Source organism: Streptosporangium sp. NPDC050855 (assembly GCF_044456585.1).
Lineage (GTDB): Bacteria > Actinomycetota > Actinomycetes > Streptosporangiales > Streptosporangiaceae > Streptosporangium > Streptosporangium longisporum.
This window is the reverse complement of the sequence record NZ_JBITFY010000003.1, coordinates 115344-170681: the sequence shown is the minus strand read 5'-3', so window position 1 is coordinate 170681 and position 55338 is coordinate 115344. Positions and strand designations below refer to the sequence as shown.

Annotated in this window: 32 protein-coding genes (1 of these 32 cut by a window edge); 7 read left to right on the top strand and 25 right to left on the bottom strand. The window is 72.4% G+C overall.

The window, feature by feature from the left end; genetic code table 11:
- Window positions 1–103: 103 nt before the first annotated feature.
- Window positions 104–2776 carry a LuxR C-terminal-related transcriptional regulator gene (locus ACIBCT_RS08830; RefSeq protein WP_399186809.1) on the bottom strand — a complete coding sequence of 891 codons (2673 nt, stop codon included), beginning with the start codon at window positions 2774–2776 and terminating at the stop codon, window positions 104–106.
- A 491-nt stretch (window positions 2777–3267) separates the two neighbouring features.
- Here ACIBCT_RS08830 and ACIBCT_RS08825 point away from each other — a divergent pair, with 491 nt between their 5' ends.
- Together ACIBCT_RS08825 and ACIBCT_RS08820 are read left to right on the top strand one after the other, a co-directional pair.
- Window positions 3268–4191: an epimerase gene (locus ACIBCT_RS08825; RefSeq protein ID WP_399186808.1), complete on the top strand. Its 924-nt coding sequence runs from the start codon at window positions 3268–3270 to the stop codon at window positions 4189–4191.
- 265 nt (window positions 4192–4456) lie between these two features.
- Entirely contained in the window at window positions 4457–5221 is a 765-nt protein-coding gene (locus tag ACIBCT_RS08820; protein WP_399186807.1) for a VOC family protein, read from the top strand.
- Between the two features lie 127 nt (window positions 5222–5348).
- Here the strand turns inward: ACIBCT_RS08820 and ACIBCT_RS08815 are convergent, their stop codons facing one another.
- Window positions 5349–6707: a hypothetical protein gene (locus ACIBCT_RS08815; RefSeq protein WP_399186806.1), complete on the bottom strand. Its 1359-nt coding sequence runs from the start codon at window positions 6705–6707 to the stop codon at window positions 5349–5351.
- 335 nt (window positions 6708–7042) lie between these two features.
- Window positions 7043–8029: a TY-Chap domain-containing protein gene (locus ACIBCT_RS08810; protein ID WP_399186805.1), complete on the bottom strand. Its 987-nt coding sequence runs from the start codon at window positions 8027–8029 to the stop codon at window positions 7043–7045.
- Between the two features lie 189 nt (window positions 8030–8218).
- Between ACIBCT_RS08810 and ACIBCT_RS08805 the strand changes: the two genes are divergently transcribed.
- A complete protein-coding gene (locus tag ACIBCT_RS08805) occupies window positions 8219–8923 on the top strand; it encodes a hypothetical protein (protein ID WP_399186804.1) in 705 nt (234 codons plus the stop codon).
- An 82-nt stretch (window positions 8924–9005) separates the two neighbouring features.
- Here ACIBCT_RS08805 and ACIBCT_RS08800 read toward each other — a convergent pair whose 3' ends face one another.
- From ACIBCT_RS08800 to ACIBCT_RS08770, 7 genes are all read right to left on the bottom strand, one after another.
- On the bottom strand, window positions 9006–9728 hold the full coding sequence (locus ACIBCT_RS08800) for a hypothetical protein (RefSeq protein ID WP_399186803.1): 723 nt from the start codon (window positions 9726–9728) through the stop codon (window positions 9006–9008).
- A gap of 218 nt (window positions 9729–9946) precedes the next feature.
- Window positions 9947–10807, bottom strand: a complete 861-nt coding sequence (locus ACIBCT_RS08795; RefSeq protein WP_399186802.1) for an ABC transporter permease — start codon at window positions 10805–10807, stop codon at window positions 9947–9949.
- Complete coding sequence (locus ACIBCT_RS08790; RefSeq protein ID WP_399186801.1) at window positions 10804–11517, bottom strand: ABC transporter ATP-binding protein; 714 nt, start codon at window positions 11515–11517, stop codon at window positions 10804–10806. The genes ACIBCT_RS08795 and ACIBCT_RS08790 overlap by 4 nt, the downstream gene beginning before the upstream one ends.
- Before the next feature lie 133 nt (window positions 11518–11650).
- A complete protein-coding gene (locus ACIBCT_RS08785; protein ID WP_399186800.1) occupies window positions 11651–12346 on the bottom strand; it encodes a response regulator in 696 nt (231 codons plus the stop codon).
- Window positions 12343–13563 carry a sensor histidine kinase gene (locus ACIBCT_RS08780; protein WP_399186799.1) on the bottom strand — a complete coding sequence of 407 codons (1221 nt, stop codon included), beginning with the start codon at window positions 13561–13563 and terminating at the stop codon, window positions 12343–12345. Before ACIBCT_RS08780 ends, ACIBCT_RS08785 begins: the two co-directional genes overlap by 4 nt.
- Window positions 13564–13668: 105 nt before the next feature.
- The gene (locus ACIBCT_RS08775) at window positions 13669–14103 is read right to left on the bottom strand and encodes a hypothetical protein (RefSeq protein WP_399186798.1); all 435 of its coding nucleotides are present in this window, start codon (window positions 14101–14103) and stop codon (window positions 13669–13671) included.
- A 262-nt stretch (window positions 14104–14365) separates the two neighbouring features.
- The gene (locus ACIBCT_RS08770; RefSeq protein ID WP_399186797.1) at window positions 14366–29845 is read right to left on the bottom strand and encodes a hypothetical protein; all 15480 of its coding nucleotides are present in this window, start codon (window positions 29843–29845) and stop codon (window positions 14366–14368) included.
- 424 nt (window positions 29846–30269) lie between these two features.
- Here ACIBCT_RS08770 and ACIBCT_RS08765 point away from each other — a divergent pair, with 424 nt between their 5' ends.
- Both ACIBCT_RS08765 and ACIBCT_RS08760 read left to right on the top strand, forming a co-directional pair.
- Complete coding sequence (locus tag ACIBCT_RS08765; RefSeq protein ID WP_399186796.1) at window positions 30270–31799, top strand: MFS transporter; 1530 nt, start codon at window positions 30270–30272, stop codon at window positions 31797–31799.
- Window positions 31800–31865: 66 nt separating this feature from the next.
- A complete protein-coding gene (locus ACIBCT_RS08760) occupies window positions 31866–32441 on the top strand; it encodes a hypothetical protein (protein ID WP_399186795.1) in 576 nt (191 codons plus the stop codon).
- 60 nt (window positions 32442–32501) lie between these two features.
- Here ACIBCT_RS08760 and ACIBCT_RS08755 read toward each other — a convergent pair whose 3' ends face one another.
- From ACIBCT_RS08755 to ACIBCT_RS08690, 14 genes are all read right to left on the bottom strand, one after another.
- Window positions 32502–33263: an ABC transporter permease gene (locus ACIBCT_RS08755; RefSeq protein WP_399186794.1), complete on the bottom strand. Its 762-nt coding sequence runs from the start codon at window positions 33261–33263 to the stop codon at window positions 32502–32504.
- Between the two features lie 109 nt (window positions 33264–33372).
- A complete protein-coding gene (locus ACIBCT_RS08750) occupies window positions 33373–34377 on the bottom strand; it encodes an ATP-binding cassette domain-containing protein (RefSeq protein WP_399186793.1) in 1005 nt (334 codons plus the stop codon).
- 433 nt (window positions 34378–34810) lie between these two features.
- Window positions 34811–35272: a DoxX family protein gene (locus tag ACIBCT_RS08745; RefSeq protein WP_399186791.1), complete on the bottom strand. Its 462-nt coding sequence runs from the start codon at window positions 35270–35272 to the stop codon at window positions 34811–34813.
- Window positions 35273–35768: 496 nt separating this feature from the next.
- Window positions 35769–36941, bottom strand: coding sequence for a methyltransferase, FxLD system (gene fxlM, locus ACIBCT_RS08740; protein ID WP_399186790.1), 1173 nt, complete (start codon window positions 36939–36941; stop codon window positions 35769–35771).
- 342 nt (window positions 36942–37283) lie between these two features.
- Complete coding sequence (locus ACIBCT_RS08735; RefSeq protein ID WP_399186789.1) at window positions 37284–37712, bottom strand: VOC family protein; 429 nt, start codon at window positions 37710–37712, stop codon at window positions 37284–37286.
- Window positions 37713–37720: 8 nt separating this feature from the next.
- A complete protein-coding gene (locus tag ACIBCT_RS08730) occupies window positions 37721–38710 on the bottom strand; it encodes an NAD-dependent epimerase/dehydratase family protein (protein WP_399186788.1) in 990 nt (329 codons plus the stop codon).
- Window positions 38711–38842: 132 nt separating this feature from the next.
- Window positions 38843–39607, bottom strand: coding sequence for a class I SAM-dependent methyltransferase (locus ACIBCT_RS08725; RefSeq protein ID WP_399186787.1), 765 nt, complete (start codon window positions 39605–39607; stop codon window positions 38843–38845).
- Window positions 39608–39649: 42 nt separating this feature from the next.
- Window positions 39650–41899 carry a SulP family inorganic anion transporter gene (locus tag ACIBCT_RS08720; RefSeq protein WP_399186786.1) on the bottom strand — a complete coding sequence of 750 codons (2250 nt, stop codon included), beginning with the start codon at window positions 41897–41899 and terminating at the stop codon, window positions 39650–39652.
- A 73-nt stretch (window positions 41900–41972) separates the two neighbouring features.
- A complete protein-coding gene (locus ACIBCT_RS08715) occupies window positions 41973–43556 on the bottom strand; it encodes a hypothetical protein (RefSeq protein WP_399186785.1) in 1584 nt (527 codons plus the stop codon).
- A gap of 183 nt (window positions 43557–43739) precedes the next feature.
- The gene (locus ACIBCT_RS08710; RefSeq protein WP_399186784.1) at window positions 43740–44306 is read right to left on the bottom strand and encodes a YbhB/YbcL family Raf kinase inhibitor-like protein; all 567 of its coding nucleotides are present in this window, start codon (window positions 44304–44306) and stop codon (window positions 43740–43742) included.
- Window positions 44307–44517: 211 nt separating this feature from the next.
- A complete protein-coding gene (locus ACIBCT_RS08705; RefSeq protein ID WP_399186783.1) occupies window positions 44518–44778 on the bottom strand; it encodes a hypothetical protein in 261 nt (86 codons plus the stop codon).
- Window positions 44779–44857: 79 nt separating this feature from the next.
- Window positions 44858–48496 (bottom strand): SNF2-related protein, encoded by a 3639-nt coding sequence (locus ACIBCT_RS08700; RefSeq protein ID WP_399186782.1) that lies wholly within the window; start codon window positions 48494–48496, stop codon window positions 44858–44860.
- Between the two features lie 67 nt (window positions 48497–48563).
- Window positions 48564–49373, bottom strand: a complete 810-nt coding sequence (locus ACIBCT_RS08695; RefSeq protein WP_344901371.1) for an ABC transporter permease — start codon at window positions 49371–49373, stop codon at window positions 48564–48566.
- Window positions 49370–50338 carry an ATP-binding cassette domain-containing protein gene (locus ACIBCT_RS08690; RefSeq protein WP_399186781.1) on the bottom strand — a complete coding sequence of 323 codons (969 nt, stop codon included), beginning with the start codon at window positions 50336–50338 and terminating at the stop codon, window positions 49370–49372. Before ACIBCT_RS08690 ends, ACIBCT_RS08695 begins: the two co-directional genes overlap by 4 nt.
- 270 nt (window positions 50339–50608) lie before the next feature.
- On the opposite strand from ACIBCT_RS08690, the gene ACIBCT_RS08685 reads away from it, so the two are divergent.
- Window positions 50609–51217, top strand: coding sequence for a PH domain-containing protein (locus tag ACIBCT_RS08685; RefSeq protein WP_399186780.1), 609 nt, complete (start codon window positions 50609–50611; stop codon window positions 51215–51217).
- Complete coding sequence (locus tag ACIBCT_RS08680; RefSeq protein ID WP_399186779.1) at window positions 51214–53169, top strand: PH domain-containing protein; 1956 nt, start codon at window positions 51214–51216, stop codon at window positions 53167–53169. The genes ACIBCT_RS08685 and ACIBCT_RS08680 overlap by 4 nt, the downstream gene beginning before the upstream one ends.
- A 113-nt stretch (window positions 53170–53282) precedes the next feature.
- Here the strand turns inward: ACIBCT_RS08680 and sepH are convergent, their stop codons facing one another.
- Window positions 53283–55338: the 3' portion of a septation protein SepH gene (sepH, locus tag ACIBCT_RS08675; protein WP_399186778.1), read on the bottom strand. Its footprint extends 80 nt past the window's final position; 2056 of the gene's 2136 nt are visible here — the last part of the coding sequence; the start codon falls outside the window, past its right edge — the gene reads right to left on this strand; its stop codon occupies window positions 53283–53285.

Sequence of the window (55338 nt, the reverse complement as noted above, 5' to 3'; positions counted from 1 at the left end):
CGGGCCGGCCCGGGGCCCGGCGCGGCTACCCCGGGCCGGGCCCGGCGGCCCCCGCCCCCCCCCCCCCCGGGCCCCGGGGCCCGGGGGGGGGCGGTCCGCCGGGTCACGCGCCCGTGCGGCCGAGACGGTCGGCCAGCTCCCGGCGGGCCGAGACGCCCAGCTTCGCGTAGACCCGCTGCAGGTGGTTGTCCACCGTCCTGACGGAGATCGTCAGCCTGGCCGCGATGTCCTTGCTGGACATCCCCTCGGCGGCCAGGATCGCGATCTCCCTCTCCCTGGCCGTGAGCGGCACGGCCGCGCCGGCCGTCCGCAGCACGGGCGTCCGGGCGCCCTCGCACAGGGCGGCGCTCGCGGCCGACCGTGCCGCGGCGGCCGAGGCCCGGCGGGAATCCCCGGAGCGGCGCCACAGCTCCGCCGCCGCGCTCGCCGCCTCCGCCGCGAGCAGGCTCGCCCCCATCCGGTCGAGGTCCCCGGCCACCGCCGACAGGCCGGCCGGATCGTGCGAGGCCAGCGCGGCCGCCAGCCGTGCCCGGGCGGCCGTCAAGGGTCCTCCGGTCCTCGCGAGCTCCGCCAGGCGCCCCGCCGTCTCGGCGGCGCCCCCGAGCCGCGCGAGGTCGGTCAGGAACACGGTCTCGGAGGAGAACTGGCCCCGCTCGCGGGCCTCGGCCGCCGCCGCCCTGAGCACCGTCCTGGCCTCCTCCTGCTCTCCCCGCGCCACGTGCGTCCACGCCTCGCCGAGCCGTTCCTCGGGTACGTGCACCGGCACCGCGAGGCCGGCGTACTCGGCGAGGGCGGTCTCCGCCGCGCGCACGTCGCCCTGCAGCGCCGCGGCCGCGGCGAGCCCGGCGAGGGCGAGCGGACGGATGATCACTCCCTGGGGGCGGGTGTCGTGCGCGATCTCCGCGTACCAGCGGCGCGCCGAGGCGGGACGCCCTGCAAGCCAGGCGTTGCGGGCGAGCGGGAAGACCAGGAGCGTGCGCTGCCACCCGGTCGGTGCCCCGGCCGGGTCGGTGTAGGCGCGCTCACCGGCGACGCGGGCCTCCTCCAGGCGTCCGCTCTCGGTCAGGGCCAGGACGAGGGCGGACCGCGCGGCCGCCTCCTGCGGGGGCTGACCCCTGCTCTCGTCCCGCGCCTTCGCGCACAGGGCCAGGGCCCGCTCGGCCCACCGCACCGCCTCCTCCCCCCGGCCCAGGAAGGACAGCGCACTGGCCCTCGTCGCGGCGGCGGCCGTCCACGCCGCCGCGCCCGCGATGTCGTCCACCGGCGGCTCCTCGTCCGGCATCGAGTCGAGCAGGCGGAGACTCTCGGCGTGGTGGCCCAGGTTGGAGAGGATGTTGGCCTCGTTCACCCGCAGCGCCCACAGGGCCGCGGGGCTCGTGACACGGTCGCGCGCGGCGTCGTTCGCGGCGACGGCCTCCTCGCGGGAGGCGCCCCGGCACCACATGAGGTTGTGCGTGCGTGCCAGCGCCACCGACAGCGCGCGGCTCTCCGTGGTGGCCCGCCCGTCCGCCTTGCGCAGCACGTCCTCGGCCTCCTGCGGCCGTCCGGCCTCCGACAGCGTGCGGCCGAGCAGGAGCAGCGCCGGGAAGGTGAGGTCCTCCTCGGGGATCGCCCGGAGAAAGGCGAGCGCGCGGGCGTGGTCGCCGCCGTACGCGGCGAGCCGGGCGGCCTGGAGCAGGAGGGCCGGATCGGCGGTGCCGGTGCCGGCGAGCCGGTAGGAGGCCAGGCGCATGGCGTCCTCCCTGCGGCGAGAGCCGGTCCGTTCCAGCCTGTCCGCCCGCTCGCGCAGGATCTCCTGGCGGCGCAGCTCGGTGATGTCCGCGGGCAGCACCTCCTCGTAGAGGGGATGCGCCAGGCGGGCGTACGTGCGCCGGCCCTCCTGTACGACGGTGACGAGTCCGGCCCGCTCCAGCTCGTCCAGGACGCCGGTGCCGGGGTCGTGTTCCAGGTCGGCGGCGGACACCGGGCCGCACAGCGCGAGGACGTCGAGGAGGCGGCGGCCGCACGGGGGCACCGTCGCGAGCCGGTGGCGGATCAGGTCCGTGAGGCGCCGGGTGACCGGAAGGGACTCGGCGGCCGACAGCCGCCAGATCTCTCCGTCGTTCGCCAGCCTGCCCTCGGTCAGCGCGCCGCGTACCAGCTCGCCCAGGTAGAGCGGGTTGCCTCCGCTCGCGGCGTGCAGCCGGTCGACGGTCTCGCGGTGCACGTGCCCGGCCAGGGTGCGCCGGAGGAGCTCGTTCACCTCCGGCCAGGTCAGCGACCTGAGGTCGGCGTGATGGACGGCGTCGCCCCGCCCGAGCGTCACGACGCTCTCCTCGGACGAGGCGTCCGAGTGCACCGTGCCCACCAGGAAGACGGCGCCGGTCTCCATGAGCTGGCGCAGCAGCAGGGCCGAGGCGGAGTCGAGCAGGTGCAGGTCGTCGATGAGCAGCACGAGGCGGGCCGTCGCGGTGTAGGCCCGCGACATGAGCCGGACCGCCGTCGCGAAGCCCGCGACGGGATCCGACAGGTTCACCCCGTCCGGCAGCAGGTGGGCCATCGCCCCGAGCGGGATCCCGGCCGCCGCGCCGGTCGCGGCGGCGCGGCCCAAGGGGTGTCCCCGCAGGCCGGCGAGGGCGAGGCATTCCTCCGCCAGCCGTGTCTTGCCGACGCCGGGCTCACCGAAGATGAAGAAACCGTTGTGACCGGTCCCGTCGAGGACGGCCTCGAACGCCTTCAGCTCCGCGTCACGGCCCACCAGGGACCATCGTCTCGGCACCACCTCTGCCGTCGCCACCGCGAATCTCTCCTTCCATCGGACGAATGAGCGTGTCGTACGGGGCCGGCCGCGTCGGCGGGGCCGGAGACGTCTCATGATTGTCCGACGTTATCCAGTTACAGTGTAGAGAAAGGCGAAAAAACGTGTTAAATAATTCTAGGAGTGGCCCGATCTCGATCCGGATGACACGGTCGTGAACCTGGAGAAGGCCATTCGGTCACGGGTCGCGGAGTTCGCCGGGAATAGGTCCCGGGCAGGGAAAAGGTGACCGTTGCTCATCATCGGCCGGGTGAAACCGCCGGCCTTTTTCGGCGCGGTGCCGGGGGCACCGGAAACCGATGACTTCGAGACATCGAGGCGGCCGGCGTCCTCATGTCACGCCAAGGCCTCCGCTGTCTCCGGCATGGACGGCCACCCTCTTTTGAACGCGTTCAGTGCGCTGCTCTAGGCTGGTCCCACCGATCCTGGGGGGTCCGATGAAGATAGTGATACCCGGAGGAAGCGGCCAGGTGGGTGCGATCCTGGACCGCGCGCTGACGGCCGCGGGACATGACGTCGTGGTGCTCACCCGGCGGCCGGTACGGGAGCGCGACGTCCGCTGGGACGGGGAGACCCCGGGACCCTGGGCGGAGGAGATCGACGGCAGCGACATGGTGGTCAACCTGGCCGGTCGCAGCGTCGACTGCCGCTACACCCCCGCCAACCTGAGGGCCATGATGGACTCGCGCGTGCACTCCACCCGGGTCGTGGGCGAGGCGATCGCGGCCGCCGCCCGGCCGCCCCGGGTCTGGCTGCAGATGAGCACCGCCACCGTCTACGCCCATCGATTCGACGCCCCCAACGACGAGGCGACCGGCGTGCTCGGCGGCACCGAACCCGGCGTCCCGCGCTACTGGGCCTACAGCGTCGAGATCGCGAAGGCGTGGGAGCGGGAACAGGAACGGGCCGACACCCCGCACACGCGCAAGGTCGCGCTGCGCACCGCCATGGTGATGAGTCCCGACCGCGGCGGTGTCTTCGACGTCCTGTCGCGGATGGCTCGGCTCGGCCTCGGCGGCCCGGTCGCGGGCGGTGCGCAGTACATGTCCTGGATCCACGACCGCGACCTCGTCCGCGCCGTCGAGTTCCTGGCCGGCCGGGACGACCTCGCCGGGCCGGTGAACCTCGCCGCCCCCGAGCCCCTGCCGCAGCGTGCGTTCATGCGCGTGCTGCGCGCCGCGTGGGGTGCCCGCATCGGCCTGCCCGCGACGAGGTGGATGGCCGAGATCGGCGCGTTCGCGCTGCGCTCGGACACCGAACTCCTGCTGAAGAGCCGCCGGGTCGTCCCCGGCCGCCTGCTCGAGGCGGGCTTCGCCTTCGGCCACCCCCGGTGGCCGGAGGCCGCCGACGACCTCGTGCGACGCGTGCGCGGAGGGGGCGACGCCGCGGGGTGAGCGTCCCGGCACTCCCGCGGGCGGCTTCTTTCCCGCCTCTCATCCGCTTCTTTTCCGCGTGCCGCGTGCCGCGGTTCGACGGCCGGTGTGGGCCCGGGCCCGGGTGCGGGTGATCGAGGAACTGTCGGTGGGGTCTGTCAGGCTGGCGGGCGATCGGTTCGACGATTCCGCCCCCGCGCACGGAGTCCCGGAAGCTCGGAAGTCCGGAAGTCCGGCAATCCGCAGGACGGGTCACCGGCCCGTGCCCCCATCAAGGAAGAGGCCCATGCTCACCACCCGCTATGTCCCCGGCGCCCCCAACTGGATCGACCTGGGCACGCCCGACGTCGAGGCCGCAGCCGCCTTCTACGGTTCCCTGCTCGGCTGGAACTTCCGGTCGGCCGGTCCGCAGGCGGGCGGCTACGGCTTCTTCGAGCTCGACGGCAAGGTCGTCGCCGCCGTCGGGCCGCTCACCCAGGAGGGGGCGGTTCCGGCGTGGACGCCGTACTTCCACACCGCCGACGCCGACGCCACGGCCAAGGCGGTCGAGCAGGCGGGCGGGACCGTGCGCATCGCGCCGGACGACGTCTTCGACAAGGGCAGGATGGCCGCGTTCACCGATCCCGGCGGTGCGGAGTTCGCCGTCTGGCAGCCGGGCACCACCAAGGGTCTGGACCTCGTCACCGAGAACGGCTCCCTGGCCTGGCTGGAGCTGTACGTCCCTGGGCTGGACGTCGTCCGTCCCTTCTACCAGGCCGTCTTCGACTGGAAGGTCCAGGACATCGCGTTCGGCGACATGCCGTACCTGCTGCTGTCGACCGCCGGTGACGACAGCCAGGACCTGGGAGGCGTCATGGCGCTCCAGGAGGGGGACAGGCCGCACTGGCTGTCGTACTTCGAGGTGGCCGACTGTGACGCGTCCGTCGCCCGGGTGCGGGAGCTCGGCGGCGGCCTTGTCGCACCCGCCGTGGACATCGAGGACGTCGGACGTTTCGCCGTGCTCTCCGACCCCCACGGCGCGCGCTTCGCCGTCATCGCCAGCGTCGGCTGACACCGACGACGTAGACGACCGCCCCCGGCGAGGTCCGGCTCGTCGGGTGACCGGCCCCGGATCCCGGACCGGTGCGGGAGTGCCCGGCCGCTCCGCGTGAGGCGGCCGGGTCGCCGCCCGGGGCCGGTCAGCCCGGGCAGGCTTCGCGGCATGCGCCGAAGCGGCCTTCGTCCGGCCGGGTGAAGCCGGTCTCCGGCGTTCCCCGTAACGCCTCGGTCATCGTCTCCCTCCAGATCGGGCCGGGAATCGACGCGCCGTCCACCCGCTCGTAGTGCCGGCCGCCGACGGTGACGTCCAGCAGCGCGTGCTTGAACGCGCCGCGCGGGTCGCCGAGGCTGACGGCCGAGGCCAGGGCGGGGGTGTAGCCGGCGTACCAGGCCGCGATGTAGCCGTCGGACGTGCCCGGCATGCCCGCCGCCTCACGGCCGACGCCCTGCGGCACGCTCCCCGCCAGGGCGTCCGACAGCACCGCGGTGACCGCGTCGGCGACCGCCGGGTCCAGGACCTCCCGGCACCGCGGCGGGAAGAAACGTGGCGTCCCCGAGGCGTCGCGGATCTCCGTGATCACCGTCGGCTCGCAGAAGCGGCCGCGGGCGGCGAGGGTCGCGTAGGTGTTCGCCACCGAGACGGGATCCGTCTCGTTGATGCCGAGCGTGAACGTCTCGAACTCTTGCAGCGGACGGCCGTCGGTACGCCGGAGCCCGAGCCGTTCGGCCGTCCGGACGGTCTCGCACAGGCCGGCCTTCTCCTCCAGGCGCATGAAGAAGGTGTTCACCGCCTCCACGGTGCCCGACCGCAGGGTGACGAAGCGCTCCCCCTTCCTCTCCCGGTTGACGATGGAGTGGGCCGGATCGGCGACCTGCTGGTCCGCGCAGTTCCTGAACGACGAGAGGCTCGGGGCCTGGTACTCGTCCGAGACGAGGAGGCCGTCGTCGAAGCGCAGACCGGCGGCGAACGCCGCGGCCAGGGTGTACGGCATCGCCGTCGTGCCCTGCTGGAAGCCCGGCACGTCGCCGTTCCCGCTGCTGGTCACCATGGCCCTGATCGCGCCCTCTCCTGGGACGATCATGACCTGGGCGGCGACCTGGGGGTCGTCGCGGTGGACGCGGGCGTCGACGGCCCGCTGGGCCGCCCGCTGGAGCCGCTGGTCGATCGTCGTGCGGATCGTCAGGCCGCTTCGGGCGGGCAGTCCCGGGTCCACGGCGGCGAGTTCTCGCCCGACGTACCGGCAGAGGTAGGGGTGCCCGCTGTTCGCGCAGTCGCCCGAGAACTCCTCGATGACGGCGCCCTCGACGTCCAGCAGCACGCTTTTCCGGGCCGCCGGGGGGACAGGGGCGGCGGAGGGGGAGACCGGGGGCGTGGCGGTGGAGGCCGAGGCCACGCGGTTCACCTCCGCGCCGTCGTCCGCCGGAGTTCGCAACACCAGGAGAACGGCGACCAGCGCGCCCACGACGGCGACGCTCAGGAGAACCAGCAATGCCTTCATCGTCGCCCCTTGATATGTCCCGCAATATACGCAGATCATCCTGGAAATGCATGACGTGGGCAAACGAATGAAAATATCGCTGGTTTTAGGGACATGAATGCGGCGGGTTTCCGGACGGGCGGGATAGGTCCCTGTGAAGGGTCCTTCCCGGGCCTTTCATATCCCCGGGCAGTCGTTTCCGGGCCGGTGCGGATCCGGTCCCTTCATGAGGAGGATCGCCGTCCGGGACGCCGGGCCCGGGAGCCGCCGTCCGCGACGCCACCGGCGAGGAGACGCCACCGGTGAGGAGACGCCGTCGGTGAGGGGGCGCCGTGGGTCAGGTCTTCCGCCGCGGGTCAGGTCTTCTCGGGACGGATGCCCAGCTCCTCGGCGACGTGCTTCACGTGCTCGTCGCCCATGCCGTTGCGGAAGGTCTTGACGGCCAGCTCCGAGGGGTCGTGGAAACCGAGCGCCCGCAGTACCTCGACCGCCTGCGTGGCCAGCGGCCCGATGTCCGCCCAGACGACCGGCCTGCCGATCGTCCAGCTGACCGATCTCGCGCCGGCCGTCTCGGGCGTCCAGCCGAGCTCGAACAGCCGCCGCTCGCGGTCGTTGCCGGGGGCGTCCCGATCCGGGAGCTCCCCCGACACCGGCCGGTAGTCGAGCGCGCCGGTGTCCATGAAGCCGAGGCGATCGCTCATGAACTGCACCCCGCCGCGATCTCTGTCGGTCAGGATCACGGCGCTGTCGGTGGGGAGGGTCTGCAGCACCCAGTCCAGGCGCCGTCGCAGGTCCTCCCAGTCGGTGCACAGGGCGGGAGCGCCGGTGGCCGTGGGCCGCTCGTCGCGATCCCTGAAACGGAACGGGGCGTCGAGGGGGCCGTCCTCGCCCCACGTCCAGCAGCGCAGCCGCTCCGGCGGCACGGCGAGCACGTCGCGCAACGCGCCGATGACGGCCTCGGCGCGACCCAGGAGGAACTCCACGTCCCTCTCGTACCAGGTCCAGCTGACGGTCCAGGTGGGACGGATCTGCGAGGTCCCGGTGGCCTCCAGTCTCCAGCCCAGCGCGTGAAGCCGCTCCCGCTGGACGTCGGAGAGCCCGCGCGCCTCGAAGATCTCCGCGCAGACGTACCTGTCCATGAACTTGCTCAGGATGACGTACGTCCTGGTCGCCGGGTCGCCCAGGCGTATGCGGTCACCCGGCACGTTGGAGCCGTCCAGGTACTGGACGATCCACGGGGGAGCCGCCCCGACCTCACCGTGGTAGGGCTTCGCGAGGACGTCCCAGGCCGAACCCCGCGGGTCGTCGCCGCGGCCCTCGGAACCGTGAGTGTGCGCGTTCATTCGATACGTCCAACGGGCTCGTACGGGAAAGATCTTCCGCCCGATGCTACCGGCCGGGGTGGTACGTGCCGACCGGGCGGACATGATGTGGAACCTCCGGGTCCGGCCGTATCGTGGGGCGCCGCGGCGCAGGTCGTGTGACGGCCGGCCGGCCGGGCGGGCACCGTGAGGGCGTGACGAGGAGGTTTCATGTCGGAGGGGCCGGTGGCCGTGGCCGCCCGGAACAACGCGGAATGGTGCGACCTCGTGTGCCGCGGTCACGGCCTGCCCGGTGAGTTCGGCCCCGGGTTCTGGGTGAACCGGCGTCACCGCCTGGCGTACTACCCGAGCCTGGTCACCCTGTCGCCGCAGACGAGCGCGGAGGACGTCCTCCGGGCCCTCGGCGCTCCCGTGCCGGGGACCGGGGTGAAGGACAGCTTCGCGACCCTCGACCTCGGCCCGGCCGGGTACGAGCCGTTGTTCGAGGCGACCTGGATCCACCGTCCGGCGGGACGTGACCGGCCCGCCGGAGGCCCCCTGAGCTGGCAGGAGGTCACCTCCGCGGAGGAACTCGACGCCTGGAGATCCGCCTGCGCGGACGAGGCCGCCGACGTCTTCCTGCCGAGCCTGCTGGAGAGCCCGGAGTGCAGGGTCGTCGCCGGTCGTGTCCGCGGGCGCGTCGTCGCGGGCGCGATGGTGAACCTGTCCGAGCGGGCCGTCGGGGTCTCCAACGTGTTCTGCGGCGAGCGGGACCCCGACGAGGTGTGGAGTGGCCTGCTGGACGCGGCGGCCCGGATCGCCCCCGACCGGCCGGTGGTGGGGTACGAGCGGGACGACGCGCTGCGCGCCGCGATCCACAACGGCTGCCGGCCGATCGGGCCCCTGCGGGTGTGGGTCCTCCCGGCCGGCGGGTGACGCCGGTACGGGAGACCTCGGCTCCGGGAAGGGCGGGGTCTTCTCGGCCGGTACGGGAGATTCCGGCTCCGGGTAGGGACCCTCAGACGTCCCGCCGGGAGAAGACCGTCCAGGAGGTCGCGGTGAGCAGGAGCGCCCAGGCGGTGAGGACGAGCAGACCACCGGTCCGGCCGAGGGAGGTGCCCGGGTCGTCCGCCGTGCCGAGGAGATCGAGGGCCGCCTCGTGAGGGAGGAGCCTCACCAGCTCCGGCAGGCCTCCCCGCAGCAGTGGCGAGATGAGGACCGGCGTGACGACGAGCACGGTCAGCGGGATGACGACGCTCCTGGTGACGACGGCGAGACCATGGGCGGTCAGGCCGAGCAGGAGATGGACGGCCAGGAGCGCCGCGAGGTCACGGGCCGCGGCACCGGTCCCGAGGTGCCCGCCGGTGACCTGCGGGACGTACCGGACGAGGTGGGCCGGAAGGACCGCGGGGACCGTCGCGAGCAGAACGGCCACCGTGGTCGCGGCGAGCCTGGCGGCCTGGAGCCGGTTCCGGCCGGGGACGGCGGCGAGGCTGACGCGGATCTGCCCGGTGCGGTACTCGCCGCCCGCCGCGTGGACGGCGATCGCGATGAGGACGTAGGCCGGGGACAGCATGAGCGTGCCCAGCCGCTCGATCGCGACCGGCCCGTCCTGACCGGCGATCCGCACGGCGTCCGTGGTGGCCAGGACGGAGAGGACGAGGTTCGCGGCCGACGCGAGGGCCAGGGCGATCCAGGTGGCGGGAAGGGTACGGATCTTGAGGAGCTCCGAGGCCAGCACGTCGCCGAACCGTGGGGCGCGGGCGGTCCGCGACGCCTCACCGGACCGGAGGAGCGCGCCGGGCCTTCCAGGATCACCGGGCCTTCCAGGATCACCGGGCCTTCCAGGATCGCCGGGATCGCCGGGATCGCCGGGATCGCCGGACCTTCCGAACCCGGCCGACCCGCCGGGTCTTCCGGGATCGCCGGGCCCGTCGGTCCTGACGGTCCTCCCGGTGCTCATCGCGCGTCCCTCCTGCCGAGCGTGATCCCGGCGATGAGCGTGGTCACCAGAGCCCAGCCGACGAGCACGAGCAGGCCGTGTACCGGCCCGGCGCTGAGATGGTTCGCCCCGGCGTCCAGCAGCAGGTTCCGCCCGGCACCGGCCGGGAGGAACGCGTCCAGGCCCGGCCCGGTCCGATCCGGTGAACGCATCATGGTGAGGGCGAGCAGGACGACGGTGACGACGATGCCGATCAGGGTGCTCCGGGCGATGACGGTGACCGCGAAACCCGTCAGCGAGAACAGCACCGCGAAGACGACGAACCTCCCCTGGCCGAGGAACGCGTCGCCGGTCAGGAGCAGCCCCGGGTTCCAGTCCTTGACGGCGGCGTACGTGAACGCGGTGCTGATCCCCGCGATCAGGACCGCCACGGCGAGCAGGTACGCGGTGGTCGCGAGGACCTTCGCGGCCAGCAGTCGGCCCCTGCGCGGGACCGCGAGCACGGTCAGCCCGAGCTGGTGCGAGCGGAACTCCTGCCCGGCGATCACCGCGGCGGGGATCGGCAGGAACACGCCGATCTGCAGGGAGGCCGCGACGAGCATGTCGAGGACCGCCCCGGTCGCCGGTTGGGGCTCGCCGATGAAGATCTCGATGATGCCGTCCGGGGTGATGTTCGCCACCGCCTCGGCGTAGAGCCCGGCCGAGGCGGACATGACCAGCACGTCGAGGGCGAGGATGATCCCGGTGACGATCCACACGCCCGGCAGGGTCAGGATCTTGGACAGCTCCGCCCGGGTCGCGTGCAGCACGGCGCCCGCCGCCCCGGTCCGGGACGGCCGGCCGGTGGGTGCGGGGGACGTCCGCGGCACGGCGCTCACCGTCCCGGTCCCGGGCGGTCGCCGGTGAGCGCGAAGAACGCCGCCTCCAGCGACGGATGCCCCGCGGTGACCTCGGCGACGGGGCCCTGGGCGACGACGCGGCCGTGGTCGATGACGACCACGTCGTCGGCGGTGCCGGCCATCTCCGCCATCAGGTGGCTGGACAGCAGCACGGTGCGGCCGGACGCGGCGTGGTCGCGCAGGAGGGTGCGGATCCAGCGGATCCCCTGCGGGTCCAGCCCGTTCGCGGGCTCGTCGAGGACGAGGATCTCCGGGTCGCCGAGCAGCGCCACGGCGATGCCGAGCCGCTGCCCCATCCCCAGCGAGTACTTCCTCACCCGCTGCCGGGAGACGTCGGCCAGGCCCACGACGTCGAGCACCTCACCGACCCTGCGCCGGGGTATCCCGTTGGACCGGGCGACCCAGGCGAGGTGGTCGACGGCCCGGCGCTCGGGCACCGGGCCCGCCCCGTCGAGCAGCGCCCCGACGGTGCGCAGCGGGTACTCCAGGTCGCGGTACCGCTTCCCGTTGATCGACGCGGTGCCGCTCGTCGCGGCGTCCAGTCCCAGCAGGATGCGCAGCGTGCTGGACTTGCCGGCTCCGTTCGGGCCGAGGAAACCGGTGACCCGGCCGGGACGCGCGGTGAAGCCGACGTCGTCGACGGCCACCTTGTCCCCGTACCGCTTGCTGAGCCGAACAACCTCGATCATCGCCTGCCTCGCCGTTTCGCCGTCTCGTCGGATGGACGGCTTCAGCCTGCGGCGCGAGGACCCCGGCCCGCGTCACCCGAAAGTAGACACCTGCCGGACCGGTGCCGGCGGGACCGCTCCCGGCGGTGTGCGGTCACCCGCTTCGCGGCTCGTGCAGCAGCCCCGCCTCGTAGGCGAGCACGGCCAGGTGCGTGCGGTCGTTCACGCCGAGCTTGGCGAACATGCGCCGCAGGTACGTGCGGACCGTCTCCACGCTCAGGAACAGCTCGTCGGCGATCTGCTGGTTCGTGTACCCGCGCGCGACGAACCGGATGACCTGCGTCTCCCGCTCGGAGAGCACCTGGCCGGCGAACGCGTGCCCGCGCTCGGGCCGGTGCGGCGCGAACCGCCGCAGGAGCCTCGCGGTGACCTCCGGGGCGAGGACGGCGTTGCCCGCCCGGACGGTGCGGACCGCCTGGAGCACCTCCGGCGGGGACGCGTTCTTCAGCAGGAACCCCGACGCCCCGAGCGTCAGCGCCTCGTACACGTACTCGTCGAGATCGAAGGTCGTCAGCATGATCACCCGGGTGGTCGTGTCCCGCAGGATGCGGCGAGCCGCCTCCAGCCCGTCGGTGCCCGGCATCTGCACGTCGAGCAGCGCCACCGCCGGTCTCAGCGCCCCGGCGAGCCTGGCCGCCTCGGCCCCGTCGGACGCCTCCCCGGCGACCCGGAACCCCGCGGTCCGGTCGAACAGCTTGCGGTACACGCCGCGGAAGCGCTCGTCGTCGTCGGCGAGCAGGACGCCGATCACCTCGCCCTCCGTCCCGGACCCGCCCTCCGTCCCGGTCACGAGACCTCCCGCAGGGGCAGGCGCGCGGTGACCTCGAACCCGCCCTCCGGGTGGTTCCGCCAGGTCACGGTGCCGCTCACCAGGCGGGCCCGCTCCCGCATCCCCAGCAGCCCGAACCCGGAGCCCCCGTCCGGCCGGGCTCCCGGGCCGTGGTCGCGGACGTTCGCGACGATCACGTCACCGTCCCGGTGGACGTCCACCGCGCATCCCGCGCCGCCCGCGTGCCGCACCACGTTGCTCAGCCCCTCCTGGACGATCCGGAGGACCACCGCGCCGATGGCGGGATCGACGTGCCCGTTCACGTCGATCCGCGCGTCGACGCCCACCCCGGCGCCGCGCGTCGCGGCGACCACCGACGGCAGCTGCGCGATACCGGCGACCGCCTCCCGCTCTCCCGCGTCCACTCCCCGGGAGGTCGCACCCGTCCCGCGCGGTTCCGCGTCCGGGACGGAGACCGCGTCACGGCCGCCCGCGTCCTCGCGCCCGGCGAGGGGAGCGGGAGAGGAACGCAGCGTCCGTACGAGAGCCTGCATCTCCTCGAGCGCGCTCCTGGCGTGCGCCTCGATGCCGGCCAGCGAGTCGCGCAACTCCTGCTCACCCGCGTCGGGCAGGGCCCGGGTCACGCCCGCCTCCGCGCCGATCACCCCGAGCGCGTGACCGACCACGTCGTGCACCTCGCGCGCCACCTCCAGCTGCACGCGAGCCCGCTCCGCCTCCCGGGCGGCCGCGATCCGCCCGGCGACGGTGGCGCCGAGCAGCCAGGCGACGCTCAGCGCGGCCGACGCGAGGAGCAGCCGCTGCCCGGCACCGCCCACGCCCTCCTCGGGGACGCCCGTCACCGTCGCCAGCCCCGCGATGACGCACACCAGGACCAGGACGAACGCCCGGGTACGACGGGCGCGGGCGATCGCGAGGGAGTACAGGCACCAGGCCGTGGCGAGCATGGGGTCCTCGCACACTCCCAGGACGGCTCCCACGACGGTCGCGATCCCCGCGGCCGCCGTCGCCGAGGCGGGCAGGCGCCGCCGCAGGACCATCGCCGCGCCCACGACCGCGGCCAGCACCAGCCCGGCCACCGGCAGCGGCCGGTCCGCGTCGAGTGCGGGCGGCACCCAGAACAGCCCGACGACGCCGGCCGCGACAAGGGCGTCCAGGAACGGCCGGAGCCTCTCGTCCGGGTCGGGCAGGGCCTGGCCTGCGGGGGAGCGGGTCTGCATCACCGCACCCTACCCAGAGCGGCCGCGGCCCCGTCCGTTCACCGGACGGGGCTCATCGAACGGGACTCATCGGACGGGCTCACCGAGCGGGGCCCACCGGACGTCTCAGGACACGAGGCTGATCCCCGGCATGGGACAGAGCATCTCCTTCTTCGCCTGGAACTCCTTCTTCGCGGTCCAGGGGACCGTCTTGCCCGGGGGAACCGTCACGAGTGCCTGGGCGTAGTCCAGCGTCGTCGCCTTGGTGGTGGTGAAGTACACGACGATCTTGTAGGTGACGGGCTTCTTCCCGGGGTTCCTCGCCGTTCCCTGGGCGCCCCAGCCGCCCGGTACGGCCGCGCACTTGGTCTGCACGACGTTCTGGCGGACGCGGGGTTCGTTGGCCAGCTGTGTCGGCAGCGGATTCGCCACGATCTCCTCGGGGGTCGGCACCGCGGCCGGCTTCTCCTCGGAGACCGCCGCGACCTTGCGCATGGCCTCCTCGTCCGCGAAACACCCGGCGGCCAGCATGGAGGCCATTATCAGCGCAGAGACTTTCACCGTCGAAGATGACGTGCATTTCATGTTCACGACCGGCTCCCGCCATATCGATTGGTTTGTTGTCGTTCGGTTCGTCGGCGGGCGCGGCACCACGGCGCCGGGCCGGAAACGTCCGTCGGCCGCTCCGGAAACGCGGTGCCACCTGGTGCGACGCATTCGATGACCGCCGGAACCGTTTATTCTCGATTTTTATGAAAGGTGATATCTCATATCATGCACGATGGTGCGGACGCTCCCGGCGGGCGACATTCTTCGTTGTCCGTCACTGACCGCCTTTTGAGGCAATGTTCACGCTCGACCGCTTCTTTCCCCACCCGTGCCCGCCGCCCGCCCGCGTGGCGGGGGCTTCGGCGAGGACGGCGTCACGGCGGCGCTCCTTCGTGGCCGATCGGGCGTGGGGGCCCTGGCCGAGGCACTGCCGGTCGTGGTCCCGGTGCAGGCGCGGTCCGGGTCCCCGTCCGCAGCACACCCGCCGCTCGCCGAGGAACTCGACCGTGGTGCACGTCGACGAGTCGGAGCGGATCTCGGCCCTGCGGCCCGTCGCGTCGCCACCGTCACCCCCGCCCCCCGAAGCGGTCGTCGTGACCGTCGCGGCCGAGGGGTTGGAGCTGGTGACCGCGCCGGGGAACAGGCTGCCCGAGGCCGTCGCGGTGTTCACGATCGCACCGGAGCGGATGTCGGCCCGGGTGGCCACGTAGGTGCTCGTGCAGATCGTCGAGTCCTGCGGCGCCAGCCTCGTCACCGGGCAGATGATCTGCGGCGGTGTTCCCGACGCCGAGGAGAGGTCGGTCACGCCCACCCCGCTCAGCGTCGAGTTGCCGGTGTTGACGACCAGGTAGAAGTAGGTGATCGTCTGCCCCTCCCTGACCGTGCTCGGCGACGCGCTCTTCAGCAGCGTCAGGGCGGGGGTCGGCACGGCGGTGACCGTCGCGGCCGACACGTCCGAGGTCGCCACGATGCCCAGCCGGGAGACGCCCGAGGCCGTCGCGGCGTTCACGATCGCGCCGGCGTCGACGTCGGCCTGGGTGGTGACGTAGGTGTTCGTGCAGGTCGTCGAGTCCTGCGGCACGAGTGTCGTCACCGGGCAGGTGATCGCCGAGGGCGTTCCGGTCCCCGTGAAGACGGTGGTCGTCACGTCCACCCCGTTCAGCGTCGTGTTGCCGGTGTTGACGACCAGGTAGGAGTAGGTGATCGTCTGCCCCGGCGCCGTCAGCGTGCTCGGTGCGGCCGTCTTCAGCAGCGCCAGGCTGACCACCGGCAGGACGGTCACCGCCACCGTGGACGGGGCCGAGGCCACCACCACGGCCGCCCGGGGGAGGGCGGCCACCACGGGACCGGTGTCCGAGACGCCCGAGGCCTGTGCGGTGTTGACGACGGTCCCGGCCTCGATGTCCTCCTGGGTGGAGACGTAGGTGCTCGTGCAGGTCGTGGCCTCCTGAGGCTCCAGCGTCCGCGTCGGACAGGTGATCACTCCCGGTGTTCCCGTACCGGAGAAGGCCGTGTCCCGCACGTCCACCTGGGTCAGCGTGGTGTTGCCGGTGTTGACGATCAGGTAGGAGTAGATCAGGGTCCGTCCCGCTGCCGTCAGGACGCTCGGCGACACCGTCTTCAGCAGCGCCAGGCTGGGAGCCGGCCCCCCGGCGACCGTCGCGGTGGACGGCTCGGAGGTGATGACGGGGCCGACGGGCGGGGTGCCCGTGGCGACCGCCGTGTTGACGACGGACCCGGCGTTGACGTCGGCCTGGGTGGTGACGTAGGTGCTCGTGCAGGTCATCGTGTCCTGCGGCGCCAGGGTCGTCGCCGGGCAGGTGATCTGCGGGGGCGTGCCCGACCCCGAGAAGGAGGTGTCCGTCACGCTCACGCCGCTGAGCGTCGCGTTGCCGGTGTTGAGGACCCGGTACGAGTACGTGATCGTCTGGTTCGGTCCCAGCAGCGCCGTCGGGTCCGCCGTCTTCAGCAGCGCCAGGTCGGGGGCGGGCTCGACCGCGACCGTCACCGTGGACGGGCCGGAGGCCACCGCCGGCCCCGAGGGGGGCGTGCCCGTGGCGATCGCGGTGTTGACGATGGATCCGGCGTTGATGTCGGCCTGGGTGGTGACGTAGGTGCCGGTGCAGGTCGTGGTGTCCTGCGGCGCGAGCGTCGTGACCGGGCAGGTGATCTGTGTCGGCGCGCCGGATCCCGAGGAGGTGTCCGTCACGTTCAGGCCGGTCAGCGTGGAGTTGCCGGTGTTGACGATGTCGTAGGAGTAGACCACCGTCCGTCCCGCGGCAGCCACGGTGGCCGGCGAGGCCGTCTTCAGCAGCGCCAGGCCGGGAGCCGTCGCGGCCGTGACCGTCGCGGTGGACGGGTTGGAGATCAGCACCTGGCCTCCCGGGGAGGTCGCGGTGGCGGTCGCGGTGTTGACGATCGTTCCGGCGTTGACGTCGGCCTGGGTGGTGACGTAGGTGCTCGTGCAGGCGGTGGAGCCCTGCGGCGCGAGCGTCGTGACCGGGCAGGTGACCACCGGGGGCGTGCCGGAGCCCGAGAAGAAGCTCTCCCGCACCTCCACGCCGGTCAGCGTCGAGTTGCCGGCGTTGGTGACCAGGTACGTGTAGGTCACGTTCACCCCGGGTGCCGTGATCGTGCCCGGCTCCGCCGTCTTGGACAGGATCAGGCCGGTGATCACCTCGACGGCGACCGTCGTCGAGGACAGGGGAGAGGTCACCGGGGAGCCCCCGACCGGGGTGCCCGAGGCGACCGCGGTGTTGGTGATCGTTCCGGCGTTGATGTCGGCCTGGGTGACCAGGTAGGTGCTCGTGCAGGTCGTCGAGCCGTCCGGCGCCAGCGTCACCGCCGGGCAGGTGATCGCGGGAGCTCCCCCCGAGCCCGAGAAGAAGGTGTCGGTCACGTTCACGCCGGTCAGCGTCCGGTTCCCGGTGTTGACGACCGCGTACGAGTACGTGATCGTCTGTCCCGCCTGCGACACGACCGACGGGGAGGCCGACTTCGACAGCGTCAGGGTCGCGAACAGCTCCGCGGCGACCGTCGCGGTGGACGGCTCGGAGCTCACCGGGGGACCCACCGGCGGGGTGCCCGAGGCGACCGCGGTGTTGACGATGGATCCGGCGTCGACGTCGTCCTGGGTGGTGACGTAGGTGCTCGTGCAGGTCGTCGTGGCCTGCGGCACCAGCGTCGTCACCGGGCAGGTGATCACCGGGGGCGTGCCGGTTCCGGTGAAGGCGGTGGTGGTCACACCCACGCCGGTCAGCGTCGTGTTGCCGGTGTTGACGATCGCGTACGAGTACGTCACGGTGCCCGCCTCTCCCGGCCGCGCCACCGTCCTCGGCGACGCCGTCTTCAGCAGCGCCAGGCTGGGGGCGGGCTCGGCGGTCACCACCACCGTCGACGGGTCCGAGGTCACCACGGCGGCCACCGAGGGCTCCGCCAGGCTCACCGCGGAGGTCAGCACGGTCTCACCCGGCGGTACCCCCGCGGCCACCGCGGTGTTGACGATCGCGCCGGCGTCGACGTCGGCCTGGGTGGTGACGTACGTGCTGGTGCAGGTGGTGGTCTCCTGCGGGGCGAGCGTCGTGACCGGGCAGACGATCACGCCGGGCGTCCCGGTGCCCGAGAAGCTGACGTCCGCCACGGTCACCCCGGTCAGCGTCAGGTTCCCGGTGTTGACGACCGCGTAGGAGTAGACCACCTCACGTCCCGCCGCCGCCACCGTGCTCGGCGACGCCGTCTTCAGCAGCGCCAGGCTGGGGGCGGGCTCACCCGTGATCGCCACCGTGGAGGCGGCCGAGGTCACCGGCGGGCCCGACGGCGGGATGCCCGACGCCGTGGCGGTGTTCACGATCACACCGGCGTTGATGTCGGCCTGGGTGGTGACGTAGGTGCCCGTGCAGGTCGTCATGTCCTGCGGCGCCAGCGTCGTCACCGGGCAGGTGATCACCGGGGCGGGTCCGCTGCCGGAGAAGGACGTGTCGGTCGCGTCCACCCCGGTGAGCGTCGTGTTGCCGGTGTTGACGATCGTGTAGGAGTAGGTCACGGTCCGTCCCGCGGACGTGAACGTGCTCGGTGACGCCGTCTTCAGCAGCGCCAGGCCGGGAGCCGGCACCTCGACGACCGTCGCGGTCGACGGCTCGGAGGTCACGACGACCCCGGCGGGCGTCGTGCCCGAGGCGACCGCGGTGTTCACCACGCCGCCGGCGTCGATGTCGGCCTGGGTGACCAGGTACGTGCCGGTGCAGGTGGTGGTGTCCTGCGGTGCCAGCGTGACGGCCGGGCAGGTGACCACCGGGGGTGTCCCGGTCCCGGAGAAGGCGGTGTCGTCGACGTCCACGCCGGTCAGCGTGGCGTTTCCGGTGTTGACGATCGTGTAGGAGTAGGTCACCTGCCGTCCCGCCGCGGTCACCACGCTCGGTGTCACCGTCTTCAGCAGCGCCAGGCCGGGAGCCGCCTCCCCGCCGACCGTCGCGGTGGACGGCTCGGAGACCACGGCGGGTCCGGTGGGTGGTGTGCCGGTGGCGACCGCGGTGTTGACGATGGATCCGGCGTCGATGTCGGCCTGGGTGGTGACGTAGGTGCCGGTGCAGACGGTCGTGTCCTGGGGGTCCAGGACGGTGACGGGGCAGGTGATCACGGGGCGGGTGCCGGTGCCGGAGAAGGCGGTGTCGGTGACGCCGACGCCGGTCAGCGTGGCGTTGCCGGTGTTGATGATCGTGTAGGAGTAGGTCAGGGGCCGTTCGGCGGCGGTCACCGTGCTGGGCGACACCGTCTTCAGCAGCGCCAGGCCGGGAGCGGCCTCCACGACGACCGTCACGGTGGAAGGGTCGGAGGTCACCGCCGGGCCCTCCGGAGGAGTGCCGGTGGCGAGGGCGGTGTTGACGATGGTCCCGGCGTTGATGTCGGCCTGCGTGATGACGTACGTGCTGTTGCAGACGACGGCTTCCTGTGGGGCGAGCGTGGTGACCGGGCAGGTGATCGCCGGGTTGGGGCCGGTTCCGGTGAAGGTGGTGTCGGTCACGTCCACGCCGGTCAGGGTCGCGTTGCCGGTGTTGACGACCAGGTAGGCGTAGATGATCGTCCGTCCGGCGGCGGCCACCGTGGCCGGTGCCGCGGTCTTCAGCAGGGCCAGGCTGGGAGCCGGTGTGGCGGTCACCGTCGCGGTGGAGGGGTCGGAGGTCACGGCGGGTCCGGTGGGCGGTGTGCCGGTGGCGACGGCGGTGTTGACGATGCCTCCGGCGTCGATGTCGGCCTGGGTGGTGACGTAGGTGCTGGTGCAGGTGGTCGTGTCCTGGGGGGCGAGCGTGACGACCGGGCAGGTGATCACCGGGGCGGGCCCGGTGCCGGAGAAGGACGTGCCGGTGACGTCCACGCCGGTCAGCGTCACGTTGCCGGTGTTGACCACCAGGTAGGAGTAGACCACCGTGCGGCCCGCGGCCGCCACCGTGGTCGGTGACGCCGTCTTCAGCACCGCCACGCCGGGAGCCGGTGTGGCGGTGATCGTGGCGGTGGACGGGGCGGAGGTCACGGCCGTCCCGCCGGGGGAGGTGCCGGTGGCGGTGGCGGTGTTGACGACGGTCCCGGCGTCGACGTCGGCCTGGGTGACGACGTAGGTGCCGGTGCAGGTGGTGGTGTCCTGCGGTGCCAGGGTGACGGCCGGGCACGTGACCACCGGGGCGGGCCCGGTGCCGGAGAAGGTGGTGTCGGTGACGTCCACGCCGGTCAGCGTCGTGTTGCCGGTGTTGAAGACCAGGTAGGAGTAGGTCACCGTCTGCCCGGCCGCGGTCACCGTGTTCGGTGTCCCCGTCTTCAGCAGCGCCAGGTCGGGAGCCGGGGTGATGGTGACCGTGGCGGTGGACGGCGGGGCCGCTATGAGGGAGCCCCCGGGAGGCGTGGCGGTCGCGGTGGCGATGTTGACGACGGCCCCGGCGTCGACGTCGGCCTGGGTGACGACGTAGGTGCTGGTGCAGGTGGTGGTGTCCTGGGGGGCGAGGGTGGTGACCGGGCAGGTGATCACGGGAGGCGTGCCGGTGCCGGAGAAGACGCTCTCGGTCACGTCCACCCCGTTCAGGGTGGTGTTGCCGGTGTTGACCAGCAGGTAGGAGTAGACCACGGTCCGCCCGGCGGCGATCACCGTGGTCGGCGACGCCGTCTTCAGCAGGGCCAGCTCGGGGTCGGGCGTGGCGGTCACCGTCGCGGTGGAGGGATCGGAGACGACGGCCGGTCCGGTGGGCGGCGTGCCCGACGCCGTCGCGGTGTTGGTGACGGTTCCGGTGTCGACGTCGGCCTGGGTGAGGACGTAGGCGCCGGTGCAGGTGGTGCTGTCGCCCGGTGCGAGGGTGGTGACCGGGCAGGTGATCACCGGGGCGGTGCCCGAGCCGGTGAAGGCGGTGGTGGTGACGTCCACGCCGGTCAGGGTGGTGTTGCCGGTGTTGGTGACCAGGTGCTCGTAGGTCACGGTCTGCCCGGCGGCGGTCGCGGTGGCCGGTGACGCCGTCTTCAGCAGGGCCAGGGCGGGAGCGGCGATGACGGCGACCGTGGCGGTGGACGGGTCGGAGGTCACGGCCGGTCCGACGGGGGGCGTGCCGGTGGCGGTGGCGGTGTTGACGATGGTCCCGGCGTCGATGTCGGCCTGCGTGACGACGTAGGTGTTGCTGCAGACCGTCCTGCCCTGCGGTGCCAGGGTGGTGACCGGGCAGGTGATCGCGGTGGGCGTTCCGGTGCCCGAGAAGGCGGTGGTGGCCACGTCCACCCCGGTCAGGGTGGTGTTGCCGGTGTTGGCCACCAGGTAGGAGTAGGTCAGGGTCTGCCCGGCCGTGGTCGCCGTGGACGGTGACGCGGTCTTCAGCAGCGCCAGGGTCGGAGCGGGGGGAGCGGTGACCGTCGCGGTCGACGGCGGTGAGGCGATGGCGGGCCCGGTGGGCGGCGTGCCGGTGGCGACCGCGGTGTTGACGACGGTCCCGGCGTCGATGTCGGCCTGGGTGGTGACGTACGTGCCCGTGCAGGTCGTCAGGTCCTGCGGGGCGAGGACGGTGACCGGGCAGGTGATCACCGGGGCGGGTCCGGTGCCGGAGAAGGAGGTGTCGGTGACGTCCACGCCGGTCAGGGTGGTGTTGCCGGTGTTGACCAGCAGGTAGGAGTAGGTCACGGTCCGTCCCGCGGCGGTCACCGTGGCCGGTGAGGCCGTCTTCAGCAGGGCCAGGTTGGGGTCGGCCGTGATGGTCACCGTCGCGGTGGAGGCATCGGAGGTCACGGCCGGTCCGGTGGGCGGTGTGCCCGTGGCGGTCGCGGTGTTGACGACGGTCCCGGCGTCGACGTCGGCCTGGGTGAGGACGTACGTGCTCGTGCAGGTCGTCGAGTCCTGGGGGGCGAGCGTGGTGACCGGGCAGACGATCGCGGTCGGGGTTCCCGTCCCGGTGAAGGCGGTGGTGGTGACGTCCACGCCGGTGAGGGTGGTGTTGCCGGTGTTGGTGACCAGGTAGGCGTAGGTGATGGTCTGCCCGGCCGCGGTCGCCGTGTTCGGTGAGGCCGTCTTCAGCAGCGCCACGGCGGGAGCGGCGACGGCGGTGATCGTGTTGGTCGACGGCGGGGAGGCGACGGCGGGTCCGGTGGGCGGGGTGCCGGTGGCGACGGCGGTGTCGACGATGGTCCCGGCGTCGATGTCGGCCTGCGTGACGACGTAGGTGTTGCTGCAGACCGTCCTGGCCTGCGGTGCCAGCGTGGTGACCGGGCAGGTGATCGCGGTCGGGGTGCCGGTGCCGGTGAAGGCGGTCTCGGTGACGTCCACCCCGGTCAGGGTGGTGTTGCCGGTGTTGGAGACCAGGTAGGCGTAGGTCACCGTCTGCCCGGCCGCGGTCACCGTGTTCGGTGTCCCCGTCTTCAGCAGCGCCAGCGTGGGAGCGGGAGGAGCGGCGACCGTCGCGGTCGACGGGTCGGAGGTCACGGCCGGTCCGATGGGCGGCGTGCCCGTGGCGGTCGCGGTGTTGACGATGCTCCCGGCGTCGATGTCGGCCTGGGTCGTCACGTAGGTGTTCGTGCAGGTCGTCATGTCCTGCGGGGCGAGCGTGGTGACCGGGCAGGTGATCGCGGTGGGGGTGCCGGTGCCGGTGAAGGCGGTGGTGGTCACGGTCACCCCGGTCAGGGTGGCGTTGCCGGTGTTGACGACCATGTAGGAGTAGGTGATGGTCCGTCCTGCGGCGGTCACCGCGTTCGGCGACGCCGTCTTCAGCAGCGCCAGGCGGGGAGCCGGCTCCTCGGTGACCGTCGCCGTGGACGGGTCGGAGGTCACGGCCGGTCCGGTGGGGGGCGTGCCGGTGGCGGTGGCGGTGTTGACGATGGTCCCGGCGTCGACGTCGGCCTGGGTGGTGACGTAGGTGTTCGTGCAGACGGTGTCGTCCTGCGGGGCGAGCGTGGTGACCGGGCAGACGATCGGGGTGGGGGTGCCGGTGCCGGTGAAGGCGGTGGTGGTCACGGTCACCCCGGTCAGCGTGAGGTTTCCGGTGTTGACGATCGCGTACGAGTAGGTGATCGTCTCGCCCGCCTGTGTCGAGGCCGTGGGGAAGGCCGTCTTCAGCAGGGCGAGTGCCGGGGCGGCGATGACGGTGATCGTGGCGGCCGACGGGTCGGAGGTGACGGCGGGTCCGGTCGGTGGTGTGCCGGTGGCGGTGGCGGCGTTGGTGATGGTTCCGGCGTTGATGTCGGCCTGGGTGGTGACGTAGGTGTTGGTGCAGGTCGTCGAGGCGCGCGGGGCGAGGGTGGTGGTCGGGCAGGTGATGGCGGTGGGCGTCCCGGTGCCGGTGAAGGCGGTGGTCGTCACGGTCAGACCGGTCAGGGTGGTGTTGCCCGTGTTGACGGCCAGGTAGGAGTAGGTCACGACGCGTCCGGCGGCGACGACCGTGGTCGGCGATGCCGTCTTCAGCAGGGCCAGTGCCGGGGCGGCGGTGGCGGTGACGGTCGCGGTGGAGGCGTCGGAGGTGACGGCCGGTCCCGACGGTGGTGTGCCGGTGGCGGTGGCGGTGTTGGTGATGGTTCCGGCGTTGATGTCGGCCTGGGTGGTGACGTAGGTGTTGGTGCAGGTCGTCGAGGCGCCCGGGGCCAGGACGGTGGTCGGGCAGGTGATCGCGGTGGGCGTTCCGGTGCCGGTGAAGGCGGTGGTCGTCACGCCCACCCCGGTCAGGGTCGTGTTGCCGGTGTTGAGGACCAGGTAGGAGTACGTCACCGTCTGCCCGGCCGCCACCACCGCGTTCGGCGACGCCGTCTTCTGCAGGGCCAGCGAGGGAGCGGCCGTGAGGGTGACCGTCGCGGCCGACGGGGCGGAGGTCACGGCCGGTCCGGTGGGCGGTGTGCCCGTGGCGGTCGCGGTGTTGGTGATGGTCCCGGCGTCGATGTCGGCCTGGGTGATGACGTGCGTCCCGTTACAGGTCACCGACTCCTGCGGCGCCAGCGTGGTCAGGGGGCAGGTGACCGGGCCCGGCGTGCCGGAGGCCGTGGAGACGTCGGTGATGAACACCCCGGTCAGGGTGGTGTTGCCGGTGTTGACGACCGCGTAGGAGTAGGCGATCGTCTGGCCCTCCTGCGTGGCGGCCACCGGGAACGCCGTCTTCAGCACCGCGATGGCGGGAGCGGCGATGGCGGTCACCGTCGCCGTGGAGGCGTCGGAGGTCACGGCGGGTCCGGTCGGTGGTGTGCCGGTGGCGGTGGCGGTGTTGACGATGGTTCCGGCGTTGATGTCGGCCTGGGTGGTGACGTAGGTGTTGGTGCAGGTCGTCGAGGCGCGCGGGGCCAGGGTGGTGACCGGGCAGGTGATCGCGGTGGGCGTCCCGGCACCGGTGAAGACGGTGGTCGTCACGGTCAGACCGGTCAGGGTCGTGTTGCCGGTGTTGAGGACCAGGTAGGAGTAGGTCACGGTCCGCCCGGCCGAGGCCACAGTGGTCGGCGATGCCGTCTTCAGCAGGGCCAGTGCGGGAGCGGCGGTGGCGGTGACGGCCGCGGTGGAGGCGTCGGAGGTGACGGCCGGTCCCGACGGTGGTGTGCCGGTGGCGGTGGCGGTGTTGACGATGGTTCCGGCGTTGATGTCGGCCTGGGTGGTGACGTAGGTGTTGGTGCAGGTCGTCGAGGCGCCCGGGGCCAGGACGGTGGTCGGGCAGGTGATCGCGGTGGGCGTCCCGGTGCCGGTGAAGGCGGTGGTCGTCACGGTCAGACCGGTCAGGGTGGTGTTGCCGGTGTTGAGGACCAGGTAGGAGTACGTCACCGTCTGCCCGGCCCCCACCACCACGTTCGGCGACACCGTCTTCTGCAGGGCCAGTGCGGGAGCGGCCGTGAGGGTGACCGTCGCGGTGGAGGGATCGGAGGTGACGGCCGGTCCGGTGGGTGGTGTGCCGGTGGCGGTGGCGGTGTTGACGACGGTCCCGGCGTCGACGTCCGCCTGGGTGATGACGCGCGTTCCACTGCAGGTCGTCGAGGCCTGCGGGGCGAGCGTGGTGACCGGGCAGGTGATCGCGGCCGGGGTGTTCGAGCCGCTGGAGACGTCGGTGATCCTCACCCCGGTGAGGGTGGTGTTGCCGGTGTTGACGACCGCGTAGGAGTAGGCGATCGTCTGGCCCTCCTGCGTGGCGGCCACCGGGAACGCCGTCTTCAGCACCGCGATGGCGGGAGCGGCGATGGCGGTGACCGTCGCCGTGGACGGGCCGGAGGTCACGGCGGAGCCGGTGGTCGCGGTGCCGGTCGCGGTGGCGGTGTTGGTGATGCCCCCGGCGTCGACGTCCGCCTGGGTGATGGCGTACACGCTCGTGCAGGTGGTCGAGTCCTGCGGGGCGAGCGTGGTGGCCGGGCAGGTGATCGGGGTGGGGGTGCCGGTGCCGGTGAAGACGGTGGTGGTGATCCTGATGCCGGTCAGCGTGGTGTTGCCGGTGTTGAAGATCAGATAGGTGTAACTGATGGCCCGTCCCGCCGCCACGACCGTGGTCGGTGCCGCCGTCTTCAGCAGCGCCAGGCCGGGAGCGGCGACGGCGGTGACCGTGGCGGTGGAGGGGGCGGAGGTCACGGCCGGTCCGGTGGGTGGTGTGCCGGTGGCGATGGCGGTGTTGGTGACGGCTCCGGCGTCGATGTCGGCCTGGGTGACGACATAGACGTTCGTGCAGGTCGTGGTGGCCTGCGGGGCGAGCGTGGTGACCGGGCAGACGATCGCGTTGGAGGTCCCGGTGCCGGTGAAGGCGGTGGTGGTCACCCTGACGCCGGTCAGCGTGGTGTTGCCGGTGTTGACGATCGCGTACGAGTAGGTGATCGTCTGGCCCGCCTCCGTCACGGTCACCGGGAAGGCCGTCTTCAGCATGGCGATGGCCGGAGCGGCGACGGCGGTGACCGTGGCGGTGGAGGAGGCGGAGGCCACGGCGGGTCCGGTGGAGGGTGTGCCGAAGGCGGTGGCGGTGTTGACGACGGCTCCGGCGTCGATGTCCGCCTGGGTGGTGACATAGGTGTTCGTGCAGGTGGTCGAGTCCTGCGGGGCGAGCGTGGTGGCCGGGCAGACGATCGCGGTGGGGGTTCCGGTGCCGGTGAAGACGGTGGTGGCCACCCTGACGCCGGTCAGGGTGAGGTTGCCGGTGTTGACGACCAGGTAGGAGTAGGTCACGGTGCGTTCGGCCCCGGTGACCGTGGTCGGTGAGGCCGTCTTCAGCAGCGCCACGCCGGGAGCCGGGGTGGCGGTGACCGTGGCGGTGGAGACGTTGGAGGTCACGGCGGGTCCGGTGGGTGGTGTGCCGGTGGCGGTCGCGGTGTTGGTGACGGCTCCGGCGTCGACGTCGGCCTGCCTGACGACGTAGGTGCTCGTGCAGGTCGTCGAGGCCTGTGGCGCCAGCGTGGTGACGGGGCAGGTGACCAGGGAGCGTGCCCCTATGCCCGAGAAGGACGTGCTGGCCACGCTCACGCCGGTCAGCGTGGTGTTGCCGGTGTTGACGACCAGGTAGGAGTAGGTCACGACGCGTCCGGCCGCGGTGACGGTGGTCGGCGAGGCCGTCTTCAGCAGTGCCAGGCCGGGAGCCGGGGTGGCGGTGACCGTGGCGGTGGACGGATCGGAGGCCACGGCCGGTCCGGTGGGGGGTGTGCCGAAGGCGGTGGCGGTGTTGGTGACGGCCCCGGCGTCGACGTCGGCCTGGGTGGTGACGTAGGTGCTCGTGCAGGTCGTCGTCGCCTGCGGTGCCAGCGTGGTGACCGGGCAGGTGATCGCCGAGTGCGCGCCGGTGCCGGAGGTGGTGTCGGTCACCCTGACCCCGGTCAGCGTGGTGTTGCCGGTGTTGATGACCGCGTACGAGTAGGTCACGGTGCGTCCGGCCGCGGTCACCGTGGTCGGCGAGGCCGTCTTCAGCAGCGCCACGCTGGGGGCGGAGGTGACGCCCACGGTGGCGGTGGACGGGTCGGAGGTCACGACCGGTCCCGACGGGGGTATGCCCGAGGCAGTGGCGGTGTTGGTGATGGATCCGGCGTCGATGTCGGCCTGGGTGGTGACGTAGGTGCCGGTGCAGGTCGTGGTGGCCTGTGGCGCCAGGGTGGTGGCGGAGCAGGTGACCACGGACCGCGGCCCCGTCCCCGAGAAGGCGATGGTGTTCACCCTGACCCCGGTGAGGGTGGTGTTGCCGGTGTTGACGATCGCGTACGAGTAGGTCACGGTCCGTCCGGACGCCACCACCGTGCTCGGCGTCGCCGTCTTCAGCACGGCCAGGGCGGGGGCGGAGGTGATGGCGACCGTGGCGGTGGAGGAGGCGGAGGTCACGGCCGGTCCGGTGGGTGGCGTGCCGGTGGCGGTGGCGGTGTTCGTGATGCTCCCCGAGTCGATGTCGGCCTGGGTGATGACGTAGGTGCCGGTGCAGGTGGTCGAGGCCTGCGGCGCCAGCGTCGTCGCCGGGCAGGAGGCCACCGGTGGCGTTCCCGTTCCCGAGAAGGACGTACCCGTCACCCGCACCCCGGTCAGCGTGGTGTTGCCGGTGTTGACGATCAGGTAGGAGTACGTCACGGTCCGGCCCGCCGCCACCACCGTGGTCGGCGAGGCCGTCTTCAGCAGCGACAGGCTGGGAGCCGGCGTGGCCGTGATCGTCACCGTCGACGGGTCGGAGGTCACGGCGGGGCCGGTGGGCGGGGTGCCGGTGGCGGTGGCGGTGTTGGTGACGCCCCCGGCGTCGATGTCGGCCTGGGTGGTGACGTAGGTGCTGGTGCAGGTCGTCGAGGCCTGCGGCGCCAGCGTCGTCGTGGGGCAGGTGACCGCGGAGCGCGGCCCCGTGCCGGAGAAGGCCGTCTCCGTGATCCTCACACCGGTGAGGGTGGTCCTGCCGGTGTTGGTGATCAGGTAGGAGTAGGTGATGCTCCGCCCCGCGGCCGTCACCGTGCTCGGCGACGCCGTCTTCAGCATCGCCAGCGACGAGACCTGTACGGGGACCACCGTCGAGGTGCCCCCGGTGGTCACGCCGGTCTGGGTGGGGGTGTCGGCGTTGGAGAACTCGACGGTCGCGCTGTTGTTCACCGTCGTGCCGGGGGAGTTGGCCCCGAGCGTGACGCGGAACCTCACGGAGGTGGACTGGCCCGGTGCCAGGCTGCCGCCGCTGACGGCGTTGGCCCCGGTTCCCAGCCGCACCTGGACCTGGTTGTTGACGAAATCCCCCTGGTCGTCTCCGGTGCGGTCCGTCTTGGACCCGATGTTGGGCCCCGTCACCACCGAGATGCTCCCCGGGACGTAGACGGTGTTGGCGGGGATCGGGTCGGTGAGCGCCACGTTGATGGCGGTGTCGTCCCCGGTGTTGGTCGCGGTGACGGTGTACTCGAGGACGGATCCCGGTTCGGGGTCGCCCCCGCCCACCACCGTGGCGGACTTGGTCACCTGGATGCTGGCCTGGCGCAGGGCGACCTGGGCGAAGATCGCTTGGGGCCAGTAGGCGTCTCCCGCGGTGCTGAAGACGAACCGCGCCGAGGTGTCGTTGTTGCGGAACGCGGTGGAGGCGTCGACGATGTTGGAGTCGTAGCCGAGGGTGTTGGTGTAGGCCGGGTTGCGGTCGGTGACCTGGCCGCCGAGCGTGGCGATGGTGGAGTTGAAGAAGTTGTTCGCCGGGTGCAGGGCGTCGCTCAGCACGGTCAGGGGGCCGTTGGTGGTGTCGATGCTCAGGGAGTCGCCGGTGATCGCGTTGTCGCCGTCGTAGGCGATCTCACCGATCTGGACGCTGACGGGGCCGGTGGTGGGGGTGCGGATGCCCGACAGGGTGATCGCGGTGTCCGGGCTGGCGTTCTGCTGCTCCAGGAAGCCGTCGAAGACGGTGATGTTGCGCAACGGCATGGTCACGTCGCGGTAGGCCACCACCAGCGACCAGCCGCCGAAGGCGCCCAGGCTGTCGTTGCCCCGGGCGGCCTGGACGTTGGCCACCGTGTAGGTGCCGGCGCCGGCCGCCGTCACTATGGAGGTGACGTCCGCCGAGGCGCCGTAGACGATCCCGTTGGCGGTGATGTTGTCGGGGGTGTCGCCGATGTCACCGGCCGCGGCCACGATCGTGCGGTAGACCGTGCTGCCCGGGGTCCTGAACGACACCTGCCCGCGCAGGGCGATGTCGGGCGCCAGGCGGTTGCCGGCCGGCAGGCCCGCCGTGTTGGTCGAGGTCTGGCTGCGCGCCCCCCAGTACAGCCGGGCGTAGGCCACCTGCGCGCCGGCCGACAGGGTCAGGTTGGCGGTGCTGGAGTTGAACGTCGCCGTGTCGGCGTCCACGTCGATGAAGGTGGCGTCGACGTTGTTGTTGCCCGAGCCGGTCCGGCGCGCGGCACAGTCGGGCACCGAGGGGGGGTAGCAGGTGACGACCGAGTTCGCCGCCCGGGTGATCGCCCCACGGAAGTTGTTCACGTAGCGCTGGACGAAGGGGAGCGGAGCCAGCAGGGCCGCGTCCGTGCCCGCCCGCTGCTGATCGGGCCTCTCGTCCGCTCTCGCGTCGGCCTTCTCGTCCGGGCGGGCCGGTCCGGTCCCGCTCTCGGCCCCGGTGTCGGCCCCGGTGTCGGTCCCGGTGTCGGTCTCGGTTCCGGTCCCGGTTCCGGGGGCGGTCCCGGTGTCGGTCTCGGTTCCGGTCCCGGTTCCGGGGGCGGTCCCGGCTCCCGTGCCGGTGTCGGCCGGGGTCTGCGCGGGTGATCCTGGCGGGACGGCGCCGGTGCCCTCGCTGCTCTCGGTGCTCTCGGCGCCCTCGGTGCCCCGCGTCTCCTGCGTGGCCCGTACGTCCTCGGCGTCCTCCGACGCCGATCCGGCCGGCATGCGCCGTTCCCCGATCCCCCCGCCGGTCGTGACCCGGGACGGGTCGGGGGAGGCGTCGGCCGTGACCTCGGCCCCGTCCGCCGATGCCCTGACGCCTCCCGGGTGACCCGGGGCGTCCTGGCAGGTGCGTCCCGCGTCGGCCTCGACCGTCGGGATGTACAGCCTCCCGACGGTCGTCCGGACCGCGTACCGGACCGTGATGCTCTCACCGGCCGTCACATCGCCCGTCCACCTCAGCATGGGCTTCTCGTAGGTCAGCGTGCCGGAGGTGGCCAGCGTCTCGCCCACGGTCCTGCCGTCGGGAACCTCGGAGAGGTCCTCGCTGAACCTCGCCCCTTCCGCGTCGGCCTCACCGGTGTTGACGACGTGCACCGTCACGGTCGTCCGGGCACCGTCACGACGCGCCTCACGGGTCAGCCGCAGGGTCGGACCGGTCCGGCCCGAACCGCAGGTGATCTCGAACGACGGCGCCTCCGCTCTCGTACGCATCGCGGCGGAGGCGTCCGCCGTCGCTCCCAGACCAACCGCACACGCCATGAATCCAGACAAAGTGCTTTTAAGGAATATCCTGCGCGCACACGTCCCAGGCAGCACGACCGACCTCCCGCAGGAATTCCGACAAATGCTGTCGGATCAACAAACGGGGGGACGAACTTTCCGTCGTGACATTACCCTGATCACGGCTCTAGGAGGATAGCCGGATCATCAAGGGCCGAAACCTCCATCGACTCAGGTAATCACGACCTGGCTGATTATATTGCTGCCTGGGATTCGATTCCTTTACATGCGGCATTTCTCCCGCAAAGGTAATCAAATATGATTCGTCCTGGTCTTTCCTGCTGAATCCTTCGCCCCGTCCCGAGTCCCGAGCGGTGTTGACCTCGACCAAGGTCGAGGTTCTACGGTCGGAGCCATGTCGCACTCAACTCCGGTGGCGTCGGCGGGACGGCGGGAGTGGATCGGTCTCGCCGTCCTGGCACTGCCCGCGCTCCTCGCCTCCCTCGAACTGACCGTCACGAATCTCGCGCTGCCCGCCATCCGCGAGGACCTGGCGGCGAGCAGCACCCAGTCACTGTGGATCGTGGACGTCTACGCCTTCCTGCTGGCCGGGTCGCTCATCGCCATGGGCGCTCTGGGCGACCGGATCGGCCGTCGCCGGTTGCTGCTGATCGGCGCGGCGGCGTACGGCGTCGTCTCGGTCCTGGCCGCCTGGGCGCCCGACGCCGGAAGCCTGATCGTCGCCCGGGCGCTGATGGGCGTCGCGGGCGCCACCCTGATGCCGTCCACGCTCTCCCTGGCCACGTCCATGTTCCCCGACCCCCGGCAGCGGACGGTGGCCGTCGGGGTCGTCGTCGCCAGCGTCTCGGCGGGCACCGCGATCGGCCCGCTGGTCGGAGGATGGCTGCTGGAGCGGTTCTGGTGGGGGTCGGCGTTCCTGCTGGCCGTCCCCTTCATGCTGCTGCTGCTGGTCGTCGGGCCGCTGCTGCTGCCCGAGCACCGCGACCCCGGCGTGAGGCGGCTCGACCCGGCCGGCGCGGTGCTGTCGCTGGCCACGGTGCTGCCGGTGGTGTACGGGCTCAAGCAGATCGCGGCCGACGGCCCGGCGACGACGTCCCTGGCCGCGATCGCCGCCGGGCTCGCCGCGGGCGCGCTGTTCGTCCGCAGGCAGCGGACCGCGGCCGACCCCTTCGTCGACCTGGGCCTGTTCGCCGACCGCACGTTGAGCACCGCGACCGGCACGCTGGCGCTCGGCATCTTCGTCCTGTGGGGCTCCAACTACGCCATCGCCCAGTACCTGCAGCTCGTGCACGGCATGTCGCCCCTGGAGGCGGGTCTGTGGACGGCACCCTCGGCGGTGGGCGTCATCGTCGGGTCCACCGTCGCCCCCCGGCTCGCGCGGAGGATCCGGCCCTTCGCGGTGATCGCCGCCGGGCTGGCCGTGTCCGCCGTCGGCTACCTCGTGCTCACCCGCACCCAGGGAACGGAGGGGATCGCCGTCCTGGTGTCCGGTGCCGTGATCGTCTCCGCGGGCCTGGGACCGATGATGGCGCTCGCCACCGACCTGGTCGTCGGCTCCGCGCCTCCGCACCGGGCCGGCGCCGCGGCGGCGATCTCCTCGACGGCGCCGCAGCTCGGCGGCGCGCTCGGGATCGCGGTCCTCGGCAGCGTCATCACCGCGACCTACCGGGCCGGGCTCGCGGCGGACGCCGTCCCCGAGGCGGCCCGCGACAACCTCGGCGCCGCGGTGGCCGTGGCGGCAGGCCTCCCGCCGCGTCCCGGTGCCGAACTGCTCGCCGCGGCACGCGCCGCGTTCGTCGAGGGCTTCCACCTGACCGCCGCGATCAGCGCCGCCCTGATGGCGGGCGTCGTCCTGCTCGTCGTGGCCCTGCTCCGCCGGGACGCGGGCCGCCCGGGAGGGCGGGCCATACGGATGCGACGATGATCCTCGTGTCCGGCGGTGGGGAACCGGGCCGTACGGGTGATGACGACGATCCCACGGGGGGACGAGATGAGCCGACCCGAGCCCATGACGCTGGACGAGGCGCTGCCACGCTGGCACCGGAGGGAGCGGCACCGGCTGCCGGTCGATCTACCGGCCCCCGCCGTGATACGCGCCGCCGCCGAGGTCACCTGGGGGGAGGTCCCGCTGTTCCGGGCGGTGATGACCGCGGCGGGGCTGGGAAGGACCCGGCTCCCGGCGGACACCCCGGTGCTGGACCTGTTCCTCGGCAACGGGTTCGCGGTTCTGTACCGCGGTGAGGACGAACTGCTGGTGGGCGGGATCGAGCGCGTCTCCCGGAACCGGCCCGTGGTGCCGCTGGCACCCGGCACGACCCCGGAGGTCTTCCACGCCTTCGACGCGCCGGGTCACCTGAAGCTGGCGGTCAACTTCCACTGCGCCGGCGGCGTGCTGAGCACCGAGACCCGGGTGTACGCCACCGACCGCCGCTCCCGGTGGTTGTTCGGGGCGTACTGGCTCGTCATCCGGGCGGGCAGCGGGTTCATCCGCCGGGTCTGGCTCCGGGGCGTCCGCCGCCGCGCCGCCCGTACCGGACGGGACGTCGGTCCCGCGAGCCGGGTCTGAGACGCTGGGCGCGGGGGGACCGGCCCGGCCTGCGAGCCGGGCCGGTCCGGTGGCGGAAGGTCAGATGCCGCGGCGCATCGCCCTGGTGCCCATGACCAGGCCGATCACGGCGATCGCGCAGGCCGCGAGCGTCCCGTACAGCACCGAGGTGTCCGCGAAGCGGCCGGAGAAGAGTGACCGCTCCGCCTCGACGATGTAGGAGACCGGGTTCAGGGCCGCGGCGGTCCGCAGCCACTGCGGGCCGGAGTCCATCGGCAGCAGCACGCCCGACAGCAGCATCAGCGGGAACAGCACGAGCTGGGTGACCCCGTAGAAGAGATCTCCTCCCGGCCTGGACGCGATCGCCAGCACGAAGGAGAGCGCGCCCAGGCCGACGCCGAACACGACCAGCATCACCAGGCCGGCCAGCACTCCCGCCGGGTACAGGCGGAAACCCAGCGGCACCGCCAGGGCGATGATCAGGACGGCCTGGGCCAGCAGGGCCACGAACTCCTTCAGCGTCCGGCCGACCAGCATCGCCGTGCGGTCCAGCGGGGTGACCAGCATGCGCTCCATCGAGCCGCCGATCAGCTCCACCAGCAGCATGTACCCGGCCATCATCGGCCCGGACAGGCACATCATGATCAGGATGCCGGGCACGAACCACTGCCAGTGCGAGCCCTGGCCCGCGAAGCTCTGCGTCTGTCCGAGCAGCGGGCCGAACAGGAACAGGAACAGCAGCGGCTGCCCCATGGTGAACAGGAGGCCGAGGGGCTCACGGAACATGGGGGCGACCTCGCGGGAGAACACGGTCGCGGTGTCACGGAGGAACGGAACGCTCATGGGGACCTTCTCTGCGGGATCGGGGGAAGCAGGGGAAGCGAGGGAGGCGGGGGTGACAGGGGGCGGGGCGGCCCGGCCGCAAGGAGAGGGAGGGCCGCGGTGCGCGCGGTCAGGCGACGGTCTCGGGAACGTTCCCACCGGCCGGGACGCCGGGGGCGGCCTCGTCGGACTCCCGCAGGCTGCGGCCGGTCAGCGCGAGGAAGACGTCGTCCAGCGTGGGCCGGGAGGTCTCGGCGGTGGCGGCCTTCACGCCGGACGCCTCCAGGTGGCGCAGGTACTCCGGCAGCGCCGCGTCCGCGCGGGGCACCCGCAGCCACACGGTCGTCCCGTCGGCGGTCACCGCGCCCGCTCCGGCGATCCGCTCGGCGATCTCGGCGGCCCGCGCGGTCCCGGACGCGTCGTGCAGGGTCACGGTGACGCGGTCACCGGCCAGGTCGCTCTTCAGCCCCTCGGCCGTCCCGTCGGCGATGACCCGGCCGTGGTCGATGATCACCACCCGTTCGGCCATGCTGTCGGCCTCCTCCAGGTAGTGGGTGGTCAGGAAGAGGGTGGTGCCGTGGTCCTCGCGCAGCCGCAGGATGTGCTCCCAGATGTTGGCGCGGCTCTGCGGGTCCAGGCCGGTCGACGGTTCGTCCAGGAACAGCAGGGTGGGCCGGTGGACGAGCCCCAGGGCGATGTCGAGGCGGCGGCGCTGGCCTCCCGAGAGGGTGCCGGGTTTGCGGTCGGCCAGCGGTCGCAGCTCCAGCCGGTCGAGCACCTCGTCGGCCCGGCGGCCGGCCTCCCGCCGGGTGAGGCCGTAGCAGCGTCCCTGGGTCACCAGCTCGTCGCGGACGCGGAAGTTCTCGCCCGCGCCGTTCTTCTGCCCGACGTAGCCGATCCGGGCGCGGACCCCGGCCGGGTCCGCCACGACGTCGCAGCCCGCCACGGTCGCGGTCCCCGACGTCGGCGGGAGCAGCGAGGTGAGCATGCGCAGGCTGGTGGACTTCCCCGCGCCGTTCGGGCCGAGGAAGGCCACCAGCTGGCCCGCCTCCACGTCGATGTCGAGGCCGCGTACGGCGTCGACGCTCTCCTTCTTGATCATGAATCGGCGGGTCAGTCCTCGGGCGTGGATCATCGTCCCCTCCTCGGGGTGTGGGATACGGGGGCATGCCGAAGAGACCCCTGCGGGGGCTCGTCGGGAGATGCCTCATCCTCACCCACGTGATCCGGGGATGGCAAACGTGAAAGGTGTGTTCATGTTCTGTCTGACCTGCGGAAACGCGGTTCCGTCCGGGGTGCGGGACGGGAGGTCCTGCCGGTCGCGCCGGGGACGCCGACCGCGCTGACGTGGGCTTTTCCCTGCAGCGGCCGGACAGCGAGAAAAGAATGCGGATTTTTCATGATCCGGGCTTGCGCGGAGCGGCGCCGGGGGTCTTTCGAGCCCGGCCGGGATCGTCGCAGGACGTCATCGGTGAGCGCCACCGGACGCCGCCGGACAGCGAAGAACTCCGGGCGCCCGTGGGCACCCGGAGTTCTCGTGGCCCCGAGGGGACCCGGAGCGGATGGTGTCAGGTCTTCCCGAACTGCGGCTGGGCCGGAAGCGGATCGGTGAGGACGCCGGGGGCGCCGTCACCGCGACGGCGGAACAGGGCGTCGAGCGCCCAGGGGCCGGGGCCGAGCACGGCGATGATCAGGAACGACCAGCAGAACAGGGCCGCGAGCTCGCCGCCGTTGCGCAACGGCAGGAAGTCCTGCGGAAGATGCACCACGAAGTACGCGTACGCCATCGAGCCGGACGCGAGCGTGGCGGCGGAGCGGCTGAAGACCCCGGCCAGGACGAGCAGTCCGCAGACCACCTGGATGAGCGCGGCCCACCAGCCGGGCCAGACGGCGAACTCGACGGCCTGGCCGGTGCCGCGGTTGCCGCCGAAGAGCCCGAACATCGATGCCAGGCCGTGGAACAGGAAAAGGAGACCCGTCACCATGCGGAAGAGCGAGAGGACCGGGCCGCTCAGACGCTCGACTTTCATCGGACCACCCCTGTCTTCTCCCGGAGGGACCCGTCCGTCGTCCCCGTACGATGCCGCGGGGGTCGTACCTCCGCTTTCGCACCGTCACGTTTCATGTACGCGACCACTTCTACCTCCAGGTGAACCGGGCGTCAGATTCCCCGTCATGGTAGGTGACCGCGGATGTGGTGTCCGGCCTCGAAAAAACACGCTGTTTGGAATGGATCCAGTTCAGTATGAAAGAAGCAGTTGGGCGGGGTATCGGGGTGTTTGAGCAATACCTGTTCTATTTGATGACTTGATGTAACTTTCAACTGTCCTGTGAATGGCGCGTTCCATTCGTGCTCCCCGTTCTCCCGGCCGCGCGGTCACGGCCCGGAGACCCGTCGGGAAACCGCCCGAAGACCACTCGGACGTCCGTTCGTGGCCGCCGGAGACCGGCCGGGCACCCCGCCCCGGAGGCCGCGCGCCCCCGGCGGGGGCACGCGGTCGCGTCGCCCGTCCCCTGCGGACAGGCTCAGACGTCCTTCCAGGACAGGGCCAGGGTGGTGTGGCGCTTGGGGATGAGCAGCCCGTCACGCGGGGCCTCGCCCTGGTAGGCGTCGATGCGGAGCCCGGTCGTCATGGGGCGGTCCGCCATGTCCCACGCCTGGACGTGGGCGACCAGCTCGGAGGCCAGCCGCAGCCGGTCCGGCCCGTGACCGCGCGCGATCAGCGTGCCGTCCGGTGACGGCTCCAGCAGGCACAGGTTGTCGCGCTCCACGATCCCTACGGCCATCCTGAACCCCGTCAGGTCGAGCGGGGGCGAGGCCAGCCACCCCGGCCGCACCTCCGAGATCGTGCACCAGCGGGGTTCGTGCACCGCCAGCCAGAGGCTCAGCCCGTCGAGGAGCTGGGAGGGGCCCACGCTGATCTCGGTGGAACGCTCGACCACGGGCCCGTCGAGCGCCCCCAGCACGTCGCCGATCTCACCGGCCTCGGGCAGCGAGATCATCAGGTCGGACTCCCGGTCCAGCACCACGGTCGTCTCCGGTCCCGCGAACGGGCCGCGCATCCGCATGAACCCGCAGGGCAGGACCGAGCGGCTGGTCCAGTGCCCGTCGTCGCGCTCCATCGCCACCGAACGCTGCACCCCCCGCAGGTCCAGCGGGGCGACCAGCCGGCCGTCCGGCCCGAGCTGCTCCAGCCAGGCCGGAGCCAGGTCCCACACGCCGACGGTGGCGATCACCCGGTCGTAGGGCGCCTCGGGCGGGAACCCCCCGGCCCCGTCGGCGCACACCAGCCTCACCTCGGGATGACCGGCCGCCGCCAGGTGCTCACCGGCCAGCGCCACCAGGTCCGGGTCGATGTCGACGCTCACCACCAGCCCCTCGGGCCCCACCAGGTGGGCGAGCAGGGCGGCGTTGTACCCCGTCCCCGTCCCGATCTCCAGGATCCGCTGCCCCGGCGCCACGCCGAGCTGGTCGAGCATCAACGCCATGATCGCGGGCTGGGAGGAGGAGCTGATCGGCCGCCCCTGCTCGTCGCGCTTGGTCACGATCGCGTCGTCCTGGTAGACGGTCTCCGCCGGAAGATCCGGCAGGAAGACATGCCGCGGCACCGTCCGCAGCGCGCCGGTCACGGCGTCGCTGATTCCTCGTACGCGGACCTGAGAGACCAGATCTTCCCGTAACGCGTGCCACTCAGCCATCTCGACCTCCGTGCCGTATGCGTACCTGGTGCCCTGAGTTATATGCCCCCGTGGATGGTGAACCTCCATGGCGCGCCGCTGTTGGCTGTCCCTTATCGGACAAATCCATGCGGATGCCAGGGGGCGTGACGCTATATCGCTCGCGGGCGCCACGCAATGCCCGGCGGGAGAAGGGCCGGGACCGGCACGGGAAAGGGGGCGGGGCGGGTGGGGGGCGGGATGTCACCCGCCCCCCACCTCCGGCCCTGGGAGCGTGGACCGCTGTCCGGCATTCGGGGGACGGAGCCGGACAGCCATGAATCTATGCATCCACCCGTCCGATGTATGCGTAGAAATACACCCTTACTGCAGACAGAACTCATTCCCCTCGGGGTCGGTCATGAGCGTCCAGTACTCCCCGTTCTCCTCGGCGGTACGGACCTCGGTGGCGCCCAGGCCGACCAGCCGTTTCACCTCCGCCTGCACCAGCGGACGCCGCTCCTCGATCGGCGCGCCGGACGGGCCGCCCACGTTGACGTCCAGGTGGACGCGGTTCTTGACGGTCTTGGCCTCGGGTACGCGCTGGAAGTAGATCCTCGGCCGTCCCTCGTCCGGATCCACCAGCGCGGCCCAGTCGGACCGCTGCTCGGAGGGAATGCCCTTGGAGTCCGCCCAGGCGTCCCAGCTGTCGAACCCCTCGGGAGGCGGCTGGATCCGGTATCCGAGGGCCTCGGCCCAGAAGGAGGCGAGTTTCCGCGGGTCGTGCGCGTCGAAGGTGATCTGAATGTCCATGGGGATTGCTATTCCCACTCCGCCAGGATCCTGGCCTCCTTCTCCGGGTCGATGCCGTGCCACTTGAAGGAGCGCTCGGCGGGCGGCACCTCGCGCAGCCACGCCCAGGTGTCGCGTACCGTCTCGGCGACGGGGCGGCAGGTCAGCCCGGCCGCGAGGGCCTTGGCCGAGGACGCCAGCCACACCCCGGCGAACTCGGGATCGCCCGGGGTCCAGAGGGGGAACTCGGTCCACGGCGCCACCTCGCGGTCGAGCAGGAAGCGGTCGTCCACCCAGACGAACTCGGCGTCCGAACCGGTCGCCGCCCGGCACTCGGCCAGCCAGTCGCCGTAGGTGGTGTTGCCCGGTACCCCGCTGACCAGGAAGCGGTCCGTCTTCCCGGCCTCGGTCCGGTCCAGGACGAACGTGGCGAGGTCCCGGACGTCGATGACCTGCATGGCCCGGTCCGGGTCACCCGGGGCCAGCACCCGCCCGCCCCGGGAGATCCGGTCCAGCCACCAGGGCAGGCGGCCCACGTCCTCGTACGGGCCGAGGATGAGACCCGGCTGGATGATCAGGGTGTCGCCCTCGAACGCCTCCGCCGCACGCTCGCAGCCCGCCTTGAGCGTTCCGTAGTCGCCGTCGTCGGGGCCGGCGTCCGGCGCGCACTCGTAGATCGGTGAGTTCTCGTCGCACGGCTTCTCGGGGAAGTCGCTGATCGCGGAGATGCTGGAGATGAACGTGTACACGCCGGCATGGCCGTTGAGCCTGCGCACCGACTCGTCGACGAGTCTGGGGACCCTGCCGATGACGTCGATGACGGCGTCCCACTCTCGGCCCTCGACCAGGCGGTCCAGGTCCTCGGCCACCTCGCGGTCGCCCCTGATCGCCTCGACCCCGGGCAGGTCGACACCGCTGCGTCCCCGGTTGAACGTGGTGACCTCGTGTCCGCGCCGCAGCGCCTCCTCGGTGATCGCCCGTCCCACGAAGACCGAGCCACCGATGATCAGAATTCTCATGGCGCCTGATTCTGGGCGCCGGGCCACCGGAAGGCCATGGACTTTCACCCGGGGCGCAAGCCGTCCGCTCAGAGCGGATCCCGCGGGGGCCACCGGCGCACGGCGGGAGCGGGCCGCTCCCCGTGACGCCCGCTACCGCTCGGAGCACCGGCGCGCGAGATGGACGGTGACGTCGGCGGTGATCTCGACCGTCGCGGGCAGGACCCGCGTGATCCGGTCGAACACCTGCCTCCGCTCCGCGGCCGGCACCATGAGGTAGGCCGAGACGGTCGAGAGATGTCCGACGTAGTCGTGAGCCGTCATCGTCAGGCGCCGTTCGAGCACGCACTGCCGGACGTCGGTGAACCGTCCGGAGCGCCGGAGCTCCGTACCCGGCCACTGCATGTCGTGCTCCGGAGGCGTCCCGTCGGGGGACGGGATGTCGTCGCTCTCCAGGAACGGTGCCCGCGCCGCGCGAACGGCCTCCCGCACGGCCGGATCGGCGGGCTGGATCGGCCCGCCGAACGAGGCGAACACCCCGTCCGGTTCCAGGAGCGCCGCCACGCGTGACCACCGGTCCTGCGGGTCGGTCCAGTGCAGCGCCGCCGCCGCGTAGACCAGCCCGTGCCTCTCGTCCGGCCGCAGGTCCTCGAACGCGGCCCGCACGGTCCTGACGGCCGGCAGGTGCCTGCGCAGCTCGGCGAGCATGGCCTCGTCGGGGTCGGTCGCGGTGACCGTGATCCCCGGCCGGGCGAACAGGCGGGTCGCCTTGCCCGTCCCGGCGCCGATCTCCAGGGCGGTCCGGATCGGCCGGGCCGCGTATGCCGCCACCGTGTGGAAGAGCTCCTCGGGATACCCGGGCCGGAACCGTTCGTACGCTTCCGCGATCTCCCCGAAGCTCAGTGCGCGACCGGTCATGCCGATCATCCTGACACGGGACGCGCCGCCCGTGCCCGGAGTTCAGGCCGGGCCGCTCGCGACCTGGGGGTGCTGCTCCAGCAGGTGCACCCGGGCGGTGCCGATGTCGAAGTACAGGCCGACCAGCTCCAGGTCCCCGCTGCGGAACAGCCGGTCCACCTGCGGGTAGGTGCGCAGGTTCTCCAGCTGCTGGATGACGTTGACCCGGCAGAGACGGTCCAGCGGCCCGTGGTCCTCGCCCGCGCTGTCACCGGCGATGAACCGCGCCAGCGTGTGGTTTCCGTGGCGCATCCAGCGGGAGAGCGCGGGCTGACCCGTGACCTTCTCCCCGCCGCTCAGCAGCGCGGCCATCGCCCCGCACCCCGAATGCCCGCAGACCGTGATGGTACGGACGTTGAGCACCTCCGTGGCGTACTCGATCGCCGCGGCCACCGAGTCGTCCTCCGGCTCCGACCCCAGCCGGGGCACCAGGTTGCCGACGTTGCGGACCGTGAACAGGTCTCCCGGGCCGCTCGCGGTGATCAGGTTCGGCACGATGCGCGAGTCCGCGCAGGTGATGAAGAGATGCGACGGCTCCTGGGTGCGGGCCATCGTGTGCAGCAGGGGACGGACCAAGGGGGCCGTGAGCCGGTGGAACTCCCGGGCCCCGGCCAGCAGGTCCGGTACGGCGGGACTGTCGTCGCGGTCCGGGCGCCGGGTGGTCAGCGGCGAGGGCGCCACCCGGCGTCCGCGCCGGCGGTGGGACCAGGGCAGCCACCAGCGGTCCGGCGCCCGGGGCGGGGTCTTGGCAGGGAACATCCGCACGCCGCTGGCCGCCATGGCGTACCACTCGTCGTGGATCTCGTCGATGTTCACGGTCCCGCCGCCGCGCTCGTACTCCTGGCGCCAGTCGTGGATGGCCTCGAACGCCGCGTTGTCCATGAAGTCGATGTTCAGGTCCAGGTCGACCGTCACCCCCGCCGGGATGGCCCGCAGCTCCGAGGTGAGCGTGGGAACCCCGAGGAAGGTCAGCGACCCGCCGATCACCACGTGCCAGCGGCCGTCCGGCTCGGCCGTGGCCCGCACGGTCACCCGGGTGAGCCGGCGCAGCGCGAGCAGCGCGGCCAGCCCCAGTCCGACCAGGACGCCCTCGGCCAGGCCGAGCAGCACCACCCCGCCCATGGTGACCACGTACACCGGGACCTCGTTGTGGCCGCGCAGGTTGCGCAGGTGCCCCATGTTGACCATCTGCACGCCGATGAAGACCAGCAGCGCGGCCAGCGCCTCCATCGGGATCAGGGCGATCATCCAGCCGAACCCCAGGGCGAACAGCAGGAGCCAGAAACCGTGCATGACCGTGGACCACCGGCTGCGGGCCCCGGCCCGGACGTTGGTGGTGCTGCGGACGATGACCCCCGCCACCGGCAGGCCGCCCAGCGCACCGGTGATCATGTTGGCCACGCCCTGGCCGGTCAGCTCCCTGTCCAGGTCCGAGCGCCTGCCCCGGTGCAGCTTGTCCACGGCCACCGAGCAGAGCAGCGACTCCACCCCGGCCAGCAACGCCACCAGCAGCACCGCCGCGACGATCCCGTGCCAGTCGCCGCTCGGCCAGACCGGCCCGACCCAGGAGTCCAGGCTGACGGACAGGTCGATCCGGGTGACCTGCCAGCCGGCCGCCCAGGCGGTCACCGAGGCGACGAGCAGCGCCGCCAGCGGGGCGGGAAGGCTCCGCACCCGCTGGGGCAGGCGGGTCCAGGCGATGAGGACCGCGATGGTCAGCACGCCGACGAAGACCGCGTGCGTGTGGTTGTGGATGATCTGGTGGGGCAGCTCGACCAGGTTCTCCACCGCCGAACGCTGGGGACTGCCACCGAGCACCACGTGCAGCTGGGCGAGGGCGATCACCACGCCCACCCCGGCGAGCATGCCGTGGACCACGGCGGGGGAGACGGCCAGCGCGGAACGCGCGACCCGGCAGAGGCCCAGCAGCAGCTGCAGGGCCCCGGCGAGCAGGGTGATCATGCAGGTGGCCCGCCAGCCGTACCTCATGACGAGGTCGGCGACCACCAGGGAGAGGCCGGCGGCGGGCCCGCTCACCTGGACGACGGAGCCCCCGAGGAGGCCGGCCACCACGCCGCCCACCACCCCGGCGATGAGCCCGGCGGCCAGCGGCGCCCCCGAGGCGACCGCTATGCCCAGGCAGAGGGGCATAGCGACCAGAAAGACCACCACGGAAGCGGGCAGGTCATGCCTCAGCACGGAGGCGAGACCACCCGCCGTCACCTTCTCGTCACTCTTCGTGTCCGTCGCCATGGGGCCGACCCTACGGGTCCGCACCCTCTCGCCCCGGGGTTTTACCCGAGCCTTTTACGCAGGACGGAGAGAATCAGCGGTAGTAGTCGGGGTAGTCGGGCTCCTGGACGCGGTGGTGACCCCGCGAACCGGGCCTGGCCCGCTCCTCGGTACGGCCGCCCGGCGTGGTCTCGGGGGCCGCCGTCCCGTAGAGCTCGCCGTAGCTCGGCCAGCTCGCGCCGTCGCTTCCGGGCGGGGTGCCGGGCTCCGGCCAGGCGGCCGGGGTGGCGGGAGTGGCCGGCCTGGACTCGTAGCCGTACCCCCCCTGCGTGCCGCCCCGCGGCTCGGCCGGACGGGACCCGCCCCGCGGGTCGGCCGGACGGGACGGGGCCGGGGTCGGCGAGTAGCCGCCGCGGGAGGGCCCGGCCGAGGCGGGCACCGCAGGATTCGGGCCGGTGACGGCGTCGTCGTCGATGGTGGCCCAGCCCGAGTTCACCTCGTACGAGCCCGAGGCCGGAGCGCCGTACACCGGGGTCTGGTACGAGGAGTAGGGCGGGGCCGCGTCGTCGAGGATGTCGGCGGTGTTCGCCGCCGGCCAGCCGCCCGAGGAGGGGGTGGTGGCCTGCGCCCACGGGTTGTCCGTCACGTCGTTCTTGGAGGGCTGCGGCTGCGGGCGGTGCTGCGACGGCTGCGACGCGCCTCCGTAGGACACGCCGAGCGGGTCGGCCGCGGAGGTGACGGGGAAACCGCCGCTGGTCGTGGGACCCATGGGGGGCATCGGGGCGAGCGGGCCGCCGTGTCCCGGCCGGGTGCCCGCGGGAGAGGCCGGGCCGCCGGCCCGGGAGCCGGCACCGCCGGCGGGGGCGGTCGCGCCGCGACGGGAAGGGTAGGAGCCGCCGACGAGCGGGTCGTTCAGCGGGTCGGGCCTGCGGGCGGGAGCGCTCGACGCGGACTGGGCCGCCTGCTGCGAGGCGGCGCGGTTGCCGGCCCGGCGGGAACTCGCCCGCGAGGGACGGTTCTCACCGAAGGAGCCCGCGACCGGCGCCGCGAAGGTCACGGTCTTCTGCTCGGCGAGCGAGGCCGCCGTGGGGGCCGGATTCGGCTGGACCGGGGCCACCAGGTCGGACAGGCCGGAGGGCAGGGAGGCGGAGGCGATGGCCGGTTCCGTGGCAGGCCGCGGCGGCGAGGCGGCGGGACGCTGCGAGGCGTCACGGGACACGGGCCTGGTCGGCAGGGGCGCCTGCACGGTCGTGGCCTCGGCGTCGACCTTGCGGTCGTCCGGCTCGACGGGACGGCTCGCGCCCATCCGGGCGGCCAGGGATCCCCCGAAACCACCCTCGTCGGCCTGCAGCCGCGTCCAGTAGTCGTCGTCGTAGTCGTCCACCTGGCCGAACTCGTTCAGACCGCGCTTGCCGCGGGAGCTCGGCGGCCGCGGCTGGCGCGGGGGCTTCGGCTCGTCGAACGGGGTGAGGTCGGGGGTGAAATGGTTCATCTTCGGTTCTCTGGTGGCGAAGTCGTCGCTGGACGTGGTCGGCGCCAGCGCCTCCTTCTCCGCCATCTCCCGCAGACGTTCCGCGGGGAGTGCGCTCTCCCTGCGGTTCATCGACCGCATTCCCAGTGCCACGACGACGAGCACGAGGAGCACGACGGCGACCAGGCTTACTACGACCGCGATCATTGCACCACCCTCAAGGCCATGGCCTTACAGCGGCGCCGGTGAGATCGCGCGGCCATCGACGCGACCTGCCCCCCTGCATCACCTGCGCTCGGACATTGGATCTGATTGTGTCGGACCACTATGAGCGTTGTCACACCCTAAGTGAAGAATTGGTAACCATTACTACCTCCGGTGTTCGGCCGGTCACTCGACGTGAACCGTGGTGAGCCGTCCCCAGGCGATCGTCTTGTCCGCGATGCTCTTCAGGGTCTCGTTGAGCGGCGCCCCCTTGCGGAGACGGACCCGGTCCTTCAGCGCGTAGACGGTGAAACGATAGTTCTCCTGGGCTCCGCACGGTGGGTTGTAGCCCACCCTGCCGTTCGTCGTGCTCCCCTCGACGGCCCCCGTGGGCACGCTACCCTCCGGAAGCTCGTTGGTGCGCGGATCGATGTCGAACACGACCCAGTTCACCTCGCCACCTGTCCGGGAGTTGTTGTCCACGACGATCGCGACGGACCCCGTACCCTCAGGAACGCGTGACCAACGTAGCGGAGGGTTACCGGCCGAACCGTCACACGAGTAGTCGGACGGCAGGGGGCCGCCGTCCCTGACCCGAGGGCTGGAGACGCTGATCGGTTCCAGCTGCAACCGCTCCGAGGAGGCCATGCCGCTCGCCAGCCCGCACCCCGATGACGAGACGGCGAGTGCCGCGACCACCGCCACCGTGGAGGTGTGCCGCGGGCGACGCGTAGACGTGTTCGGCTGCCCCATGCCCGATGATGCTACGCGGGTCTGGAAGATGCGCAGACCGGATCGCGAGGTTCCGCGCTGAAGAAAAGCTGTGAAAACAGACGAAATCAAGGGACAGAAGGGGTGGGAGTGAACGTCGCAACGAATTTCGTCGTCCCGTGTTCCCGGCCTGTCCTGCGACCGGACGCCGGCGGCCCATGGCCGGTCGCCGGCGTCCGCTGCTCCGGGTCGGTCAGTCCCCGCCCAGTTCCCGGTAGGGCTTTCTGAGCAGGTCCACCAGGGGGATGTGCCGTACCTTGACCGCCGGGGGTTCCAGGATCCGCAGCAGCAGGTCCGCGGGGACCGCGGTGGCGCGCGGTCGTGGCCGCACCCGGCTCAGCGGGACGCCGGGGGAGTAGAAGTCCCCGACCCGCTCGTCGAAGGGCACGTCACCCGGCTCGGGCACGCCCGTATCGCCGGTCCCGGGAGCGCGCACGTCACCCGGCTCGGGCACGCCCGTATCGCCGGACCCGCGAGCGGGCACGTCACCCGCCCTGGGAACGCCCGTCTCGCCGGACCCCGGAGTGCCCATCTCAGCTCACCGCCCGGGGGCCGAGCCGGAACAGCTCGCGCAGTCGTTCGGTGGACAGGTCGGCGATCCAGTCCTCGCCGGTGCCCACCACGCTCTGGGCGAGGGTCTTCTTGCGTTCGATCATCTCGTCGATCCGCTCCTCCAGCGTGTCGAGGCAGATGAACTTCCTCACCTGCACGTTCCGGGTCTGGCCGATCCGGAAGGCCCGGTCGGTCGCCTGGTCCTCCACGGCCGGGTTCCACCACCGGTCCACGTGCACGACATGGGCCGCGGCGGTCAGGTTGAGCCCGGTTCCGGCCGCCTTCAGCGAGAGCAGGAACAGCATCGGCTCGTCGTCGGTCTGGAACCGCTCCACCAGCGCGTCGCGCCGCTTCTTGGACAGCCCGCCGTGCAGCCAGAGCACCGGCCGGTCGAGGTGGGCGGCCAGGTAGGGCTGGAGAAGGGTGCCGAACTCGGCGTACTGGGTGAAGACCAGCGCCTTGTCGCCCTCCTCGACGATCTCCTCGGCCAGTTCCTCCAGCCGGGCCAGCTTGCCCGAGCGGCCCGCCAGCCCGGACCCGTCCCGCAGGAGCTGGACGGGGTGGTTGCAGATCTGCTTCAACCGGGTCATGGCGGCCAGGACGTTGCCGCGCCGCTCGATGCCGCTGGAGCCGTCGATCCTCCCCAGCATCTCCCCGGCCACCGCCCGGTACAGCTCGGCCTGCTCCGGGGTGAGCGTGCACCAGACCTTCATCTCCTGCTTCTCCGGCAGGTCGGTGATGATGGAGCGGTCGGTCTTGAGCCGCCGGAGCACGAACGGGCCGGTCGCCCGTCTCAGCGCCGAGACGGCGTCGGGGTCGCGCCGCGTCTCGATCGGTTCCTGGTAGCGCGTCCTGAACCGCCTGGCAGGGCCGAGCAGCCCGGGATTGCAGAACTCCATGATGGACCAGAGCTCCGAGAGGTGGTTCTCCACCGGTGTGCCGGTCAGCGCCAGCCGGGTACGGGCGGGAATGGACCGCACCGCCCTGGACTGCCGGGCCGAGCTGTTCTTGATCGCCTGCGCCTCGTCGCAGACCACCCGCTCCCACCGGAGCGCCGCGAGCGCGCCCAGGTCCCGCAGCGCGGTGCCGTACGTGGTGATGACCAGGTCTGCCTCGCGAACCGCGGCGGCCAGCTCCTCGTCACGCCGGCGCGCGCCACCGTGGTGGACGTACACGCGGAGCGAGGGGGCGAAGCGGGACGCCTCCTTCTGCCAGTTGCCGATCAGCGACATGGGACAGACCAGCAGCGTCGGCCCGGGCACCCCGTCCCCACCGGGCCGTCCGCTCCCGCTCGGCGGTGCGCTCTTCCCGAGGGCGGTGCTCTCGCCGGGGTGTTCGTTCCCACCGGGCCCTTGGCCCCTACCCGGGTGTTCGCTCTCGCCCGGCCGGACGCCCTCGCGTTCGGAGAGCAGGAGGGAGAGGGTCGAGACGGTCTTGCCCAGTCCCATGTCGTCGGCGAGGATGCCGCCGAGGCCGAGCCCGGACAGGAAGCTCAGCCACGACAGGCCGCGTTCCTGGTACGGGCGCAGCTCCCCCCGCAGGGTGCGCGGGGTGGGGACGGGTGTGAGGCGGCGGTCGGCCTCGCCGGAGAGCAGGTCGCCCAGCAGGCCATGGGCGTCCACGGCGACCAGCGGCAGCTCCTCGTCACCGCCCTCCACGACCTCCCGGATCACCTCGCCGATGGTCCGTTCCCCGCCGTGCCGCTCGACCACCTTCAGCGCGGCCTTGATCTGCAGGTCGTCCAGTTCCACCCAGCGTCCCCTGACCCGTACCAGGGGGACGCGGAGCGCGGCGAGCTCGGCCAGCTCCTCGGCACCGATCGTGTGGTCGCCGATGGTGACGTCCAACCGGACGCTCACCCGGTCGTCGAGACCGGATTCCCCATACCCGGATCCCGCACGGCCGGATCCCGTGTCACCAGCGGATCCGTGCTTCACAGGTTCGGACCCGTCGTGCCCGGCCCCGTCGTGTCCGTCGGTGGGCCGGTGGTCGTCGGCGAGCGGACGGGTGGTGAGCTTGAGTCCGAGCCCCTGGCGACCGGCCCAGGCGGGTAGCCGCACGCCGTACCCCGCCGCCCGGAGCATGGGCGCGCCGTGACGGAGGAACGAGAACGCCCATGCGGTCTCGACCGTCAGACCGGTCGGCAGGGGGGCGCGCAGTGCGATGTGCAGATCGGGATGGAGCCGCACGGCCCGGGTGAGGCCGGTACGGAGCACCTCCTCGGGTCGCTCGGGCAGCCAGGGCGCCCGCTCCCCGGCCCGGATGCGCTCGGCCGACAGGTGGCGGGCGGGGCCACGCCCGTCGCGTCCTTCGCCGGACCCACCGGCCCGGCCGGTCTCGGGGGCTTCGCGAACGCCACCGGACGCCGGGGAACCACCGCTCTGGCCGCTCTCGCCGTTCTCGACGGTCTCGACGGTCTCGACGGCTCCGTTGGCCGAGTCGCCCGTGTCGTTCGGGATGCTCGTCTCGCTCGCCGGAGCGAGGCCGAACTCGACATGCCAGGAATCCTCGTCCTCGGCGGGCTCGATCAGCCGGAAGCAGACCCGCACCGGGCCCTCCAGCTCGTGCGCGGAGTCGAGCCAGCCGGTCAGGGCCTCGCCGAGCGCCACGGCCTCGGCCGGTCTCGCACCGGGGAGCAGGGCGTCGTCGCCGGTCAGCGCGTACAGCCAGCGGTCGGGGAGGGCCGTCCTGAGTCCGGGACGGGAACCGAGGATCAGGCGGCCGGGCAGCGACAGCCGTACCGCGCCGTCGGTCAGGCCGTCCAGCAGCTCGCCCAGCACCTGCGCCGACGACCTCTCGTGCGCGACCGCCCTGCAGACCGGCGGCATCGCGGCGGCCAGGCCGGGCAGGGCGGACCGGTCGGTGCCGGTGAGCACCGGCCGCCATCGGGCGGCGTGCACGTCGCCCTCCATGACGAGCTGCGGCAGCACCCGGCCGCGCCGGACCAGGTCCCGCGCGTGCTCGGCCACCACGGCGAGATACCGGAGCGAGAGGGCGGGCTCCCAGACCGGGTCGTCGGCGTCGTTCCCGTCCCCGGAGGGGAGGGAGGAGGCGCTTCCCGAGGCGAGGGCCGGTAGCGAGCCGAGCAGCCGGAGCGCGTCGGCCGGCTGGAACAGCAGAGCGGGGATCCGCCAGGGGGAGATCTTCGGTTTCCGCGCCCTGCTCGACAGGCCGGACTCCGGGGAGGGGAGCGGACCCGAGGCCGAACCGGGGAGCAGGACGGTCAGCTCCCGCTCCTCGACGGCGCCCGCCATGCCCGTGAACCCCGCGACGAGCCCGTCGCCCCCGCCGCCGGTGATCGCTGAGGCGACCGGGACGGCCGGGGCGGGGGAGGAACCCGGGACGGCAGGGGAGGCCCCGTGAGGGGTCGTCCCGCCCTCGCGGGGTGTCTCCGGGGCACCGGGGAGGACCCCACCGGAAACTTCGCTTAGCGTCCCATCTGGGGATTCTTGTGAGGAATCGCCCAGAATCAGGTTCACGGTGGCGGCGAGCACGGTCGTGGACGCGGCGAACGGGTGCCCCCGGAGCAGGGCGCGGGAGGTGGACGCCAGCGCCCGGGAGGTGTCCTCCGCCCAGATCCCGAGCGACCCGTCCACCCACACCCCGTGAACCACGAGCACGTGACCACCCCTGCTTCAGAATCGCCTGTGATGGACGGGTCCGGCCCCCGCTCCGCCCGCGAACAGACTAGACGTGGCTGCGGAAGGCCCGGATCGCCAAGGGAGCGAACACCACGGCGAACGCGACGGCCCACAGCAGCGAGAAGAGCGTGGCGCTGCCGACGTCACCGCCGATCAGCAGACCGCGGATGGCGTCGGCCAGGTGCGTGACCGGGTTGATGTCCGACCAGGTCTTCAGCCAGGAGGGGAACGTGTCCGAGGGCACCAGCGCGCTGCTGGTGAAGGTCAGCGGCATCATGGTGGAGAAGCTGATCATCTGCACCTTCTCCGGGTTGGAGGCCTTCAGCCCGATCAGCACCGCCATCCAGGACATGGCCAGGGCGACCACGACCAGCAGGGCGAGAGCGCCCAGCAGGCCGAAGACGCTGGTGGTGACCCGGAACCCCAGCACCATGCCGAAACCGATCAGCAGGGCGAAGGCCCACACCTGCTTGACGGTGTCGGCGATGATCCGGCCGGACAGCGGCGCGGTGCGGGCGATGGGCAGGCTGCGCAGCCGGTCGAAGACGCCCTTGGTGATGTCGGTGTTGAGGCCGATCGCGGTGGACAGCGTGTAGAACAGGGCGTTCTGCACGAGCAGGCCGGGCAGGGCGAACTGAAGGTAGTCGCCGGTGGAACCGGAGATGGCACCGCCGAAGACGTAGGTGAACAGCAGCAGGAACATGATGGGCTGGATGCTCAGGTCCAGCAGTTCCCACGGGTTGTGCTTGATCTGGACCAGGCTGCGCCAGGCCAGCGTCATGGTCTGCTGCAGGGTGGCCAGCGGGGTGACGCGCTTGGCGGCCACCTGCGGGATGGTCGTCGTCAGCGTGGTCATGCGAAGGCCTCTTCCTTCTCGGTGGTGTCCTCGTCCTCGGGCCGGTGACCGGTGATGGAGAGGAAGACCTCGTCCAGGCTGGACTTGCGCAGCGCGAGCTCGGACGCGACGACCCCCTGGTCGTCCAGGCGCCGCACGATCACCGGGACGGCGGCCGGGTCGTGCACCGACGCGGTCGCCCTGCCCCCGCTGAGGTCGGGCGCCTCGCCCAGCACGTCGGTCAGCACCTGCCCCACCAGCGGCAGGTGCTCGGGCCGCAACGGGCGCACCTCGAGGACCTGGGCGCCGGTGGTGGCCTTGAGCTCGTCGGAGGTTCCGGAGGCGATGACCTTGCCGTGGTCGAAGACGATGATGTCGTCGGCGAGCTGGTCGGCCTCCTCCAGGTACTGCGTGGTGAGCAGCACGGTGACGCCGTCGGCCATCAGGCCGCGCACCACGCTCCACAGCTCGGTGCGGCTGCGCGGGTCGAGGCCGGTGGTGGGCTCGTCGAGGAAGAGCACCTGCGGCCGCCCGACCAGGCTCGCGGCCAGGTCGAGACGCCGCCGCATGCCGCCGGAGTAGGTCTTGGTGGCCCGACCGCCGGCGTCGGAGAGGTCGAAACGCCTGAGCAGCTCGCTCGCGCGGGCCCGGGAGTCGGCACGGGGCATGCCCAGCAGGCGGCCGATCATCATCAGGTTCTCGAAGCCGGTGAGCATCTCGTCGACGGCGGCGTACTGGCCGGTCAGGCCGATCATCGAGCGCACCTGGTGGGCCTGGCGCGTCACGTCGTACCCGCCGACGGTGGCGGTGCCCGCGTCGGGGCGGAGCAGCGTCGCCAGGATGCGCACCGCGGTCGTCTTGCCGGCCCCGTTGGGCCCCAGCACGCCCAGCAATCGCCCCGGGGGCACGAGGATGTCCACCCCGTCCAGGGCGCGGGTCGCCCCGTAGTGTTTCACCAGGCCTTCGGCCTGTATGGCATATGTCATCGTCTGAGCCCTTCCGTCGTGATGGACCTCACAGCATGTACCGTCCCACCGACATTTTCCGGCCTTCGGTTCGTTCGCCCTTGCCCTGTTCGCGCCCTGGCCCCGATCCGTCCCCGGCCTGTTCACGCCCGGTTCCGCCCGCCCTGCGGGGAGACGGGAGGCGAGGCGCTCGGACGGGCGCTGCGTCCGTGGTTCCGGGACCGTTCCAGCGGCCGTCGTCCGGGACCCGGCCGGGCCGTCCACCGGGACAAGACCGTTTAGGCTGGCAGCGTGAGTGACCGAGCCGATGAGCACAGCACCGCCTCGCAAGAGGCGCGGGCGTCCGAGCGTTCGGTCGAGCGCCGCCGGGGCGGCCCCGGACGTGACCGTTTCTCCCTGCGGGATCCCGCCAATCCCGTCTCGCGCAAGGCCATCGCCATGTGGCTGCTGGAGGGGTTGTTCTGGTCCGTCGTGCTGGCCGTCGGCTCGTACCTGCTCGCCCGGTGGATCGACGGGGATCGCTGGTCATGGCTGCCCGCCTGGGTGCTCGACAACATCTGGTGGCTGCCGGGGGTGATCGTGGTGCTGCTGATCCCCGGGCTGTTCATCGAGCCCTTCTGGCGGTACGCCGTGCACCGGTGGGAGTTCAGCCAGGACGTGGTCTACGCGCGTTCCGGCTGGATCAGCAGGGAGTGGGTGTTCGTCCCGGTCAGCAGGATCCAGACGGTCGACAAGGCGCAGGGCTGGATCGAACGCATGCTGGGCCTGGCCACGGTGGAGATCCGCACCGCCTCGCACGCGGGCTCGTCCACGATCAAGGGCCTCGACTACGCGGTCGCCGCCGAACTGGCCGAAGGGCTCGCCCGCCGTGCGGAAGAGCTCAGGGACGACGCGACGTGACCGGATCCGACGCCGACCGTCCCCCGATCCGGCAGCCAGGCCCGGACGCGCCCGCCGGCCGTCCCCCGGCCGAGAGTTCCGGCCCGGACGCCCCCGCCGATCGTCCCCCGGCCGAACGTCCCGGCCCGGACGCGCCCGCTGACCGCTCACCGGCCGAGCACCCCGCTCCGGACGTCACCGCTGGTCGCCCCCCGGTCGTGTCCTCCGGCCCGGCCGTCACCGCGGGCCACGGGCTCGCCGCCCCGCCCCCCGGGGCCGCCTTCGCTCCGGCACCCGGGCCCGGCGGCCTCCCGCAAGGGCCGCAGGGGCCCGGGGGGCCGGAGACGGAGAACCTGGAACCGCCGACCGGCGCGCCGTTGCGGCTCAGCCCGAAGGTGCTGCTGACCGACCCCATCCGGATGCTGCCCTCGCTCCTGTTGCCGCTGGCCGGAGTGCTGTTCATCGGCGGGTTCTCGCCGGGGTCGTTCGTGTGGGCGGCGCTGGGCGTCGTCGGCTCCGTCGCGTTCGCGGCCGTGCGCTGGGCGACCTTCACGTACCAGATCGTGGGCGATCGTCTGGAGCTCACCCGGTCGCTGATCAGCAGGTCGGTGCGGACCATCCCGCTGGAGCGGATCCGCGGTGTCGACGTCAGCGCCCCGCCGCTGCACCGCCTGCTCGGCATCTCCGTCCTGCGGATCGACACCGGCGCGGGCGGCGAGGACAAGCAGGAGGGCGAGCTCGACGGGGTGACCGTCGAGGAGGGGGAACGCCTCAAGGCCGTGCTGCTCTGGCACGCGCGCGCCCGGACGGCGAGACGCGCCCAGGCGCGCGGGACGGTCCAGGCGACCGGCCAGGCGAGTGCGGAGGCGCTCACGGCCGACGTGCCCGCGGGGCCGGGAACGTCCGCCGGGGCCGGGACGGTCCATCACGAGGTGGGGGACACCACCCCGGAACGGGTCTTCTTCGTCCTGCCCCGCAAATGGCTCGTCTACGGACCGCTCTCCGGCTCCTACCTGCTGACCCCCTTCGCGCTGGTGGCCGGTGCCGTGGGCCTGGCGTTCCAGTGGGGTACCGAGTTCGGGGTCGACAGGCGGGTCGTGGTCGGCGCGGGGGAGTGGCTCTGGGAGCATCCGCCCCTGCTCATCGCGGCCCTGGTCCTGCTCGTCCTGGCCATGCCGGTGGTCGGGGTGATCATGTACGCGGTGTTCAACTGGGACTTCAGCCTCCGCGCCAGAGAGGGGTACCTGGTCGCCGGCCGCGGCCTGATCACGCGCCGGAGCGTGTCGCTGGAACGGCGCAGGGTGCGAGGGTTCGAGTTCGTCCAAGGGCCGGCCGAGCGCGGCGCCGGACTCGCCCGCGCGTGGGCGATCGTGACCGGCCTCGGCGACTCGGAGACCCGGGGACAGCTGCTGCCGGTGGCACCGAAGGACATCGTGCTCGACGTGGTGGGCGAGGCCATCGGCTCGATCACCACCGACCTGCGGCCGCACCCGGTCGCGGCGCGCAGGCGCAGGCTGTTCCGGGCGATCTTCCCCTGGCTGGTGATCGCCGCCTGCGCGGTGACGGCCGCCGTGCTCTGGTCCGGGTTCTGGTGGGTGCTCGCGGTGCCGGCGCTGATCCTCACGGTGCTGGGCGTCCCGCTCGGCCTCGACCGCTACCGCTCCCTCGGCCACACCTACGACGGTACCCGGCTGTCGGTCAGATCGGGGTCGCTGCGCCGTTCCCAGGCGGTGATCGAGGAGCGGGCCGTGGTCGGCTGGACCCTGAGCCAGACCTGGTTCCAGCGCCGCGTCGGCCTGCTGACCGTGACCGCGGGCGTGGGAGCCGGCAGCGGCGGCTATGCCGCCATCGACGTCGGGGAGGCCGAGGGTCCCGCCTTCGCCGCCGAGGTCACCCCCGCCTGGATCACCCCGTTCCTCGCTCCCGGTACGCCGTCGCCCGCCGAGCGGACCGGGGCGTCCGGACCGCGCTGACCGTCCGTGCCGACCGTCCACGCCGCTCCCGCCGCCGTCCGGCGGTCCCCGGAACGGCCGGTGTACGCGAGAGGGGGTGACCGGACCCCGGCCACCCCCTCTCGCGCGACGCGTCAGTCCTGGCGCCGGGCGCCGAACATGATCTCGTCCCAGGTGGGCACCGAGGCGCGCCGTCCCCGGGACTTCTTGGCCGGTCGTGCCGGTGCCGGGGCCGGCTTCGGCGGCTCCGCGGGCTTGGGCGGCTCCACGGGCTTCTCCGCGGCGGGCTTGTCGGCCTTCGTCTCCTGGGTTCCCGCGGGGTCCGCCTCCGGTGTCTCCGGGTCGGTCCTGGCCGGCTCGTCCACACTGACGCGTGCCGCGGGTACGGCGATCGGCCCCTCCTGGACGGCCGGTCCGGCCGGTGCGGGGGAGTCCTCCGTGGTGGCGGGACGTTCCGCGGCGGGTTCGGACACGACAGGTTCGGACACGACAGGTTCGGACACGACAGGTTCGGATGCGACAGGTTCGGATGCGACAGGTCCGGGCGTGACGGGTTCGGGCGTGACGGGCTCGGACGCGGGAGGCGCGGGAGAGCCGGACGCGGAGGGCCCGGTGGACGCGGTGGACGCGGTGGACGCGGTGGCCCCGGACGTGCCGGGACGCTCCCCGGCGGGCGCGGACGCGGCGGGTCCGGACACGGCGGTCTCGGACGCGGCAGGCTCGGACGCGGCGAGCTCGGAGGGGGCGGCCTGTTCCGCCGGGGTCACCGCGGGGGAGGGCGCGTCGTCGGCGCCCCCGGTGGCCTTGGCGTCCCCGGCGACCTCCGGGCCCCGGACGGTCTCCTCCCGCTTCGGAGCCTCCTCCCGTCCCGGCGTCTCCGCCTGCTTCGGGGCCTCCGTCACCGGGCGGGTCGCGGGCTCCGGCGTGACGGCCGGAGCCGGTACCGGCTCCGGCGCTGCGGGCGCCTCGGCCACGGGAGGCCGGGCGGGCGCGACGACGTCCCGCGGGGTGGCCGCCGCGGGCGGACCGGTCACGGGCGACGCCGTGGACGGCCCGGCCACCGGTGACGGTCCGGGCGAGCCGGCCGCGGGCGGTGCGGTCGCGGGCGGCGCGGCCGGGGAGGGCCCGGCCACGGACGGCTCGGCCACAGACGGCTCGGCCGCCGTCACGGCGGCCTGGGGAACGAACGGTGGGGAAACGGGCGGCGTGAGGTCCGGCTCCGGGGACGCGGGCGGCCCGTACACGGCCGGCTCGTACGGAGCGGGCTCGGGCGGGGCGACCGGCTCGGGCAGCACCGGCTCCGGGGGCCGCACCTGGGTGACGGCGTCGGTGCCCTGGGCGGCGGCGGAGGCGTGCTCCGCGGTCCTGTCCGGAGGCTGACCGGCGGTGTCGGGGGCGCGCAGCGGCGGCACCGAGACCCTCGGCGCCTCGTAACCGGCCGGGAGCGGGGGCATGGGCGGTTGCTGATAGGCCGCGGGCGGCGTGGCGGGGGCCGGCGCCGGGGTCGCCGGCGCCGTCGGGGGCTCGACCTGGGCGTAGGCGGGCCGGGCCGGGGCCTGCGGCTCGTGCCGCAGGACCGAGGGAAAGGCCACCGGTGGCTGGTGCAGCGACTCCGACGCCAGCGACGGCACCGGGGCGAGCTTGGCCACGCGCGGCACGAACGGCGTGACCGTGCTGTCCTCGACCGGATCGGCGTCGTCCCCGCTGGAGAGCCGCAGGGCCTCGTCGTCGTGGGGCGTGATGTGGCGCCGGCGCGGGTCGAAGATCCACTCGGCGTTGCGCGTGTGACCGTTCCACACGAAGCCGAGCTTGATGCGCCACATGTTGTCGTCCCGCTTGGCGGAGTCCCACTCGATCTCGTCGGCGGGGACGCCGCGGCGGGTCAGCCGCTCGACGACCAGGTCGCCGAGGGTGGGACCGGGAGCGGAGTCGCCGGGCAGGCGCACGGCGCAGCGCTGCGCCTGCTGTGCCATGTACTCACGTTCCTGGAGCACGGGACCCTCGAACCATCGCACGCGCTCGACCGGGATGCCCGCCGTGTTGGCGATCTCCTCCGCGGTCTCGCCGGCACGGATCCGGGCCTGGATCTCCTTGGGGCGCAACGGACTCTCCACTTCGATCTCGTACTGGCCGAGACGGGAGAAGTTGCCGCGGACGGCAGCACGGAGCCGGTCGTCGACGGGCAGCGTG

Bases quoted from the DNA above. Each gene is read 5' to 3' on its own strand.
- ACIBCT_RS08715 (WP_399186785.1), bottom strand. From the start codon at position 43,556: ATGATCGCGGTCGTAGTAAGCCTGGTCGCCGTCGTGCTCCTCGTGCTC.
- ACIBCT_RS08805 (WP_399186804.1), top strand. From the start codon at position 8,219: ATGTCGGAGGGGCCGGTGGCCGTGGCCGCCCGGAACAACGCGGAATGG.
- fxlM (WP_399186790.1), bottom strand. From the start codon at position 36,941: ATGGCTGAGTGGCACGCGTTACGGGAAGATCTGGTCTCTCAGGTCCGC.
- ACIBCT_RS08695 (WP_344901371.1), bottom strand. From the start codon at position 49,373: ATGACCACGCTGACGACGACCATCCCGCAGGTGGCCGCCAAGCGCGTC.
- ACIBCT_RS08690 (WP_399186781.1), bottom strand. From the start codon at position 50,338: ATGACATATGCCATACAGGCCGAAGGCCTGGTGAAACACTACGGGGCG.
- ACIBCT_RS08745 (WP_399186791.1), bottom strand. From the start codon at position 35,272: ATGAAAGTCGAGCGTCTGAGCGGCCCGGTCCTCTCGCTCTTCCGCATG.
- ACIBCT_RS08810 (WP_399186805.1), bottom strand. From the start codon at position 8,029: ATGAACGCGCACACTCACGGTTCCGAGGGCCGCGGCGACGACCCGCGG.
- ACIBCT_RS08710 (WP_399186784.1), bottom strand. From the start codon at position 44,306: ATGGGGCAGCCGAACACGTCTACGCGTCGCCCGCGGCACACCTCCACG.
- ACIBCT_RS08735 (WP_399186789.1), bottom strand. From the start codon at position 37,712: ATGGACATTCAGATCACCTTCGACGCGCACGACCCGCGGAAACTCGCC.
- ACIBCT_RS08790 (WP_399186801.1), bottom strand. From the start codon at position 11,517: ATGATCGAGGTTGTTCGGCTCAGCAAGCGGTACGGGGACAAGGTGGCC.
- ACIBCT_RS08730 (WP_399186788.1), bottom strand. From the start codon at position 38,710: ATGAGAATTCTGATCATCGGTGGCTCGGTCTTCGTGGGACGGGCGATC.
- ACIBCT_RS08780 (WP_399186799.1), bottom strand. From the start codon at position 13,563: ATGCAGACCCGCTCCCCCGCAGGCCAGGCCCTGCCCGACCCGGACGAG.
- ACIBCT_RS08770 (WP_399186797.1), bottom strand. From the start codon at position 29,845: ATGCGTACGAGAGCGGAGGCGCCGTCGTTCGAGATCACCTGCGGTTCG.
- ACIBCT_RS08765 (WP_399186796.1), top strand. From the start codon at position 30,270: ATGTCGCACTCAACTCCGGTGGCGTCGGCGGGACGGCGGGAGTGGATC.
- ACIBCT_RS08725 (WP_399186787.1), bottom strand. From the start codon at position 39,607: ATGACCGGTCGCGCACTGAGCTTCGGGGAGATCGCGGAAGCGTACGAA.
- ACIBCT_RS08820 (WP_399186807.1), top strand. From the start codon at position 4,457: ATGCTCACCACCCGCTATGTCCCCGGCGCCCCCAACTGGATCGACCTG.
- ACIBCT_RS08755 (WP_399186794.1), bottom strand. From the start codon at position 33,263: ATGAGCGTTCCGTTCCTCCGTGACACCGCGACCGTGTTCTCCCGCGAG.
- ACIBCT_RS08815 (WP_399186806.1), bottom strand. From the start codon at position 6,707: ATGAAGGCATTGCTGGTTCTCCTGAGCGTCGCCGTCGTGGGCGCGCTG.
- ACIBCT_RS08750 (WP_399186793.1), bottom strand. From the start codon at position 34,377: ATGATCCACGCCCGAGGACTGACCCGCCGATTCATGATCAAGAAGGAG.
- ACIBCT_RS08760 (WP_399186795.1), top strand. From the start codon at position 31,866: ATGAGCCGACCCGAGCCCATGACGCTGGACGAGGCGCTGCCACGCTGG.
- ACIBCT_RS08720 (WP_399186786.1), bottom strand. From the start codon at position 41,899: ATGGCGACGGACACGAAGAGTGACGAGAAGGTGACGGCGGGTGGTCTC.